At 48.5% G+C, this 57,671-nt stretch carries 40 protein-coding genes and 7 pseudogenes (2 of these 47 cut by a window edge); 29 read left to right on the forward strand and 18 right to left on the reverse strand.

The annotated features are described in order from the left end of the window. Together AB1S56_RS01370 and glpK are read left to right on the forward strand one after the other, a co-directional pair. Positions 1-557: the 3' portion of a transketolase C-terminal domain-containing protein gene (locus tag AB1S56_RS01370; protein ID WP_340872268.1), read on the forward strand. Its footprint begins 391 nt before the window's first position; 557 of the gene's 948 nt are visible here — the last part of the coding sequence; its start codon lies off the left edge, out of view; it ends in the stop codon at positions 555-557. Beyond that, positions 557-2,053 carry a glycerol kinase GlpK gene (gene glpK, locus AB1S56_RS01375; RefSeq protein ID WP_340872267.1) on the forward strand — a complete coding sequence of 499 codons (1,497 nt, stop codon included), beginning with the start codon at positions 557-559 and terminating at the stop codon, positions 2,051-2,053. The genes AB1S56_RS01370 and glpK overlap by 1 nt, the downstream gene beginning before the upstream one ends. 167 nt (positions 2,054-2,220) lie before the next feature. On the opposite strand, the gene AB1S56_RS01380 is transcribed toward glpK, so the two are convergent. Continuing rightward, the gene (locus AB1S56_RS01380) at positions 2,221-3,078 is read right to left on the reverse strand and encodes a class II fructose-bisphosphate aldolase (RefSeq protein ID WP_340872265.1); all 858 of its coding nucleotides are present in this window, start codon (positions 3,076-3,078) and stop codon (positions 2,221-2,223) included. 770 nt (positions 3,079-3,848) lie between these two features. Between AB1S56_RS01380 and AB1S56_RS01385 the strand changes: the two genes are divergently transcribed. From AB1S56_RS01385 to AB1S56_RS01405, 5 genes and pseudogenes are all read left to right on the forward strand, one after another. Beyond that, a complete protein-coding gene (locus tag AB1S56_RS01385) occupies positions 3,849-5,684 on the forward strand; it encodes a CotH kinase family protein (RefSeq protein WP_340872263.1) in 1,836 nt (611 codons plus the stop codon). A 15-nt stretch (positions 5,685-5,699) separates the two neighbouring features. Continuing rightward, positions 5,700-5,896 (forward strand): annotated as a pseudogene (locus AB1S56_RS01390) (sigma factor-like helix-turn-helix DNA-binding protein); the annotation flags it as partial. A 244-nt stretch (positions 5,897-6,140) separates the two neighbouring features. Beyond that, positions 6,141-6,506 (forward strand): hypothetical protein, encoded by a 366-nt coding sequence (locus tag AB1S56_RS01395; RefSeq protein WP_340872261.1) that lies wholly within the window; start codon positions 6,141-6,143, stop codon positions 6,504-6,506. 174 nt (positions 6,507-6,680) lie between these two features. Then, entirely contained in the window at positions 6,681-7,001 is a 321-nt protein-coding gene (locus AB1S56_RS01400) for a transposase (RefSeq protein ID WP_340872260.1), read from the forward strand. Positions 7,002-7,036: 35 nt separating this feature from the next. Further along, a complete protein-coding gene (locus tag AB1S56_RS01405) occupies positions 7,037-7,933 on the forward strand; it encodes an IS3 family transposase (RefSeq protein ID WP_367903410.1) in 897 nt (298 codons plus the stop codon). Between the two features lie 426 nt (positions 7,934-8,359). Here the strand turns inward: AB1S56_RS01405 and AB1S56_RS01410 are convergent. The 5 genes and pseudogenes from AB1S56_RS01410 to istA form a co-directional block, all read right to left on the reverse strand. Then, a pseudogene (locus tag AB1S56_RS01410) lies at positions 8,360-9,656 on the reverse strand (IS110 family transposase). A 207-nt stretch (positions 9,657-9,863) separates the two neighbouring features. Beyond that, complete coding sequence (locus tag AB1S56_RS01415; protein WP_340873612.1) at positions 9,864-10,433, reverse strand: acetyltransferase; 570 nt, start codon at positions 10,431-10,433, stop codon at positions 9,864-9,866. Between the two features lie 22 nt (positions 10,434-10,455). After that, positions 10,456-11,466, reverse strand: a complete 1,011-nt coding sequence (locus AB1S56_RS01420; RefSeq protein ID WP_340873614.1) for a glycosyltransferase family 2 protein — start codon at positions 11,464-11,466, stop codon at positions 10,456-10,458. 522 nt (positions 11,467-11,988) lie between these two features. Beyond that, positions 11,989-12,732, reverse strand: coding sequence for an IS21-like element helper ATPase IstB (gene istB, locus AB1S56_RS01425; protein WP_340873615.1), 744 nt, complete (start codon positions 12,730-12,732; stop codon positions 11,989-11,991). Beyond that, a complete protein-coding gene (gene istA, locus AB1S56_RS01430) occupies positions 12,729-14,210 on the reverse strand; it encodes an IS21 family transposase (protein WP_340873616.1) in 1,482 nt (493 codons plus the stop codon). Before istA ends, istB begins: the two co-directional genes overlap by 4 nt. Positions 14,211-15,459: 1,249 nt before the next feature. Here istA and AB1S56_RS01435 point away from each other — a divergent pair. The 5 genes and pseudogenes from AB1S56_RS01435 to murA all read left to right on the forward strand — a co-directional run bounded on the left by AB1S56_RS01435 (position 15,460) and on the right by murA (position 19,917). Beyond that, the gene (locus tag AB1S56_RS01435) at positions 15,460-15,774 is read left to right on the forward strand and encodes a helix-turn-helix domain-containing protein (protein ID WP_340873618.1); all 315 of its coding nucleotides are present in this window, start codon (positions 15,460-15,462) and stop codon (positions 15,772-15,774) included. A gap of 11 nt (positions 15,775-15,785) precedes the next feature. Next, on the forward strand, positions 15,786-16,124 hold the full coding sequence (tnpB, locus tag AB1S56_RS01440) for an IS66 family insertion sequence element accessory protein TnpB (protein WP_340873619.1): 339 nt from the start codon (positions 15,786-15,788) through the stop codon (positions 16,122-16,124). 75 nt (positions 16,125-16,199) lie between these two features. Continuing rightward, a pseudogene (locus AB1S56_RS01445) lies at positions 16,200-16,532 on the forward strand (transposase); the annotation flags it as partial. 206 nt (positions 16,533-16,738) lie between these two features. Continuing rightward, a pseudogene (locus tag AB1S56_RS01450) lies at positions 16,739-18,217 on the forward strand (IS5 family transposase). A gap of 392 nt (positions 18,218-18,609) precedes the next feature. Further along, positions 18,610-19,917 (forward strand): UDP-N-acetylglucosamine 1-carboxyvinyltransferase, encoded by a 1,308-nt coding sequence (murA, locus tag AB1S56_RS01455; RefSeq protein WP_340873620.1) that lies wholly within the window; start codon positions 18,610-18,612, stop codon positions 19,915-19,917. Positions 19,918-20,361: 444 nt separating this feature from the next. Here murA and AB1S56_RS01460 read toward each other — a convergent pair whose 3' ends face one another. Continuing rightward, positions 20,362-21,099 (reverse strand): class II aldolase/adducin family protein, encoded by a 738-nt coding sequence (locus tag AB1S56_RS01460; RefSeq protein ID WP_340873621.1) that lies wholly within the window; start codon positions 21,097-21,099, stop codon positions 20,362-20,364. A gap of 127 nt (positions 21,100-21,226) precedes the next feature. Here AB1S56_RS01460 and AB1S56_RS01465 point away from each other — a divergent pair, with 127 nt between their 5' ends. Next, the gene (locus AB1S56_RS01465) at positions 21,227-22,027 is read left to right on the forward strand and encodes a DeoR/GlpR family DNA-binding transcription regulator (RefSeq protein WP_340873622.1); all 801 of its coding nucleotides are present in this window, start codon (positions 21,227-21,229) and stop codon (positions 22,025-22,027) included. A gap of 149 nt (positions 22,028-22,176) precedes the next feature. Here the strand turns inward: AB1S56_RS01465 and AB1S56_RS01470 are convergent, their stop codons facing one another. Next, positions 22,177-22,809 (reverse strand): YdcF family protein, encoded by a 633-nt coding sequence (locus AB1S56_RS01470; protein WP_340873625.1) that lies wholly within the window; start codon positions 22,807-22,809, stop codon positions 22,177-22,179. Positions 22,810-23,221: 412 nt separating this feature from the next. Here AB1S56_RS01470 and AB1S56_RS01475 point away from each other — a divergent pair, with 412 nt between their 5' ends. The 4 genes from AB1S56_RS01475 to AB1S56_RS01490 are packed head-to-tail and all read left to right on the forward strand — an operon-like array spanning position 23,222 to position 26,063. Next, positions 23,222-23,644, forward strand: coding sequence for a DUF6431 domain-containing protein (locus AB1S56_RS01475; protein WP_340869355.1), 423 nt, complete (start codon positions 23,222-23,224; stop codon positions 23,642-23,644). Between the two features lie 46 nt (positions 23,645-23,690). After that, positions 23,691-25,046 (forward strand): DDE-type integrase/transposase/recombinase, encoded by a 1,356-nt coding sequence (locus AB1S56_RS01480; protein ID WP_367903367.1) that lies wholly within the window; start codon positions 23,691-23,693, stop codon positions 25,044-25,046. Further along, complete coding sequence (locus tag AB1S56_RS01485; RefSeq protein ID WP_367903368.1) at positions 25,039-25,839, forward strand: ExeA family protein; 801 nt, start codon at positions 25,039-25,041, stop codon at positions 25,837-25,839. The genes AB1S56_RS01480 and AB1S56_RS01485 overlap by 8 nt, the downstream gene beginning before the upstream one ends. Positions 25,840-25,856: 17 nt before the next feature. Further along, the gene (locus tag AB1S56_RS01490; RefSeq protein ID WP_367903463.1) at positions 25,857-26,063 is read left to right on the forward strand and encodes a DUF5348 domain-containing protein; all 207 of its coding nucleotides are present in this window, start codon (positions 25,857-25,859) and stop codon (positions 26,061-26,063) included. Positions 26,064-26,231: 168 nt separating this feature from the next. Here AB1S56_RS01490 and AB1S56_RS01495 read toward each other — a convergent pair whose 3' ends face one another. The 8 genes and pseudogenes from AB1S56_RS01495 to AB1S56_RS01530 all read right to left on the reverse strand — a co-directional run bounded on the left by AB1S56_RS01495 (position 26,232) and on the right by AB1S56_RS01530 (position 37,676). Next, positions 26,232-27,956: an ABC transporter ATP-binding protein gene (locus tag AB1S56_RS01495; RefSeq protein WP_340873768.1), complete on the reverse strand. Its 1,725-nt coding sequence runs from the start codon at positions 27,954-27,956 to the stop codon at positions 26,232-26,234. Next, positions 27,949-29,709 carry an ABC transporter ATP-binding protein gene (locus AB1S56_RS01500; protein WP_340873767.1) on the reverse strand — a complete coding sequence of 587 codons (1,761 nt, stop codon included), beginning with the start codon at positions 29,707-29,709 and terminating at the stop codon, positions 27,949-27,951. The genes AB1S56_RS01495 and AB1S56_RS01500 overlap by 8 nt, the downstream gene beginning before the upstream one ends. A 9-nt stretch (positions 29,710-29,718) precedes the next feature. After that, positions 29,719-30,579, reverse strand: a complete 861-nt coding sequence (locus AB1S56_RS01505) for a UTP--glucose-1-phosphate uridylyltransferase (protein ID WP_340873765.1) — start codon at positions 30,577-30,579, stop codon at positions 29,719-29,721. Between the two features lie 407 nt (positions 30,580-30,986). Beyond that, positions 30,987-32,282: pseudogene (locus AB1S56_RS01510) on the reverse strand (IS110 family transposase). A 228-nt stretch (positions 32,283-32,510) separates the two neighbouring features. Beyond that, a complete protein-coding gene (locus tag AB1S56_RS01515) occupies positions 32,511-33,875 on the reverse strand; it encodes a UDP-glucose/GDP-mannose dehydrogenase family protein (RefSeq protein ID WP_340871731.1) in 1,365 nt (454 codons plus the stop codon). Positions 33,876-33,888: 13 nt separating this feature from the next. Continuing rightward, the gene (locus tag AB1S56_RS01520) at positions 33,889-35,289 is read right to left on the reverse strand and encodes a hypothetical protein (RefSeq protein WP_340871730.1); all 1,401 of its coding nucleotides are present in this window, start codon (positions 35,287-35,289) and stop codon (positions 33,889-33,891) included. After that, positions 35,279-36,607 carry a glycosyltransferase gene (locus AB1S56_RS01525; RefSeq protein WP_340871728.1) on the reverse strand — a complete coding sequence of 443 codons (1,329 nt, stop codon included), beginning with the start codon at positions 36,605-36,607 and terminating at the stop codon, positions 35,279-35,281. Before AB1S56_RS01525 ends, AB1S56_RS01520 begins: the two co-directional genes overlap by 11 nt. Before the next feature lie 94 nt (positions 36,608-36,701). After that, complete coding sequence (locus AB1S56_RS01530; RefSeq protein ID WP_340871727.1) at positions 36,702-37,676, reverse strand: glycosyltransferase; 975 nt, start codon at positions 37,674-37,676, stop codon at positions 36,702-36,704. A 511-nt stretch (positions 37,677-38,187) separates the two neighbouring features. Here AB1S56_RS01530 and AB1S56_RS01535 point away from each other — a divergent pair. The 4 genes from AB1S56_RS01535 to AB1S56_RS01550 all read left to right on the forward strand — a co-directional run bounded on the left by AB1S56_RS01535 (position 38,188) and on the right by AB1S56_RS01550 (position 42,129). Continuing rightward, positions 38,188-39,048, forward strand: coding sequence for a LuxR C-terminal-related transcriptional regulator (locus AB1S56_RS01535; RefSeq protein WP_340871726.1), 861 nt, complete (start codon positions 38,188-38,190; stop codon positions 39,046-39,048). A gap of 149 nt (positions 39,049-39,197) precedes the next feature. Next, a protein-coding gene (locus tag AB1S56_RS01540; RefSeq protein ID WP_340871725.1) for an IS3 family transposase occupies positions 39,198-40,354 on the forward strand; the annotation gives its coding sequence in 2 pieces (ribosomal slippage) (positions 39,198-39,453 and positions 39,453-40,354; 1,158 coding nt in all). Continuing rightward, on the forward strand, positions 40,254-41,324 hold the full coding sequence (locus tag AB1S56_RS01545; protein WP_340871724.1) for a Gfo/Idh/MocA family oxidoreductase: 1,071 nt from the start codon (positions 40,254-40,256) through the stop codon (positions 41,322-41,324). Before AB1S56_RS01540 ends, AB1S56_RS01545 begins: the two co-directional genes overlap by 101 nt. Positions 41,325-41,520: 196 nt before the next feature. After that, positions 41,521-42,129: a DUF6431 domain-containing protein gene (locus AB1S56_RS01550; protein WP_367903464.1), complete on the forward strand. Its 609-nt coding sequence runs from the start codon at positions 41,521-41,523 to the stop codon at positions 42,127-42,129. Positions 42,130-42,583: 454 nt separating this feature from the next. Here the strand turns inward: AB1S56_RS01550 and AB1S56_RS01555 are convergent. Beyond that, positions 42,584-43,732: pseudogene (locus AB1S56_RS01555) on the reverse strand (IS3 family transposase). A 68-nt stretch (positions 43,733-43,800) separates the two neighbouring features. On the opposite strand from AB1S56_RS01555, the gene AB1S56_RS01560 reads away from it, so the two are divergent. From AB1S56_RS01560 to AB1S56_RS01585, 6 genes and pseudogenes are all read left to right on the forward strand, one after another. Then, positions 43,801-45,093 (forward strand): DDE-type integrase/transposase/recombinase, encoded by a 1,293-nt coding sequence (locus AB1S56_RS01560; RefSeq protein ID WP_340871723.1) that lies wholly within the window; start codon positions 43,801-43,803, stop codon positions 45,091-45,093. Then, positions 45,090-45,893: an AAA family ATPase gene (locus tag AB1S56_RS01565; protein WP_340871721.1), complete on the forward strand. Its 804-nt coding sequence runs from the start codon at positions 45,090-45,092 to the stop codon at positions 45,891-45,893. The genes AB1S56_RS01560 and AB1S56_RS01565 overlap by 4 nt, the downstream gene beginning before the upstream one ends. Positions 45,894-45,906: 13 nt before the next feature. After that, the gene (locus AB1S56_RS01570) at positions 45,907-46,128 is read left to right on the forward strand and encodes a DUF5348 domain-containing protein (protein ID WP_367903465.1); all 222 of its coding nucleotides are present in this window, start codon (positions 45,907-45,909) and stop codon (positions 46,126-46,128) included. Between the two features lie 140 nt (positions 46,129-46,268). Further along, positions 46,269-47,606: a restriction endonuclease gene (locus tag AB1S56_RS01575; protein WP_340871720.1), complete on the forward strand. Its 1,338-nt coding sequence runs from the start codon at positions 46,269-46,271 to the stop codon at positions 47,604-47,606. A gap of 58 nt (positions 47,607-47,664) precedes the next feature. After that, a pseudogene (locus AB1S56_RS01580) lies at positions 47,665-48,031 on the forward strand (sigma factor-like helix-turn-helix DNA-binding protein); the annotation flags it as partial. A gap of 60 nt (positions 48,032-48,091) precedes the next feature. Further along, positions 48,092-48,268 (forward strand): hypothetical protein, encoded by a 177-nt coding sequence (locus AB1S56_RS01585; RefSeq protein ID WP_340871719.1) that lies wholly within the window; start codon positions 48,092-48,094, stop codon positions 48,266-48,268. Positions 48,269-48,827: 559 nt separating this feature from the next. Here AB1S56_RS01585 and AB1S56_RS01590 read toward each other — a convergent pair. Further along, a complete protein-coding gene (locus tag AB1S56_RS01590) occupies positions 48,828-49,073 on the reverse strand; it encodes a hypothetical protein (RefSeq protein WP_340871717.1) in 246 nt (81 codons plus the stop codon). A gap of 205 nt (positions 49,074-49,278) precedes the next feature. On the opposite strand from AB1S56_RS01590, the gene AB1S56_RS01595 reads away from it, so the two are divergent. Together AB1S56_RS01595 and AB1S56_RS01600 are read left to right on the forward strand one after the other, a co-directional pair. Further along, a complete protein-coding gene (locus tag AB1S56_RS01595) occupies positions 49,279-51,930 on the forward strand; it encodes a fibronectin type III domain-containing protein (RefSeq protein ID WP_340871716.1) in 2,652 nt (883 codons plus the stop codon). A 153-nt stretch (positions 51,931-52,083) separates the two neighbouring features. Then, positions 52,084-57,671: the 5' portion of an RHS repeat-associated core domain-containing protein gene (locus tag AB1S56_RS01600; protein WP_340871715.1), read on the forward strand. The gene runs 667 nt beyond the window's last position; 5,588 of the gene's 6,255 nt are visible here — the first part of the coding sequence; it begins with the start codon at positions 52,084-52,086; its stop codon lies beyond the right edge, outside the window.

Raw genomic sequence — 57,671 nt, forward strand, 5'->3', positions numbered from 1 at the left:
TTCCGGGCCTCGCGGTAATGCTTCCAGCCGATCGGCATGAGACGAAGCGGATGACCGAGGCTTTGACGAAGCATGTAGGCGGTGTATATATGCGGATCGGACGTAATCCCGTTGAGGATGTGTATGACAGCGACGACTACGAGTTCGAGATTGGCAAGGCTGTCACGATGCGAGAGGGGACTGACGTCACTATCATCGCAGCTGGAGAGACTGTGCGAGTCGCGCTGGATGCCCATCAACTGCTGGCAGAAGCCGGGTTGTCGTGCCGCGTCATCAATATGCATACCATTAAGCCGCTCGACGAGGAAGCGATTCGGAAGGCAGCCGAGGAGACGGGCTGCATCCTTACGCTGGAGGAGCACAGCGTGTATGGCGGGCTGGGCGCGGCCGTATCGGAGGTTGTGGTTCAGCATCATCCTGTGCCGATGAGCATACTGGGCATTCCGGATGAGCCGGCAATAGCGGGCAAGACGGCGGAGGTATTCGCCCATTACGGCCTCAGCGGGGCTAACGTTGCCCAGACGGCGCAGTCGCTTATCGCCAAGAAGGTGATCTAATGGCGAACCGGGAATATGTATTGGCGGTCGACCAGAGCACGTCCGGGACGAAGGCGCTCTTGGTCGACAAGATGGGCTCTGTATTAGCCAGGGGCTCAGCCGAGCATACGCAATATTATCCTCGTCCCGGCTGGGTGGAGCATGATCCCGTCGAGATATACGAGAATGTGAAGCAGGCCATTCGGAAGGTGATGACCGCTGCGGGCATCCGCAGCGAGGAGCTGGCTGCTCTTACCATAACGAATCAACGAGAGACGGCGGTGCTCTGGGATCGGGCAACGGGCCTGCCGGTTGGCCGGGCTATTGTATGGCAGTGCCAGCGGACGGCGGTGGCTTGCGCCGAGCTGCGGGCGCTTGGTTATGAAGAGTCGGTGCGCGAGAAGACGGGTCTCATGCTGGATCCGTATTTCTCCGCAACGAAGTGGAGCTGGCTGCTTGATCATATCGAGGGGGCTCGAGCTCGTGCGGATCGAGGGGAATTGCTGGCCGGAACGATCGACAGCTGGCTGCTGTGGAAGCTGACCGGAGGTAAGGTTCACGCTACGGATTATACGAATGCGAGCCGTACGCAGCTGTTCAATATTAGTACGCTGCAGTGGGATGAAGAGCTGTGCCAATGGTTCCGCGTGCCAATCGGATTGCTGCCGGAAGCGAAGGACTCTGACGCTGTTTTTGGCGAAGCAAGCGAACTCGGACTGTTCGATACGCCTGTCCCCATCTCAGGCGTTATTGGCGATTCGCAAGCCGCTTTGTTCGGGCATTTGTGTCTGGATCCGGGTATGGCGAAGGCCACATATGGCACGGGGACGTCGGTGTTGATGAATGTCGGCGACCGGCCAATCCAGGGAGTGAAGGGGCTCGTTAACACGGTCGCTTGGGGTCGCAAGGGCAAGGCAACCTATGCGCTTGAGGCGGTTATTCGGACCTCCGGAGACAGTCTCAAGTGGGTGAGAGACAACCTGGGTCTATTCCAAACCTTCGAGGAGCTGGACGCCTTGCTTCAGGAGGCGAATGAGCATGAGGGTGTCTATCTGGTTCCCGCCTTTGTGGGCCTCGGAGCGCCATATTGGGCTCCGGATGCCAGAGCGTCGATTATTGGATTGAACCGTGGCAGCGGGAGGGCGCAAATCGTGCGAGCCGCTATCGATTCCATTGCGTATCAGGTAAGGGATGCCGTTCAGCTTCTTCAGGAGGAATCCGGGGTGCCGCTGATCGCATTGCGCGCAGATGGAGGAGCCAGTGATAATCGGGTGCTTATGCAATTCCAAGCCGACATGCTGGGGCAGACGGTTCTGAAGTCCAACGTCTCCGAGCTGTCCGCATTAGGCTCCGTCTATATGGGGGGGCTTGGTGTGGGCTTCTGGCAATCGGAGGAGGAAATTGCGGCTAACCTGGATAGCGAAAGCTATATCAGGTACAGTCCGTTCATGGAGAAGGACACTCGCGCTACCTTGTATCAAGGCTGGAAGGCTGCGGTGGCGACTGTACTGAGATAGACGGTGCTGATTTATCGTCTCGAATGAAGACGACACCAAAAAAAGCTGCCCGGCCATCCTGCAAGAGGAAGGCGGGCAGCTTTTGCATCAATACAAGTTCTAAGACAAACGTGTGCTGCTCCGCCAAAGGACGGCGCAGCCGATTACGCTTGGCTTTGTTCCACTCATTAAGCCTTGTTGGAGGAACCGAACTCGCGGATTTTGCCGATAACGGTTTGTTTGATCGCTTCACGGCCAGGGCCGATGAATTTGCGCGGATCGTATACTTCCGCATCAGCAGCCAGAACCTCGCGAACCGTTCTTGTGAACGCGATTTGGTTCTCTGTGTTTACGTTGATCTTCGCTGTGCCAAGGGAGATCGATTTTTTGATTTGCTCAGTCGGGATCCCTGTTCCGCCATGAAGAACAAGCGGAAGCTTGATCACTTGGCAGATCTCTTCCATCTCCTTGAAGCCCAGGTTCGGCTCGCCTTTGTAAGGGCCGTGTACGGAGCCCAGCGCAGGAGCGAGGCAGTCGATGCCCGTACGTTGAACGAGCTCGAAGCATTCCTTCGGATCTGCATAGATAACGCCGTCTGCAATGACGTCGTCTTCTTGTCCGCCAACCACGCCCAGCTCCGCTTCAACGGAAACGCCTTTGGAATGCGCGTATTCAACAACCTTCTTCGTTGTTTCAACGTTCTCTTCGAACGGATGGTGGGAAGCGTCGATCATAACGGAAGTGAAGCCAGCGTCGATAGCGGCTTTACATTTCTCGAAGCTGGAGCCGTGGTCCAGATGGATCGCTACAGGAACCGTAATTTTTTGCTCCTCGATCAGAGCTTGTACGAATGCTGTAATGACCTTGAAGCCGCCCATATACTTAGCCGCGCCTTCGGATACGCCGAGGATTACCGGGGATTGCTCGGATTGAGCAGCGTCCAGAATCGCTTGCGTCCACTCCAGGTTGTTGATGTTGAACTGACCTACCGCATAACCTTCTTGAAGCCCTTTGTTCAGCATGTCCTTCATGGATTCCAATGCCATTGTTAATTGCCTCCTACACTGTTTTTAAGATCATTGCTTCGCTTATATGGTTGCCGCAATGCCCGAACGGGACATGGTTGTGTGATCGTGGATGGACCGCAGCTTCCTGCAGGCTCGTCATCCAATCTCCTGTCCACTTGTCATTCAATTGTTTATTATACATGATCTTTCCGAATTTAGCCGTATTTCATGATGAAAAAATGCGCATTTTCTTTCGTTTTTTATTGCGGGAAAGCGTGTAAGCGTTACCTATTGCGAAATGGAGGGGATTAGCGGGGGATGCAGGGTTTTTGGACTCATGAAGAGTCGATCTGTGAGTAACGGTGGGGGGAAAGTGTGGAGCTTGGTGCGACAGAGACACTTTGTGTCGTTGTAGCGCCATCTAGCTGCTCATCTGGTCTCATAACGATCCCACGTGTCGCTGTTGCACCTGTTGGTGCACCATTTGTTGCCATAACGACACCTCATGTCGTTGTAGCGCCAACTAGCTGCTTATCTGGTCTCATAACGATCCCACGTGTCGCTGTTGCATCTGTTGGTGCACCATGTGCTGCGATAGCGACACCTCGTGTCGTTGTAGGGCTAACTAGCTGCTCTTCTGGGGCAGTCGCTTTTGGAGAATCGGCAGGTTGTCTGCTGTTGTGATAGTTCGCGTTTTTTTCGGGCGGCCATGTTTAAGATTCGTTAAAGGTTCACCCTTTACAATACAAACATGACAGGGACGCCATTGGAGAGTGTCCAGACTGAATACAGTGAGAAGGGTGATAACGATGACGATAAAAACGAGATGGGCGAGCATCGTGGCGGCTGGGCTGGCGGTGGCTCTATTGGCCGGCTGCGAAGGAACGGGAGAATCGGCGAACGCGGGCCAGCAATCCGGCGCAGCTCTTGCGAGCGGCGGATCAGAGGCAAGCGGAGACCATCAGGCGGCGACGCTGGCATATGTGAGCGAAATGGACAAGACGGGGATTATGACCTTCAACGTAGCCGTCGATGAAGCGGAATGGCAGGCTATGCTGGACAATGCGGCAGCGGAAGAATATATATCGGCTGACGTCACCATCAACGGCACAACCATTGAGAATGTTGGGATTCGTCCCAAAGGCAACTCCAGCCTCTCCTCTATTGTGCGAGATGAGACAACAGACCGATACAGCTTCAAGATCAAGTTCGATGAATATGTGGAGGGTCAGACGTGGCTCGGCCTCGACAAGCTTGTGCTGAACAGCAATTTTTCTGACGCGACAAGCATGAAGGAGTATTTGTCATATGACATCATGACCTATATTGGGGTGAACGCGCCGCTGTTTGCTTATGCGGACATCTCGCTTAACGGCGAGACTTGGGGGCTGTATTTGGCCGTAGAGGATGTGGACAGCGGCTTCCTCCAACGTGTGTACAACGATGAAGGCGAGCTGTATAAGCCTGAATCCGGCATGGATGCTGGCGGCATGGGTGGAGGAAGACAGCCTGAAGTTGCAATGGAGCCGCCGGCTGGCGCAGCTCCTGAGAGGAGTAATCAAGAGGGAGGGATAGGCGCTGCCGAAGGAGCGGCTCCAGCTATGCCTGACCGGCAGAATGGCGGCGGTGGAATGAGAGGCATGGCGAATAACGGCGTTTCCCTGCAATATACCGATGATGAGATCAGCAGCTACTCCGGGATCTTTGACAATGCGGAGACCAAGACGGATGAGGCCGATCATCAGCGTGTCATCGAGGCGCTGAAAAATGTGAGTGAAGGCAATGAGCTGGAAACGTATGTGGATGTAGACGCCGTGCTTCGTTATTTTGCAGCGCATACGACAGTCGTTAATCTCGACAGCTACATTTCTAATATGGGCCACAACTATTATCTCTACGAAAATGATGGCCAAATCAGCATTCTGCCGTGGGACTACAACCTGGCGTTCGGAGGCTTCCAGTCGAACAGCGCTTCGGCTGTCGTCAACTTCCCGATCGACACCCCTGTCTCAGGCATTAGCATGGAGGAGCGTCCTCTGCTAGCCAAGCTGCTGGAGGTGCCGGAATACCTCGATACCTATCACGAATATGTGCAGCAAATTGTGGATGGATACTTTGCGGATGGCAAGTTCGCTCAGACAGTAGATCAGCTGAGCGCCATGATTACGGAGTATGTGGAGCAAGATCCAACTGCCTTCTACACACTGGAGGAATTTCAAGCGGGCGTCGCGGAGCTGAAGAAGCTGGGCGAGCTTCGGGCACAGAGCATAAAAGGCCAGCTGGACGGCACCATCCCGTCGACCACTGAAGGACAGGCGAATAATGCCGAGGCGCTGATTGATGCTTCGTCCATCAACTTACAGGCGCTTGGCTCCCAGGGCGGCGGAGATCGCGGAGGCATGGGGGGCATCGGCGGCATGGGAGGCGCAGGCATGGGCGGTTTGGACGGACCGGAAGGCTTCCCCAGCTTGAACGGACTGGACCGCGAGGCAATAAATAAGGCTATGCAGCTCTTACAGGAGGCCGGAGGGACGATGACCGACGAGCTGAAGGCGCAGCTGCTGGAGCTGGGCTTGACCGAAGAGGGGATAGCTGCGCTTGCGCAGATGGGCAATGGACGTCGGCTGCCCGCCAGCGGCCAGTAGTGCGTATTCACAAAAAGAGTGCAGCTCAAGATCGAGAAGAGCAAGATTTATAAGAATTTGGACATATTGGATGACCAGGAGAAGGAAGTTGTGATAGGGCGTTTCGGGTTGGTGTATGGCGGGGATGAGCGGACGCAGCGGGAGATTGCGGGATTTCGCGGAGCTATGTGAGTCGGATTGAGGAGCGGGCGCTTATGAAACTGTATCATTAGTTTTATAAGGCGAAGCAGTAGATTTTATCTTAGCGGACGCTTGAAAATAAGCGTCTGCTTTTTGTATTTCGAGTTAAAGTGCACAAAGTGAAGGGTGAGTGGGGTCTGCTCGGATGTTCAATTTGAAGGATTTGCTGCTTATTGAGAACATCGAAATATAGGTATAATTGACTAATCATAGTGTAAGTTTTGGTGTATAATGTATACAAAAGTAACGGAAATTGGGGTATTTGGAGGGGCTAATATGGCTAGAGGTTTCATAAGTACATTAAATAAAATTGCTAAAGAGGCTGCTAAAGCACAAAGAGCAGCTGAAAGGTCAAGAAATGCAGCGATTCGAGAACATGAGCGAAACTTAAGACTTCAAAGACAATTCGAGCGTCAAGTGGAACGCGACAAAGAACGAGCAATTAAGCAATCCATACGAGACCAAAAAGCATATGAAAAGGAACGGAAAGCCGCATACATTGAAGACAGAAAAGTAGAAACCAATGACCTTAATGATGAAGTAATATATCGACTCAATGAATTTAAGTCAATTATCAGTGAGACACTTAGTGTGGATGATAATATTTCTTTTAGCTCGTTATCCTACAGCATTCGGCGGTGAGGAGTAGGCACCTGTATCTTATAGGTGTCATTTTTTTATTTTGTATTCCTCCCACTATAAAGTAATGTTTTCTCCTGTTTCCTCACGTATTCTCAATATTTCCTCTAAGGCCCCCTAATTAAATTGGAGTCCTCGTCCCCAATAATCTACAATGAAATGAGGGAGATGATTGGGATGAGGAAACGGATGAATGAGGAGACCAAGGTGAGGATCGTCAAGGAGGCGATCTCTGGTGTGAAGGTGGGCGTATTGGCTCGATTGTACGACTTGCACCCGGAAACGGTTCGAACATGGGTAAGGGAACATCGGGAGTCTATCCCTCCAGAAGAGATTCCCTTGACGGATGAGCATCTGGAAGAGCTCAAGCGACTTCAAGATGTGGAAGATCGCTATGAAAAGGCCATTAAGGTACTTGGCGAGAAAGAGCTGGAAATCGAGATTCTGCGTGATCTCCTAAAAAAGAAGAACCCCGCTTACCAGAAAGACTTGAGGTAGCAGAACCATTCATTGAGCGGGGAGAGGCAGCAGCATTGGTTCTGCGCATTCTAGATATATCGGAATCCACGTACTACGCACGTAAGAAAAGAGAAGTTCAGCCTACGCCATCAGCTGCTACAGGCCAAAGAGGACGGCCGTTACCTGGCCATACCTACACGTTCTGCGGCATACCGAAGAGTGACGAAGAGATCAAGGAAAGGCTCATGGAATTTGTGGAAGGTGAGGAGCACGTGTACGGCTACAAGATGCTCACCGAGTGTCTGCGTGATGACCCCTACAAGCTCAAGATCAACAAGAAGAAGGTCTACCGCCTCTGCAAAGAGCTCGGCATCTTACAGAAGGCGTGGGACCGCAAATCACCCCATCCGCGGAGACTGCCAAAGAACCGTCTCATCACAGGTCGCAACCAACTTTGGCAAATGGACATCAAGTACGGGTATGCCATCGGCGTCGAACGATTCTTTTTCGTTCTGTCCATTATTGATGTGTTCGATCGCGTTGTAGTTGGACAGTACAGAGGGGCAGCTTGTAAAGCCAGTCACGCTGTACAGACGCTTAATCAGGCGCTGCAGGACCGCATAACGGAAGGAGAACCGATGCCCGTAATTCGCACCGATAATGGCCCGCAGTTCGTCAGCCAACTGTTTGGGGACATGTGTGAGTCTCTGGGGATGGAACACGAGCGCATCCCACCAAGAACACCAGATTTGAACGCCTACATTGAATCCTTTCACAGCATTCTAGAGCGTAATCTGTTCCGCAGAAAAACGTTCATGACCCTGGAAGAAGCCTACAAATCGCTGGATACGTACATGGACTTCTATAACAACCGCCGGAAGCACGGCAGCTTGAGAAACATGCCGCCAGCGAGGTACTCCGAGTGGATCATGACGCTTGAGGATACCACCTCTTTTCATAAAGCGATGTAAGAATGCGAAAAAACGAGCTACTCTACGAAAGACTGTATTCTGGTGGACAGGACTCCTGATTAAGGGGGCCTATACGTTTCAACTTTGACAGCTTGAGCGTTAAATATGGAGAATGTGGCCTAGGCAACTGACTGAAGTCAGAGCGTAGGCGGGAATAGAGCTTAGGATGTCAGATTCCAAAACTGTGGATAATTCGTTATGATCGCACAGTTGGATATCCACATTCACCCTCGGGGTTTACCCTCCCATGTCACGCTGGGTCTATGCCCTTATATTCCTTCGTTCTACCTCTCAAGGGGTGGATGCCGATTCTTGCTCCTTTACAGGGTCGTTGCCCTTATGGATTGTAGTCCTTCGGCTGCTCCAGTGCTTCCGTTGTCTTAGCTATTGATTGAGTTTATCGTGAGTTAACAGGTCATGCTTTGATTAAGCTGCCATTTGTATCTGAGCTTGACGAACCGGCCCTATTACATCATTTGCATCGTATTCTTTCTGCTGTGTTCCTAACGTGAAAAGAATTCGGATAAGCTTTCCACATAATGCGATGATGGACTGTTTCTTCTTCAGCGGGTTCTGACTTCTCGTCGTATAGTAATGATGAAGCGCCTTGAACGCAGGATTCTTAGCCACCATCGGCATCACGGCCCGAAACAGCAGCGCTCGTAGACGCGAGCGCCCTCGCTTGCTTATTCCGGTCCTACCCTTTCTCTTGCCGGAGCTATTTTCTTTCAAGTTCAGACCGGCTAAACGAATGATTTGCTGCCCATGGTCGTAGTTGTGGATATCCCCAACTTCAGCCAGAAACCCTGCTACCGTCACCACTCCGACGCCTGGCACCGACAACATCTGTGCAGTGCCCGGAATACTCTCGAGGATCTCCAGCACCTTTGCCATGGTTGTCTCGAGCTGCTCGCTAAACAAGTCGTATTGTTGCAACAAGACGGCCAGTTCAATTCGAGCTGCCTCTACGCCCTCTGTAAGACCGATTGAGGTGGCGGCTGTAGCCACGAGCTTCTCCGCCCGCTTTATGCCTACTCCTCGTTTCACTTCTGTCCTCCAATGCTCTAGGACGACCCTGGAGCCCTTAGCCCTAATCTCAGCGGGCAGCGGAAACGCTCTGAGCGTCATAAGCGATGCCTTGCCTTCCCAGACTTTGAAGACACTTGTGTACTCCGGGAAGAAGCGGTCAAACCAATTGACGATACGACCTTTAACTTGCGTTAGGCTTACCGACATCTTTTCTCGGAGATTCATTAGAATCCGGAGATCTGCATACTCTTTTGTCGGCAGATTCGGTTCAGAGTACTTTCCATTGCGAATGAGATCGGCGATGACTTTCGCGTCCTTGTAGTCGCTCTTCGTCTGCGAGTTATCTTCTAACTCTTTGCTTTTATTTGACGTGGTGCGGATTAACGATAACGATTTTAATACCTTGCTCCTTCAGGTACGCTGCTAATGGGAACCACTAGTGCCCGGTGGGCTCAATTCCAAAGACGATCTCCGTCTTTTCATGAGCTTGTTTAAGCTCCTTCATCCAAGTCGCAAGTTTCATCAGCCCGCTCGCATCATTGTGGAACGTACAGTCTTTTCCGAGTTCAATACCGCGGAAATCTACTGCCCGAGCCACATGAATCTTCTTCGCGATGTCTGCTCCTACTACGAGCGTTGAATCGGTAATTTGTGTAATACGTTGAATCTGTTTCTGCTTAAGTTTATACTTCATGTTGAGCGTCTCTTTCGTATGTGGGATTGTTCTTGCCGGAACGTTTCCCAGTATACAAGAGGTGCTTTTTTCGTTCAAAGCTCAAATTACTTCATTACAGGAATGGCTCTATTTTTATTTTAATGGGATGCGCAAAAAAAGCTGGCGCCGGCTGAGGACCGAAGGCAGCTTTTAGTCTAATCATCTAGTACTCATATTATATTCCACTTAACTATATAGATACTTTCGGAGCCATCTTTTTGGAGGTGGTGTGAGTTCCTTGATCGTAGTCGCAGGAATGCCAGCAGCCAACACATTCGGCGGAATGTCTTTCGTTACCACGCTGCCTGCACCGATAACTGAATTGTCACCGATAGTTACACCAGGTAATATAACAACTCCACGCGATATCCAGACGTTCCTTCCAATATTTATTTCCTTGCAACTAATCTCATCATTAGCATCTACCGAGTGAAAATTTGAATCAATTATGTTGACTAGTGGTCCTATAATAGTGTTCTTCCCGATAGTTATCTTTTTCGTACATCCGATGTCAAAACCATAGTTAATGAATACATTATCATGTATTGTTAATTCTGCCTGTTGAAATACGACAACCGAAGAACCTATTCTTTCGCCATTCATAATTAAGTTCGATCCGATATTAAGCGTTCCTTTGTTGACTACACTTACCTTTCCATTGACCCGGACAATTCCTTTTGTAGAAGTTGCCTTTCTCCCTACTTGTATGAATCCCTTACTTCTTGTTAGAAACTCGCGGAACAGCGCCAGTTGCATATCATCCCTCCATAGTCTGGCTTTACGACTCCCTGTTGTTTTGAAAGAAACGGCTGTATATGAAATGTAATTCTCGCATTACGTTCTCGTTTCCAGTGGCCAAATCCATTAACATATTTGCTTCTTTCATTTGAATATCTTGTTTTGACCATCGATAAAATAAAAGTGTATCCAATCTCATAAACTTTTCGCAAAAGTATACCGTATTTTCTCGGAGATTCTTTACGATATCATTCCACGTGCCTCTTGGATGAGTTTGGTGGTAATTTACTGCCAATGGGTTAAAGATCAGTTCCCCACCGTTATCAATAAGACGATAACTCAGTTCCGTGTCTTCCATTCCCCAACCTTTAAATCGCTCGTCAAACAAACCTGTTTCTAGCAGGAAAGATTTATTTAGAGACATATTGGCGGTTGTACCTAAAAGCCATTTGAAATGAAAGTTTTTCAAGTCTTTCCCGTAATCTCGGAAATAATCCGGGAAATTATCATGACCATCGTTCATTTGAAAACGAGAGACCTTGTTATAATCAAATGTTTCTAGGTCCTCAGGGAATACTAATTGAATTGGAGACTCAGGATAAAGCTTTGGAATAATGTCTGTATTCTTTTTAATAATCTCCAATAGATCTTTCTGTTTGATAGAGATATTTTTCTTAAGAATCGTTAGGAGCGTATGTTTCCAACCAATTACGATTGATTTTTCACCGCCCTCACTAATTGAACGATTATGTTCTTCAATGAAGGAAGGCGAAACAATCCTATCATCGTCATTAAATAGGATTACGTCTCCTTCCGATGCTTCAATCCCTTTATTCCTAGCAATTGATCTACCGCTATTATTGATCTTAATGTATTTCAGATTAAGTTTATTTTTATAGCGTTTAGCAACTGTTTCACTTTCGTCGGTGCTTCCATCGTTAATTACGACAATCTCAAAATTCGAATTTGTTTGGCTGCAGAAAGAAGCTAGCGTTAGCTCGAGATAATCCGCTTTGTTATATGTGGGCATGATAACACTGACATTTTTCATTGCTCTTTCTCCTTTCTGGACTCAAGTACATAATAATTATGACCTTAGGAAGGCAAATGAACTATAACCCTTATGTATTATCTGCCCGTTATATATAAAGTCGGCGCCTTCGTGAAAAGACGCCGACACTTTATCGCGACAGAATGTACGTGTAGCACGGAATATTTCCGAGAGTCGAGCATGAACTTGCTAATTTGTATAGCAACCAGTATCAACACCTCACAGTTTGATCAGGTTAGCTATTCGACACGTATTCTCAAGAATGATGCTGGAATGTAACTCAGCGAGTGATAATACACGAGCCCGGTGATGACGTTTGGCGTCCCCGCAGCCATTGACAGGAGGCGGTGTTTCCATGTTAACAGTTGGGATGTTTGGTTCGGGTGTGTTTTGTCAAGTAGATTTCCCTGGTTTGGTCATCGCTTTTTCCCTGGTCTAATCATCGACTTTTCCTTGGTGTAATCATCAGGAATTCCCTGGTCTAATCATCAGAATTCCCTGCTGAATTTCCAGTGGTCTCGGTCATTTTTGGCGCATGAGTGCGTGCTTTAGGCGGTAGCTTTCCCCCTCGAATACAACAAGCTGTCCATGGTGAGCCAGTCGGTCTATCATGGCCGCCGCCATCTGGTCGTCCGTAAAAATGCTCCCCCATTTGGAGAACTCTAGATTAGTCGTCAGCACCAGGCTCCGGCGCTCGTAACTCGATGCTATCACCTGAAAAAGCAATTGAGCTTCCTCTCGGTCCATCGGCAGGTAGCCCCACTCATCAATAATGACAAGCTCCGCCTTCTCCAAGTCTTTCATTGTTCGCTCAAGCGTGCCGGCACGCTTGCTCTCGCTCAGACGTGTGACTAAGGTCGCCGCCGTGAAGAAACGCGTTGCCATACCCAATGTACATGCCTTTACGCCTAAGGCAATCGCCAGATGTGTCTTCCCTGTGCCAACAGGACCGAACAGGACAAGATTTTTCTTGTCACGGACAAACTGACACGAGGTCAGTTCGTCCGTACTTAATGTCGTTGGGAGACGCAATGAATGGAATTCATAGTCTTCCAGCGTCTTGCGAATGGGGAAGGCAGCTCGTTGGAATAAGCGCGCTTTGCGCAGGCGTTCTCGGTGCTCTAGTTCTTCCCGGAACACCTGGTGTAAAAACTCCTCCTGCTTTGGGGTCGCCTCCAGATCACACAGCCGTACGGCATTCTGGCTCAAGATCAGTTGCTTGCAAAATTGAGAGATTTCACTTCGAATATGGCTTCGGTCCATCATAAACCTCCTGTCGGTACTGGCATTAGTGCATCGTCATACAGCCGCATATCCGGCCCAGGCGTTGCTGCCGTATCTAATCCGAAGCCGGCGATCCGTGCAGCAATCATGGCGGTGTTCGCCGAGATGCCGTCTGCTCTCCGCCGCACAATCGTCTCCTGCAAGCTCGTCACGGCGACGTCTAGGCCATAGCGTTCCGAGAGCTCCTTCACCATGCGCAGCGCCTGCCGAAGTCCACTGCGGTCCAGATCGTCCATATAGTCACGTACGTCATAAGACATCTGAGAACGCATCGTGCTGTTCTTCCAAGCGCCTGGCTTGGCAATTAGTGAATCGAGCATCGTCAGCCAATCGACCGTATCGGTGCGGATACTCCCGAACTGCCGGGGGTGGCGGGAGATGGCTTCCCCTGCCGCATCGAGAGGCTCTACGTAGTGAGCACCGACACGAACGACAATCTCTTCTTCGGCGTACATCGGCGATGAGGTGTATGTATGCTTGCCATCGAGCACGAATTTACCGTACCCGTTCGTCTTCAGATGCTCATATCGACAGGCTTCGAATGGAAGGCGAGGCAACGGCCGAAAGGCGTGCCGATCCGCTTCGAAGAGCTCGCAGATCGGCTTATCCTTCTTGTAATGCTCGCGGAGGTTGTCCAGATCGCACATTTGCAGCAGATCCGTGTTCCATTCCACGAGCGACGGAGCTGAGGGGAGGGGGACGAAGTAATTGCGTCGGACATAACCGACCTTGTTCTCTACGTTCCCCTTCTCGTGCCCGCTGGCAGGGTTGCAGAAGGTGACCTCAAAGCCAAAATGGGATTGAAAACGCTGGAACAGCTGCGTCAGCCTCACGGTCTCACCAATCCGCCTCCCTGCGCCCGTGGCATTGTCGAGTACCAAGCGTTTCGGCACACCTCCGACATGTTGGAATACATCCATAAGTCCCTGGCAGAGGCATTCCGCTGTCTCGCCGAGGAAACACTGAACGAAGGCAGCATTGCTCTGCGGGAAGGATACGACGAGGTATCTGCAAGCGCTGCGGGTTCCGTTCAGAATCACATCGCATTCCCCGAAGTCAGCTTGTGCCTCGCCTGGATGCCACTCCAGCTCCAGGAACCCATCCTTGCTAAGCTTATGCTTCTGACGTGTCTCTCGGACGAAACGAACGACGGTCGGATAGGAGCAATCGAAGCCGGAATGCTCGCGGCAGAGTCTATCGTATACGCGCTGAGCCGTATGTCGCTGCTTGTAGCGGTTCTTCTCATCCTCCTTCAGCCAAGCCTCAATTGTTGCTTTGTATGGGTCGAGCTTAGATACGCGAACTTCCGCTATCGGCGCTTTCGAAGAGAAGTCCTCCTGCTCCATATACTTGCGGACAGTCTTTGGGTCCAGCCCCAGTTCCTTTGCGATCTGATACGGTCCCATCTGTTGCAATTGCAGTTCTTTGATTCGGTGAATCTGCTCCATGCTCTTCGTCATCCTTTCTCCTCCTTGTTGCAGTACAAGGAGGTATATCGGCTAGATGATGATGACACAGGGAGAGCTCCCTAACCAAGAAAATTACCAGTTCCGAGCAATGAATTCCTAATGATCAAAACAGGGATTTTCTGTTGATCGCAATAAGGAATTTTTATTGATCGAAACCTACATTTCTATTTGATCATAAACAGTTCGGGTCAGTCCCGAGATGTTGCTGACCAGTCAAGCGCGCCTTCTTACGCTTTGTGAATCTGGTGTAAAAAGCAAGTGCCCACGACAGGATAAATTCCGTCAGAAGTTGGCTTCCCACTACCTCTCCCAAGTTATAGCCCTGCCCGTAGGATAGCACCACGATCGTCGATTATATCCCATAACTCATTGCCCCTACGAGCTCTGTGACACAAGTACTTCATTCTTTTGTCGACCCTTTCTGCAGAAGATGTAATGGTGTTGTGCTTTTTTATCATGATTGGCCTTTATAGCTGACCGGACGTAAAGAATCCTAACCTCGTCGTCTGAAACGAGGAATGTCGTTTCATGACTACATAGTTAGGAAGTTAAGGCCCCCTGTAGAAACCCTCGCCCTATGCCCGGGCACCAGCCCTGCGAGGTTATACGAATGGAATATGAAGTTCTGAGTACCCCGTCGAAAAGAGTAAAAGATAACGTTACAAATATTACTCAGTAGGTAGGGAGCTGTCTACCCTGTGTGGAAACGAAATCTAGAATGATTTATTTGCGCGGTGCCCGAGGTAATTGAGAACCACCTCTTGGTGAGCTGTTATTTTTTGTAAGAAACGGGGGCATCCAGAAGTTCCAAACATCCTCAGAAATTTTCGGCCGAAATATGTCGCGAGTTATGGCTGGAACCAACCAGGGGATAAAGTTTTGCCCTTGTACAAAATTTTGGGGTAAAGCGGCATCATGACGCCAAATACGATAAGTAGGCGTTGCGGCTTGTGCAAATGGCAATGTGACAAACGATACCGTCCCTTTTCCTACCTCATTCTCGAATGCCAAAGAACCACCCATCGCTTTCACGATGCCGAAAGCCGCAGTCTTACGGATCGGGTAAGCCATACAAAGAACCGATGCTAGACCAAAAAGTAGCAAAAAAGAAAACGCCCCGAAAAGGGGGCGAAATAAGATAATCTCAAGGAGTTAGGTAAGCGTCAAACCTTCCCCACCTATGGCGGCCGATACGGTCATGAGATAATCTTCCTCAGAATAATGTGAGGAGGATTTTTTTATGTCTACGCAATTAGACCGACGGCAGCTCTGGGAATCCAGAATTGCAGCTTACCGAGCCAGTGGACAGAAAGCGACGGCTTGGTGCACTCAGAACCAAATTAACCGGCGCCAGCTGTACAACTGGATGCGAAAGTTTGCCGACGAAGGCTCCGGTGGAGATACGGCGCCGTGGGTGGCGATCGAGGTGCGCGAGCAACCCGTTGTTTCGTCGTCTCTGGTGATTCAAGTTGGAGCCGTAACGATCGAAGTTAGATCTGGATATGACGCTGCTCTGTTAGCTGACGTCGTCCGAACGCTGAAGACCGTATGCTAGAAGAGATCCGCATGGATCAATTGTACTTGGCTCGCGGCAATACCGATCTTCGCAAATCCATTGACGGTTTGGCCGTCCTCGTCAAGGAAGGCTTCGATCTCGATCCGTTTTCGTCGGCACTCTTTGTGTTCTGCAATCGTGAGCGGGACAAATTAAAAATCCTTCATTGGGAGCACAATGGATTCTGGCTTTACTACCGACGGTTGGAGCGCGGTCGCTTTCAATGGCCGGCAGAGGGAATCGCATCCACAATGACCATCTCTCGTCGTGAGTTGCGTTGGCTGCTCGACGGACTCTCAATTGAACAACGAAGAGCGCATCGGGCCGTTGCTGCTCGCACGGTCGTATGAAGATTCGGGATTTCGCCATCCTGTGTTCGCGAAAGACGGCAGGAGTCTCGGCGGTTTCCCCGAAAACGTATAGCTATGGAAAAACAAACAGCACAGCCCCCCATGGAAGAACTTCAACAACAAAATACAAAGCTGGAGAATCAGGTCGCTGAATTGACCGCGAAGCTCTCGTGGCTCGAAGAACAATTCCGTCTTAGCCAGCAGAAGCGATTCGGCACCTCCAGCGAACAAACTCATCCGGATCAGCTGCAGCTGTTCAATGAGGCGGAGGCCGCGGCTAACCCTTCTGCACCGGAGCCTGAGCTCGAGACGATCACCTACCATCGTAAGAAGCAACAAGGTCAGCGCGAAACGATGCTCGAACATCTGCCGACGGAGACGGTAGAATACCGCCTTGCTAAAGAGGAGGCCACTGAAAAAGTCCGTTTTCATGAAAGAGGCACAGACCCCCAAGAAATTTGAGGAGGCTGTGCATCTTTTCGCTTATAATTAGGGCTTGCTGAACAAACAAAAATATCAGTAATAACAAGGGTTTGAGGCCTTTTTTGTCGAAGTAAGATGCAAGGAAACCGGTAGCCAGTCCGGTAAAAACCGTGCATCTGGAGGACAAAATCATGTTTCAACGAACTGAAGGCCAAATGGTTCTGCCAGGAGATTTCTTCTTGCCGTTCGGCGGCAAGTTAAGTGACGATAATCGGTGGGTATTGCTCGCCGCCATGATACCATGGGCAAAGGTTGAAGAGAAATACGCCAAGTCGTTCAAGAAAAGCTTGAAAGGTCAGAAGGCTGTGCCTGTTCGTGTCGCGCTAGGTGCGCTCATTATACAAGAACGCCTGGGGACCGACGACCGCGAGACGCTTCAACAGATTTTGGAAAATCCGTACCTACAGTACTTCCTTGGCCTGCCGGGCTATCAACATCGGCGTCCATTCCATGCTTCGCTCATGACGCATTTCCGCAAACGTCTCGGCAGCGAGGTCATCCAGGAAGTCAATGAATGGATTGCGGTCGAAGAGGCGAAAGCGAAGGCCGACGAGGATCACTGAGACGATGGCGATTCCAAAGGCGGCGGTGCATCCGCTGAACCGACTATCGCGTCAGAAGAGGCGCCGCTGCACCAAGGCAAGTTGCTGCTGGATGCAACGTGTGCACCTGCTGACATGGCTTACCCGACAGATCTGTCGCTCTTGAACGATGCACGACAAAAGCTTGAGCTTATCATTGATGCACTCCACGAGCCATTGCGTGGGAAGAGCAAAAAGCCAAGAACCTATCGCCAGGAAGCGCGTAAGGCCTACCTCGCTGTTTCCAAGCAGCGACGTGTGAAGCCGAACGTCCTGCGCAAAGCAATCGGAAAGCAACTGCGTTATGTGGCACGAAACCTGCGAAGCATTGCCGCACTGGTAACGGGAGACCAGCTGTCTCGTTTGCCCAAGGAGCTCTACCGCAAGCTGCTGGTCATACAGGAGTTGTACCGCCAGCAGCGGCAGATGTACGAAGTACGTTCTCACAGTGTGGCGGGCCGAATTGTCAACATCTCGCAACCGCATGTTCGCCCCATCGTTCGCGGCAAGGCCAAGGCGAGCGTTGAGTTCGGTGCAAAGGTCGCAATCAGCTTGGTGAACGGCTTCGCATTTGAAGAGAAGTGCGAGTGGGACAACTACAACGAAGGCTTGACGCTACAGGATTCAATTGAAGCGTACCGCAGACGATTCGGATTCTACCCTGAAGCTGTGCTCGCCGATCAGATCTACCGAAACCGTGAGAACCTGCGCTACTGCAAGCAACTGGGAATCCGGCTCAGCGGCCCGCAGCTCGGGCGCCCATCTGCTAGCCAGAGTGAGTCCAAGCGAATCGCACGAGCAGATGCTTCGGAGCGCAACGCAATTGAAGGGAAGTTTGGTGAGGGCAAGCGCTGCTATGGGCTTGGTCGTATTCGAGCACGCCTTCAATCGACGAGTGAGACCGTCATCAGCCTGCAGTTCCTCGTTATGAACCTTGAGCGCCGGCTACGGGCTCTTTTTGCCCCGTTTTTCATAGTGTCTCTCATATCCGCTCTGCGTGGCCGCTTACCCAAAACAGCTGCAATATGATTCGTTCAGCAAGCCCTAAATAATGGTTTAATAACGCTCTGAATAAGCTTCTTTTCCCCAATGTCACTTAATACAACCTCGTTCATACACGCTCAACTCCTTGTTTTTTTCATGTTTAGGGTACTAGGGGAAGTAGTCGATCTCAATAATTCACTTGTATTAACACGCCTACACTTACGATCCCTATTTAGGGAGCCATGAACCGTTCCAATAATGCATCTGCAGTATTCTTCATGTTTCTTCTTGGTTCTAATATGGATATAGTTGCCCATTCGTTGCCTCTTCGTTTCACTACAGAAACATAAAGTATTAAACAGAATAAAAATGAGTAGAAAAACGAAAAAACATGAAATAAAATGAAGTTATATTCTATGGAAAGAGGCTGAAACGATATGAGATGGTTAGAAGTTCAGCAATCAAGAAAAATAAGGGGGACATTTGAAGTCCCAGGATCGAAAAATAGTTCCCTCGCGTTACTAGCCGCTGCATGTTTGGCCGATGAACCGGTCACGCTGACAGGTATCCCGGACGTTTACGATACTCGTGTAATCAAAGAGATCTTAGAAGAAGTCGGTATCTTAATTACTAAACCCGACAAGAACACTTTTATAGTTGATGCGCGTCCAGTGCGGTCAGGGGAGTTGAACTTCAAAAAGACTGCAACCTTTAGAGCTTCCTATTACTTCGTCGGCGCATTGCTTAAGAAATGTGGCGCTGTTTCGATTGGTTACCCCGGCGGAGACGATTTTGTTTCCCGTCCGATCGATCAACACCTAAAATTGTTGACCGCGTTTGGCGCGAGGGTCGCAGAGCATGAGAATTATTACAACGTGACCGCAGACCACATACGTGGAACTGAGATTTTCTTCGACGTGATAACATGCGGAGCCACAATACACGCTGTTTTGATCGCTGTGTTGGCAAGTGGCAAAACCGTTTTAAAAAATGTAGCCCAAGATCCCGAAGTTGTGGACGTTTGCAACCTCTTGAATCGGATGGGTGCAAAGATTAAAGGGGCCGGTACGAGCGAGATCACCGTCATTGGAGTTGAACAACTTGGAGGTTGCACCTATGCCGTGATCCCGGATCGTCTTATTGCAGGTGCTATGCTTATGACCGCTGGGATTGCGAAAAATGAAATTACGGTCATGGGAGCAATACCTGAACACCTTGCTTCCTGCCTCAGCAAGTTAGAAGAGATTGGTCTTGAATTCGACATTAAGGATCACAGCATCACAGCATTCGGAGCAAATAAATTAAGACCCGTAAGGATACGCACCGGCATGTATCCGGCATTCGCAACGGATCTGCAGCAACCGATCTCAAGTCTATTGCTAGGAGCACAGGGTAGAAGCATAATCGCCGATAAGATCTACCCCTACCGGTTCAACCACATTTCGAACTTCATTCGAATGGGGGCCGAGATCAAAACACGGACAGGGGTCGCTCTCATTTCGGGAGGACGTCCGCTGAAAGGTGCAGTCGTCCATGCCAGCGACGTCCGAGCCGGAACATCTCTCATCATGGCTGCCTTACTTGCGGAAGGAAAGACATGCATCACAGGAGTGGAACATATCGAACGCGGCTACGAAGATGTCGTCCAAATGTTCGATACGCTTCACGTAGACCTCAAAATGGTCGAAGGAGTCAATCCATACACCCAAGAGGGGGGAGAACATTTCCAGTCCAATATCGGTTAATTTTTCAATATAAGAACCGCAGGAGTCGAAACACCTTGAAGGAATCTACACAACCAGTCGCCGAAAATCTATGGGCGATTGGTTGTTTTGTTTCGCTTGAATGCGAATGTAATTTTTGAACTTTAGCGTTAAAGAATTCAATGGGGGCGGCATTACCAACTGGCGTATCCTTACGAGTCAAAATAGCTTATCTGTTCCTGCTGGCTAGTGAAACGCGAAAGTACAGACAGCGCCCTGTTCAGTACGCTACTGAAGCGAGTAGAAGATTGAATCATACTGCAACACATATCTAACTGAACTTGTTACGTAAAAACACCCCAAGGCTGAGTCCATATCCTACGACATGGCTGCAATCTCTTGAGGTGTTTTTATTGGTATCACGCTAAAGGGTAGCCCCTATCGTTCCAAGAAGGGTTCTTATTTGCTCAAATAGATCGTGCTTCCCTATGTTGCGGGAAGAAGACGGCTTAACAGCTGGACCTGCGCATTCCTCTCAATTCTGATCAAATTATCGAATGCTTCATCCAGCGTTCTTGCAATTACGAAAATACCATGTTTGTGATTAGTAAATGCGAGCCCGTGAGATTCCAGTTCGGCCGCGCGCGGCTCAAGGAATTCGATCATATTCTCCTTTAACGCCGAAAAACCGCGAAATGTATGTTTAAAGCCGGCCATACCGTCAGTAAATGAGTACTCGGTTTCTCCGACAAAATCGCGATGCTTCGTGGGAGTAAAATCGTCGTTCCCCTCGACGCACGGAACTTCTCCCAAAACCTGCGATTGCAGAGTGTAAGGTTTAATTGTTTGTTTGTTGGCGGCGAACGTTAGCGAATACGGCGAGTGGGTATGAATCACCGCATTCGCGAAAGGGAAACGTTTATAGATTTCGGCATGGACCATAGCGCTTGGATGACCAGGTTGGCTAGAAGTAGAGAGCGGGTCCCGGTTGCAATTTTCGTCGAGTACGACCAATCCTTCATTTAGACTCCACCGCCGAAATCCGGAATGTGTGGGCGTAAGCGCAAAAGTATTCTCGCCGTCGCGAAACCGAACACTGAAACTCCCCCCTGTGGTGTCAATGTAATTCCAGTCGTACAGACGCTGAGCAAGTTCCTTAATTGTGCTTTGAATGGACTCCAACTTTTTTAGTTCCGAATTTCGAATACTGTCGAACTTTTTCATTTTTACCTCCCAAATCGTCTTTTTGATCATGATTGGCGATATAAAACCGCCTTCCGTAACTAATAATGAATGGTATAATATGATTTTGAAATAACACCCATGTACTATCCTTGAAAGGGGTGCACTGATGTTAGCGGAAGAACGCCGGCAAGCCATTATTAAGATATTGGAGAGAGATCAAAAGGTCGTCGCGAGGTCCTTAGCTCGCGAATTTAATATCTCCGTCGATTCTATTCGAAGAGATCTGACGATTATGGAAGAGCAAGGTCTTCTTAGAAAAGCATACGGCGGAGCTGTTCCGATCATTCGAAGAGTCCCCTTACCCGATCAAGAACGCTATTCTGAGGGAAGCCTGCTTCAAAACTCGATTTCTCGTTTCGCAGCCAGTTACATTCAGAAAAACGATACTGTCTTTATAGGTGGTGCAGGAATTCACTACGGGATGCTGAAATACCTCCCAAGACATTTTCCATACACCGTTGTTACCAATTCCCTCAAAGTATCGCAGTCCATTCGGGAAATTACCAACATTGAATCTTATATTATAGGGGGGAAATTAAACCGCTTATCGGGAAACGTTAACGACTCTTACGCACTCGAACAGATTCGACGATTATCGCTTGATGTTTGCTTTATTACCGGCGGAGGGATCACCTTAAAGGGATTCAGTAACTCCTCATTCGAAGCCGCAAACTTCGCTCAAGCCGTGTGCGAGGTTTCAAACATGGCGATAGGATTGGCACCTCATGATAAATTCGGTACTGATATGTTCGTCCGATCTGTCCCGATCCATGGACTTGATCTAATCATTACGGATCAAGAAACACCCCAGGATATCGTTGAGTCCATTCGAAAACTTGGAGTCGAAGTCGCCATTGCTCCGGTGGAGACACAAGGAGACAATAATAGCACAGAAGATTGCCAATAAAAAACGGCGACCGTTCTCTGATTAACACCAGAGAACGGTCGCCGTTTTACGTCATTTAATCTGAATGATTTCTTGTGTGACGGGATTGCATATTTTTCTCCTTTAATGCACATGCACTATTTCTTGTCTGTCCAGTGGTAAAGTACACTTTAATCAAGCCTAAGACGATCTTCTAACCTTTCAATGTCACCTCGGTCTCCATAGCGACAAATTCGCAAGTACTCCCCGTAAACGCGAGACCTCCCGATTTCCGTGTCTGCCCAGCTGTCCCGACGAATCTTAACTCCTTGGTATTCCGTATCAAAGATCGCGGGAATGTACCTTATATCGGGACTGAGATGTTTCTTTAAGGTACGGTATTGCCGGCCGGCGGAATGACTTTTGCATACGAAAAGAAGCGAGCGGACATTCGAAAAATCGAATAAATCCCTCGCAAACAATACGTTTTCTAACGTATTACACGACCTTGTTTCCAAGAGAATGACTTCCCGCGGGATATCCGCCTCTAATAGATGGTGCTTTATTATTTCTGCCTCAGATATCCCAGCGCGTTTGTTGTTATTGGTCAAGCCTCCTGTAACAATAATGCGCGACCCAAGCCCCTTCCTATACGCGGAAATTGCTGTCAACCAATGACCGGGATGCTTACCTCCAAAAACGAAAATAACATCACATTTTGGCTCATCGACGATCTCTTTCATAAACACGGCTTCTGTGATTGTAGCAATTTGATCATCATTCAAAATTGGAACCGGCGGTTCCTTGGAAATTTCACGGATCATGATTCATCCCCCTTCATCTTTCTCCCTATATTATATTCATCATTATTCAATATAATTCATTTTGTTTCATTTTTCAAAACTTCTTTAAACTAAAACAGCATTCCAATGGATCGGCAATGCCGTTCTGTTTCTGCCGTCCATTAATAGCCGGAAGTTGACGTTCATAAATGTCCGAAATTAGACCGATATAGTGACCATACTATCAGTCTAAAGAAAGAAGAAACGCTTCCGTAATCGTCATGCTGTTACGAGCAGCATAACCGGAAGCGTCACCCCAAGAATATGGTCATTGTATCAGATTTCACGCTGGTTGAGAAGGAGTCTGCGACCGGCGTTTTTTGTTAGGAGTGCGGAATTGGTTCCCTGTCCCTGCTGCGGCTGCTGGTTAGAGGTAGCGGGCAGTCGGGGGCGGGTGTGGTACAGAAGTAGCGGAGAACGAGCGAAGCTCATCATTCGGAGGTTGTACTGTAGGTCATGCGCAAGAATTCATCATGAGCTGCCAGATCTGCTTGTCCCCTACAAGCGGTATGACGCTGAAAGCATCGAAAATGCCTTAGTAGAGCCAGATGCTTTAGTAGTAGCCGCAGACGAATCCACCCTTTCTAGATGGCTGGCTTGGTTTCGGGTATGGGCGGCGTATGCAGCAGCAGCGCTTCAGGCGATTAGCATCCAGTTCCAGCTCCCTGTGCAGCAAGCGTCCGTTGCTCCGCAGTCCGCACTCCACGCTTTAGGACGGTATGTCGGTGACGCAGCCGGGTGGCTAAGAAGAACTGTCCGCCCCATCGCCAATTTAAATCTTTGGGTTACAGACCCGTTCTGCCTGTCTGTCCGCTGAAGCTTGTTTTAGACTCATGCTAACCCTAGTAAATGGAGGCATGAGGATGAACAGACAAAAGAAATCGGACAAGGTTGCGGCGGAACGCTTTCAACTGCTGTCGCCGCTCCTAGCATCCGGTCTGGATGCGGCGAAGGCGGCTCAGTTAAAGTCGGCCATTTGTGCGCAGTCCGGCTTATCAGAGAGGACGCTGCGCCGGTACTTGGCCGAATATCGCAAGGATGGGTTCGACGGACTCAAGCCGAAACCCAAAGGCCGGAAGCCGCTGCCAGACACCATACCAACTGAGGTGCTGGAAGAAGCGATCCTGCTTCGGCGGGAGGTGCCGAAGCGGAGTGTGCGCCAAATTATCCAGATCCTCGAATGGGAGGAGAAGATCGCACCTGGAATAATTAAACGCAGCACCCTGCAGGCGAGATTAACCAGGCGCGGTTACAGTTCAAGGCAGATGCGGATGTATGCCGGTGGCGGTACGGCCGCGCGGCGCTTTCAGAAGCAGTCCCGCAATCGCTTATGGCAGAGTGACATCAAGTATGGGCCGTACCTTCCCATTGGTCCTGGCGGTTCGAAGAAACAAGTCTATCTGGTGTTATTCGTGGATGACGCGACGCGGTATGTGCTGCATGGAGCCTTCTACGCGTCGATGGAGCAAGCCATCGTCGAGGACAGTTTCCGAAGAGCGATCGAGAAATACGGTGTCCCAGAGGCCGTGTACTTCGACAACGGCAAGCAATACCGCACGACTTGGATGAACCGGACGTGCGCGAAACTCGGTATTCGCTTGCTCTTTGCCAAGCCCTACTCTCCGGAAAGTAAAGGCAAGGTTGAGCGTCTAAACGGCGCTGTGCAGAGCTTTCTGGACGAGGTCGCGCTTGAGAACGTTAAGACACTCACCGAGCTTAACGACTGGTTCCAAGTATGGCTTTCGGAGTGCTACCAGAATAAACCCCATGCCGCGCTGGCGAACAAACAAACACCCGAAGCTGCGTTTCGGAGCGATCCGGCAGCGCTTCAGTTCGTAAATTCCGAGCACCTCGCGGCCAGCTTCCTCCACGCGGAACAGCGGAAAGTGGATAAGGCCGGCTGTATCAGCTTTCAAGGCAAGAAGTATGAAGTTGGGCTGTTGTTCATTGGGCAAACGGTTCAAGTCGTCTATGACCCGGCAGATATCACAGAAGTGACGATCGAATACGAGGGATGTACGCCTTGGCAAGCACGGGAGCTCATCATTGGAGAAAGGGCTGGCAAGCGGCCGGCCCTTCCAGAGCATTTGCAGAAGCAGTCAGCAACGGAATCCCGCTTGCTCCGAGGTGCCGAGCGGAAGCATGACGAGCGCGCACAAACCCAAACGCCGGCCGTCTCCTACCGCATGCTGAGGAAGGAGGCTGGCAAGGATGTTTGAATCCTTCTACGACATGACCCGTACACCATTTGCTCGGGATATTCCCGTGACAGAGCTTTATCCGGCGAGTGCTATGGAAGAGATGCTGGACCGGTTGCAATACGCTGCTGAGCGCCAATTATTCGCCGTCATTAGCGGCGACTGCGGGACGGGCAAGACAACAACAGTCCGCCGCTTTGCCGCCATGCTGGATGCAGCGAAGTATAAGCTGTTGTACCTGTCGGACTCCAAGCTAACGCCGCGCCACTTCTACAAAGGGTTGCTCGAACAACTCGGATGCGAGTCGAAGTTCTACCGAGGCGATGCGAAGCGTCAGTTGCATCGCGAAGTGGAACTCATGCGCGGCATTCATCGACTGGAACCGGTTGTCGTCGTAGATGAAGCCCATCTGCTCGATCGGGAGATGCTGGAGGAAGTGCGCTTTCTCCTCAACTTCAAGATGGATGCGCAAAGCCCCATGGCGCTAATTCTAGTCGGGCAGAACGAGCTATGGGAAAAGCTTCGTCTTCAATCCTACACAGCGATTCGTCAGCGGATTGACTTGCAGTGCAAGCTGCCCTATTTCGACCGTTCCCAAGTCGGTGAATATCTGAAGCGTCAGTTAGCGTATGCCGGCACCAATCATGAGATATTCTCTGATGAGGCGGTAAATGAAGTTTACCGATTCTCGGGCGGATCGGCCAGACTCATCAACAAGTTGAGCACTCATTGCCTCATCTACGGAGCCCAGATCAAGCGCCGCATCATTGACGATCATATGGTGAAGCACGTGATTCAGGGTGAATTGTCATGAACGAGCCTTGGAACCAGATGACCTACGATCGGGACGCGAATAGTTGGTTTGTCCTGCTAGGAGAGAAAGCTTATCCTGTTTATTGCGGTGAATGTTTTGAAATTCGCATTGGAGATCGTGGCATTCCCTGTCGACTCGAGCTTGACCGATATTGGTACGTGATCATGAGAGAAACGCGATTTAACTTGAGGAATAAAGAAGTTTACCATATTCGATTCGTTTAACAGAAATGGGAAAGCCGAAACTTCTTGGCTTTCCCATTCATTGAATCTCTATGGACATGATTACGATCAGACCTTGGATAACTAACGCGATCATTTTCTGGACAGTATGGATCAGCAGTAACACCGTTCCTCAGGAATGCTGTTAACCATTAGATGTTTGCGTTCGTACTATTTCGTATTACTTACTTGGAGTGTATGGCCTATTAAATCCCGGTAACAACTGTTCGTGTTAATGAGTTGGTCATGCGTACCTTCCCCCACAACCTTGCCCTCATCAAGTACAATAATGTGATCCATTTCTTTAATCGTGCGCAGATTGTGCGTAATATAGATGGTGGTTTTCCCTTTGCGAACTTCATGTAGTTTATTTAGCACTTTTAGTTCCGTTTGTAAGTCTAAAGCGGAAGTTGCCTCGTCCAATATCAGCAGTTCCGGATTACGCAGCAAGGCTCGACTCAAAGCAATTCTCTGCTTTTGCCCCCCTGAAAGCGTGCTTCCTCTTTCGCTGACGACTGTATCATAACCATCTGGAAAAGTTGAAATAAAGTCATTGACGCAAGCATCATCCAGTACCTGTGACAAGTACCCTTCGGAAACCTCATTACCAAGAAGCACATTGTTTTTTACGCTCTCTTTAAAGATGTAGGGATCTTGAAGTACTACCGCACATTTAGAAGTTAAACTTTCATTTGATACTTGCTCGATCGGGTAATTATTAATTGTGATATTTCCACTAGTAGGCGGGGTAAAGCGAATCAGTAGTTTTGCAATGCTCGATTTCCCGCAACCGCTTTTTCCCACAATGGCGATCGATTTTCCCATAGGTATGTGAAAAGAGAGTCCCTTTAAGGCATAGTTGGCAGCTTCAGGATACATTAAATAAACATCATGAAAGCGTATGCTCTTTATTGGTTCCTCGATAGTAAACTCAAGCGACCTTGCCGGTTGTTGCCCCATTAACCTTCCGACTCGATCGATATGAGCCAACTTTCCAAAAACCTTCATAGCGGCATTATACAGTTCTTGGAGCGAGAACATGAGCTGGTAGGTAAATTGATACAAAATAATGAATGTGCCGATAGTAATAGAAGAATATATAAGAATAATTCCGCCGTAGACGAACAGGAAAACCGTGGGAAGCCACCTTAACATATCCCCGGCGGCAAATTGCTGATTCACGATCCTACCTTCCAGCATTACTTGCCGATAGTATTTATTGTATGCTTTGTCGAGTTTCCTCTGCTCCCAATCGATCCTGTCATATACTAACACTTCACGTGTCGATGCAATGCTTTCTTGGATCTCAACTAACAGTTGGGCCCTCTTTTCTTGTACTTCTCTGGCCGATGATTGAATACGAGAAGAGAAACGCGCGGCAAGGATATAATAAATAACGCTTACCATGATTGCAACTAAAGCTAATAAAGGGGTGTAGTAAGTAAACATCGTTACCAAGACGACCACTCTTGTAATTGTACGTAAGGAGTTTGGAATATAGTCCGCTATTGTACTCGACACACCCAAAATATCTGATCCAACGATGTTGGCGAGCTTCGCCGTGCGTTCCTGCTGAATGTCGATAATGGTTTTCGATTGCACTTTTCGCATCAAATCTTGATTTAATCGTTTGAAGATTGAAAATTGATTGATGAAATTCTGATAGGGCGAAAGAAACATAAATACAAAATATAACAAGGCTAATGAAATAAATATAGAGAAAACTTCGGGAATTATTTTCGTATTACCAGACACAATGATATCATCGATGATAGTTCTTTCAATAGATAAGAGCACAATGCCTAGCCCAGCCTCGATTATTGCAAAAAGGATGCCAAGAAAAAGTCTCCATTTGTTTTCATTCAAGTACGGAACAATCCAAGCATACTTATGCATATTGATTCTCCGCTATAGTCTTATTCTTTAGCATATAATAAAATTTCCCCTGTCTCTTAATGAGTTCCTCGTAAGTTCCCGACTCCACAATTCTCCCTCGTTCCATTACAAACACTTTGTCGAAATACTTGATTGACGACAGCCTATGCGCTATAGCAATGACCGTTCTATCCCCGAATAATGTGTTAATTGACGACATGATTTTGCGCTCGGATTCCGAATCAAGTGCTGCCGTCGCCTCATCTAAAAGAACGATTCTTGGATTTTTTAAAAATAACCGTGCTAACGAAATACGCTGTCTTTCACCTCCGGACAGCGAAGATCCTCTCTCGCTGAGAGTAGTATTATACTGATGTTGCATCTTTTGTACAAATCGTTCACAATCCGCCAGTCTTGCAGAATTGATGACTTCGAGTTCACTCGAATCGGGTTTGCCGAATCGTATATTCTCCAGTACGGAAAGGCCAAATAAGAAGGGGTCTTGGAACGCATAACCGACTGAAGCCTTTAACTGTTTCTTGGATATATTTCGTATCGAGGTTCCTCCTATGGTTATATCTCCTCTATGAGGCTCATAGAGACCGCCTAACAATTGCAATAATGTCGTCTTTCCACTCCCACTTTCTCCGACCAGCACTACTTTCTCGCCGACTCCAATTCGGAGATTCACATTCTCAACTACATCGGTCTGCGATTGATAACCGAAAGATACGTTTACGAATTCAATTTCCCCATTGATTTCAATTGATGCTTCTAAATTATCAACGGAAGATTCCTTACGTACGGGCTCTTCATGGAGAAACGAGTAAACACGTTGTGCATTAAAATAAACTCCCGATTGTTCCGAAATCGTCTCTAGAAGTTGTACTGCATTGTGGATGAGCAGATGGTACATAAATAAATAACTAATAAATTGTCCCACGGACATTTCATTACGACCAATTAACAAAATTCCCACAATATATACGGTAAGTGTACCAATTGAAAGAAATAGCTGACGGATAGATAATGTGAGAAAATTAGTAAATACTTGTTTTTTCCACACTTTAATAAACTGTTCTACCTTTAGCAGAAACCTCTTGTAATCCCATCCCGCGCTACCGAAGGCTTTAAGATCTGGCAGGGCGCTGATACTTTCATGAATTTTGCTGTTTAGTTCTTTCCGCCCTACCACCCAGCGCCCGGCTGCTTGAATGCGTTTGTCTTCTAACTTACGGAAACACATATAATAAAGCGGAAGAAACATAAAAAAGACTAAGGTTAAATTCGTAGATGACATTAAAAGAAATGTACATATTACTATCAATAGTAATGTGCATTGAATGATTTGAGGAAAAAGTCTGTTGAAGAGCTTACTTACGGAGGGAACGTCTGTGCTAAACAGCGACAGAATCTCTCCCTCCGTATGATCCTGAGAGTATTTAAAATCCAGTATTCTAAGGTGACTAAGTGTCTTCTTAAGAAGACACTTAGCGGATATCTCGCCGATTCTCCTTTGTAGATAGTTATGCCGGACTTTAAGCAATATATTAATGCATACCACGGACAGAAATACACCTAAGAGCAATACAAAATCGGAAATGTCTTTGCTTGGAACGATCCAATCTATAAAATATTCGACGCATTTGGGGAGTAGAATTTCCGTAACGGCAATAAACAAGCTAATTAAAATAAGGTGAATAACCTGTAACTTTTGAGCAAAGAATTCACTTAGTATCCACGAGTACACCTTAATCTTAGATCTGAACGCCATGCGTCCCTCCTAGTAACTGCTTATTAATTTAGACATTTCAACTGCTTCTCGTAGTTCTCTGTCTTCCATCGCAAGGTGAAGGTTGGCAAGTAGGTAACCTGTCTTGCTGCCGATATCGAATCTTTGTCCGTCGTATAAATATGCGTAAATCGAGCCGTCGTTCATGATTTTTTTGAGTACATCTGCAATTTCGTACTCGCCCCTTAAACTAAGGTTGATTGTCTTTACGTAATCAAAGAATGATGCCGGTAGAATGTATCTGCCTATGGATGCGAGATTTGATTGAGCATGTGGCGGTTTCTCGACAAAATCAGAAATCTCGTATACCCCTTGTTCCACCGATTTTCCGGGATACACAATTCCATATTTAACCGTATCTTTCTGCGGAACCTGTTGCACTCCTAATACCGGAGACTTCATCTTGTTATATACATTTACCATGCTCTTCAAGCACGGGTTATGTGTCGAAGTGATTTCGTCGCTTAGGAGAACGGCGAATGGTTCCGTGCCGACAAAATCTTTCGCACATTCGATGGCGTTCGCCAGACCTAGCGGCTTATCTTGGGATACAAATTCTATAGAAGCCATCTTAGACAAATTTCTGACCAACTCTAGACGAGCCAAATCTCCTTTTCTTTCAAGATGCTGCTCCAGTTCTGTCGACTGCGTGAAATGAGCTTCGATATTATACTTCCGTTGATTCGTAATAATGCAGATTTGGTCCAACCCAGCGGACAACGCCTCCTCAACAATTAATTGAATAGAAGGCTTATCCAAGATGGGCAACATTTCCTTTGGCATAGCTTTTGTGGCCGGTAGGAATCGCGTTCCCAAACCAGCCGCCGGTATAACAGCTTTCCGTAGTTTCATAAGTCTCCTCCCACTATAAAGTAATGTTTTCTCCTGTTTCCTCACGTATTCTCAATATTTCAACTTTGACAGCTTGAGCGGTAAATATGGAGAATGTGGCCTAGGCAACTGACTGAAGTCAGAGCGTAGGCGGGAATAGAGCTTAGGATGTCAGACTCCAAAACTGTGGATAATTCGTTATGATCGCACAGTTGGATATCCACATTCACCCTCGGGGTTTACCCTCCCATGTCACGCTGGGTCTATGCCCTTACATTCCTTCGTTCTACCTCTCAAGGGGTGGATGCCGATTCTTGCTCCTTTACAGGGTCGTTGCCCTTATGGATTGTAGTCCTTCGGCTGCTCCAGTGCTTCCGTTGTCTTAGCTATTGATTGAGTTTATCGTGAGTTAACAGGTCATGCTTTGATTAAGCTGCCATTTGTATCTGAGCTTGACGAACCGGCCCTATTACATCATTTGCATCGTATTCTTTCTGCTGTGTTCCTAACGTGAAAAGAATTCGGATAAGCTTTCCACATAATGCGATGATGGACTGTTTCTTCTTCAGCGGGTTCTGACTTCTCGTCGTATAGTAATGATGAAGCGCCTTGAACGCAGGATTCTTAGCCACCATCGGCATCACGGCCCGAAACAGCAGCGCTCGTAGACGCGAGCGCCCTCGCTTGCTTATTCCGGTCCTACCCTTTCTCTTGCCGGAGCTATTTTCTTTCAAGTTCAGACCGGCTAAACGAATGATTTGCTGCCCATGGTCGTAGTTGTGGATATCCCCAACTTCAGCCAGAAACCCTGCTACCGTCACCACTCCGACGCCTGGCACCGACAACATCTGTGCAGTGCCCGGAATACTCTCGAGGATCTCCAGCACCTTTGCCATGGTTGTCTCGAGCTGCTCGCTAAACAAGTCGTATTGTTGCAACAAGACGGCCAGTTCAATTCGAGCTGCCTCTACGCCCTCTGTAAGACCGATTGAGGTGGCGGCTGTAGCCACGAGCTTCTCCGCCCGCTTTATGCCTACTCCTCGTTTCACTTCTGTCTTCCAATGCTCTAGGACGACCCTGGAGCCCTTAGCCCTAATCTCAGCGGGCAGCGGAAACGCTCTGAGCGTCATAAGCGATGCCTTGCCTTCCCAGACTTTGAAGACACTTGTGTACTCCGGGAAGAAGCGGTCAAACCAATTGACGATACGACCTTTAACTTGCGTTAGGCTTACCGACATCTTTTCTCGGAGATTCATTAGAATCCGGAGATCTGCATACTCTTTTGTCGGCAGATTCGGTTCAGAGTACTTTCCATTGCGAATGAGATCGGCGATGACTTTCGCGTCCTTGTAGTCGCTCTTCGTCTGCGAGTTATCTTCTAACTCTTTGCTTTTATTGACGTGGTGCGGATTAACGACAACGATTTTAATACCTTGCTCCTTCAGGTACGCTGCTAATGGGAACCACTAGTGCCCGGTGGGCTCAATTCCAAAGACGATCTCCGTCTTTTCATGAGCTTGTTTAAGGTCCTTCATCCAAGTCGCAAGTTTCATCAGCCCGCTCGCATCATTGTGGAACGTACAGTCTTTTCCGAGTTCAATACCGCGGAAATCTACTGCCCGAGCCACATGAATCTTCTTCGCGATGTCTGCTCCTACTACGAGCGTTGAATCGGTAATTTGTGTAATACGTTGAATCTGTTTCTGCTTAAGTTTATACTTCATGTTGAGCGTCTCTTTCGTATGTGGGATTGTTCTTGCCGGAACGTTTCCCAGTATACAAGAGGTGCTTTTTTCGTTCAAAGCTCAAATTACTTCATTACAGGAATGGCTCCTTAAAAGGTTCGCAGTAAATAATAAGTCTTTAAACATTCCGAACACATTTCTTCGACATCTACATTTATTTGTTTGCATTTTTCACAGTGGTACTCGCGGGAAAGCACACTCTTCACATCAAATAGACTCTTTAAGAATCTGAAAAGGTTGAACTTCATCATCCTCACTCCATATTGATGGCTCAGTTCGCCTTCCGATAGCGATATATTTCATTACTCTCTGATCAATCAAATTTTTGGAATACGTATTCCGACCGTCAAATAACAGGACCTTACCAAACCTGCGATTCATAATTCCCCCCAGCATGGACAAGTCAATCCGTTTGAACTCGTCCCACTCTGTTAAGATACAAATCGCATCACAACCGATAGCTGCCTCCATAGCATCTTGACACCACTGAATACGAGGATGATCGATCAATTTGCGAAAATTGTTGAGAGCCCTTGGATCATACACTTTAACCGTCATTCCTCTATCCAGAAGCTTTTGAACGATACGTAATGATGGGGCCATTCGGACATCGTCCGTATTCGGTTTGAAGGACACTCCCCAAATGCCAATCATCCCATCATCTGGAACCTCGCGAAAAATCTTTTCCACGAAAACATCAACCTGGAGTTGATTAACTTCAATCACGGCATTCAACAACCGACTCTCATAACCCACTTGTTTAGCCATGGCGACTAAGGCCGACATATCCTTTGGGAAACAAGAACCCCCGTAGCCGATTCCGGCATTAAAAAACAATGATCCAATTCGTCTGTCGTCCTTCACCCCTGCCACAACTACGTCGATGTCTGCGCCCAACTTGTCACAAATATTAGCCAACTCGTTAATAAATGAGATCCTCGTAGCCAAAAAAGCATTAGCGCAATATTTTATCGCCTCGGCATTGTTATAAGAAGTCGTGATAATGTTCTGCGTTAGTTGGCCATGCAGCTCCATCATCGTTGGACAAGGTTCTCCCGAAACTGTTCCGATAACAACGCGATCAGGGTGCATCACATCCTGAAGAGCAGAACCCTCTCGTAGAAATTCAGGAATAAAATATAACGTGATATTGTCACTAAAGCCTCGTTTGTCAATATATCTTTTGATTGAACGAGTCGTGCCGATCGGAATTGTACTCTTAAGGACGAGTTTCTTCGGGCCGTTAACGCCATCCAAAACACTATCTATCGCCTTCATAAGGTAAGTTAAATCAGCACTCCCATCCGGTAAAGATGGCGTTCCAGTCGTGATGAAAATAATCGAGGCTTCTTCTATCGATGATGTAATATCGGTCGTAAAGCGAATTAGGCTTTTTTGACTCAAGCTCTCTATAAGTTCCTGAACTCCTGGTTCATAGAAAGGGGATTTCATCTTATTCAGCGATTGGATTCGGTCTGCATCCAAATCCACGCAGGTAACACGTTTCCCCATTTGTGCGAAACACAGTCCCGTAATGAGCCCAACATAACCAGTTCCAATGATTGTAATCATTCACTCTTCTCTCCTAACTGCTATATTGAACTGTTTCAAGTCGCTTGATATTGTATTGCAAGCGGCATCCGAAAGGCGACTGATTGACATGTCCTAACGATATTGCTCCCATACGTATGGAGAGCTTGGCAAAGCCGTCCTCATGACGTTCATAAAGGTCCGGATATAGCTCTAAAATGTTCTGCTCAAGATCGTCCGGGAACATGTTTAATCCTTTAAAATAATGATGGCCATTTCGCTCTGTATGAATAATTCCCAAACTGGCCGCGACTGCTAAATCTTGAAGTAGCGAATACGGTCCAATACTTGATAAATCTTCACTAGTTATCTGATATTCTCCGGTTATATAACCTTGTCGCATATATAACTCTTGAAGAGCCAGATTTGCAACGCTTTTAAGAACACCCTTGCAATTTTTATGACTGACTCCTCTGTAACCACATGAGATCGCATGTTTATAGCTTGTTAGTTCACCATCAGCCTCATCAATGATAATGCTGGGCAATTTCGAGTCAACGGATTCGAGAAATGCGTTCATACGAGCGACGGGCTGTTCAATATAGAGCAGATGCTCCAGTAACTGCTTCATGTGATCATTGTCGATAAGATCATTCCAATACCGTTGAAAGGAGCTCATTGTTTTAAAGTTTTCATTTCCATCTAAAGTTATATAGAATTTATTACAGTCCCGTCGTAGAATCCCTTGAATTGATTCAAGCCTGCTTCTATCCCATTCCAGCTCCCCTGAAAGCTTGATCTTGAAATAAGAAAGTCCGTATGTTTGGACAATCTCTTGGAGGTTCCATGGCAAGCCGTCCTTTAGGCCGGCATTTTCCTCTTCCAATGGATCAGCCAAGCCTATTGTGTGCCTGACCAAAATATGATCTATCGGCTTCGCCGGTATGAAGTCCTGTGGATGAACCCCCGATAGTTCTGGATAAAAAAATGCTAAATCTATACCAAATGCATTAGTTATCAGGGCTTGATGAAATGTAGTTTTGGTCGCTCTACAGTATGCATCAATTAATGCTCTCTCAAGCAAACTTATCCCTAACGACCAAAGTAGAGGAGGATAAGTTTGCTCGAATGTTATTTTCTGCAATTCATAAAGTCGACTCCATAGTTCAAATACCGATTCTCCTCTTCTTAGAGCCTTAATGTGGGTAATTGCTCCTTTAATGACCGCTATAAGCGCCTTATACTCCTTGCTTATCGTAAGCAATTTATCCTTAATGAACCAACGAGGCATAAGGTTTTCTGCGGCAGTTCCTTGTACTACTTCACCGTCTATCGAAGCGGTTAACTGTATGATTACATGGTTGACTTCTCGCACGGTTGTAATTCCATATCGAAAAGGAATTCTCGTTTGTATCGGTATCTCGCATACCTCTACTTGCTGAATTTCAATTGACATCTCTCTCTCCTTCTTTTCCCACTATGGCAGAAGACGTTTGGATTGTGCTAATATACGAGAATAGTTTGTCGGTAAAACGTTGATCCGCTTTGAACTTATATAAACCGCTAAACAATTCTGTCATATTGCATGCCGTCTGGGCTTCTTCGGCCATTCTCTCACAATAGTCAAATAAATAATTTGGTCCCCTTAATACAGCAATTAAATCCGTAACTTGGCTGTATACATTGATCGTTGAACTTAAGAAACAGTTCTGCAATTGAAAAACGTTTGGCCTTTCGCCAGGTTTATAAATCATGGGGTTCAGAAGATATGCATTAAGTCGAATCGCTTCAGCAATATGGCGCAGGGACAATGCTGGATTTTCCGATGCAATCAGCGATGCGTAGTTAACATGGTGGTGCGCTGCTGCAGGATTTGCTTCTAGCGCTTTCAAACCATATTCAATCGATAACGTTTTCATATTCCTGCGTAGGAATATCTCCGAAAGGATCATGTACCCCCTATCCATGTATTCCGAATTCTTCTCGAGCATTTTTTTGATTTGGTCCTCTGCTTCGTTCAACTGATCTAAGGACAAATACAACTGAGATAAATATAAGCGTGCACGTTGAGTCGCCCTTCCTGTCCTGTCTAAAGAAATTGATTCCTGGAAGTACTTTTCCGCCGTAGAGATGTATCCTTGAGCGGCATACTCTAGACCTAAGTAATAATGAAAATGAGGATTTTGGGGGTCTTCTCTCAGTTCCTCATATAACCGACTCATGTATGTGTTTCGTTTCAAGGCCGTCTTTCGATGAAATAAAATATCAAAATGATGGATCGCAACATCGTTAAGCACTTGGATCTCCCCACGTAACTTAACAATGGATTTCCCAGGTGAGGCATGGATATGATGCGGGCCGTATTTGACCTCAGGATGATTTCGGAACAACCGAAGCAGTTGGGTATACGCCCATTGGCCTTCTCCTAAGTATTCATATCTAGGTAGCAAGAATCCAAACGTTCTTTCGCTCGTATCGTTTATATGCTTATAAATATTTATCAATGCTTGAGTCGACAAGCACTCATCAACATCAACGACAAGAATCCACGATTTCGTTGCCGCATTCATGTAGTGATTGCGGGCTCCATCCCAAATCCCCTCTTGAGCCTCGACAACAATCGCCCCATACTCTTGCCGCGCAAAATCCACGTCGCCGCGGGGACCGTTGTTAGCAATTACTATTTCGTCAACGTATTGGTAAATACTATCCAAACAACTCCTGAGAAACTTATTTTGTTCCTTCACGAGGATGCACGCCGAAACAGTACTCATATAAAACCTCCGCATAACTTACTTCCGCTATTTAGTCTATTGTCTCTGCAAAGTGTCTACAATAATTCAGGTGGATTACGGCCTAACTCTGGAATTACAAATCCTCCAAAATACTTCTGTATAGTTCGCAGAGCTCGTCCTTCACGGTAGCATTGTCCATTGCAAACTCATATAACCGATTTGCTTCTTCAAAGTGTATTTTCGATAAATTCCAACATCTTAAGAATAAGTAACATTCGAGATTCTGGTATTTCTTGCAGAATTCCACTGCATTCCGAATGGAAGAGACTTTCGATTGCTCACGGGGATGATATTGATGATAGTTCACGCATTCCTTGCTTATTTGTAAATCCGCACCGCTTCCCCAAAATCTATAACTTAAATCTGTGTCTTCCATTCCCCAGCCTTTGAATCTTGTATCGAACATTCCTACCTCAGAGAGCAACGATTGGTGTAGAGATAGATTGGCAGTTGTGCCAAGGATCCATTTAAAATGAAAACCACTCAACTGTTCACCATAGGTATCCACGACTCGCGGAAAATTATCATACCCATCTGTTACTATATAAGGCTCCATTACATCCCAGTGATGTCCCAGGATGCAATCGCGTTGAATGAGTCTTCTTTCTTCGGGTTGCTCGAAAATCTCGCCTAGATGTGGTGACTTCCTAAACAAGCAGACAAGTTCTCGTTGTCTAAGTTTAATAGACGGGTGATATACCGTAAGGATATTATGTTTCCACCCAATGACAACGCGCTTTTCGCCTCCCTTTTCAAGCTCATTTTTATGCATTGATACAAAGCAAGGAGAAGCGATACGGTCATCGTCGTTGAAGAGGATGTATCTTCCGGCAGCATGTTGAAGTGCCGTATTCCGAGCGTATGCTCTTCCACGATTTGTGTGAGTTAAATACTTCAAGTTGATAGTCCGTTCATACTTTCGTACTACATCTTTCGTGTTGTCCGTACTTCCGTCATCAACAACAATGATCTCAAAATCTTGATCATCTTGATTGACGAATGAAGCAAGAGTCAGATCAAGATAATTTGCTTTATTGTAGGTCGGCATGATCACACTGGTGGTAACGATAGCGCTTTCTCCTTCCAGAATAGTATTGGGAAGCATTTATATAATATGTGGCCCGTGTTAATTCTTCTATATCACACCTGTATTAAAGGAGTTTTGAAATAGATTATAATTCAGCGGGTTATTTCAACCTTCAAGAACTATTAGTAGTACAAGTGCATTATTATATTTCTCTACTAAAAGTGACATAGTTCTTCATAGAAAGTCCCAAATACTATAGAATCGTGGGAAATAGAGAGGGGGTAAGTTGTCAATCTGCGAAAATTATGCAAATTTCATCGTATTATAACTACTTATGGAAATTCACAACTTATGGTGCTACAAGATGTCAAGACAGCTTTTTTAGATTTTTAAGGTGTGAAATATTGCATAACTATCTTAATTCTATTAATCTGCGACAACTATCTTGACAAACACCGGCTTCATACAACTAAGATACTCCTTTTTGGCTGTCTAGTTTCTATGTAGCATTATAACTTTGGAGGTTGCTTAAATGAGGATAAAAGATACCTCTGTTTCGCTTGGATTAACTAAGAAGGAACTTTCGATGTTGAATGCTGCGGCTGAGGTGAACAGTTTTACTAAATCGCTTACAACAGACTATACGGAACTTAGGACACTAACTGAACTCTTATTACAGAATACTGATATTATCAAACTTTTTATCAAATATATTAATTTGTGGTTGAAAGATTCCACCTTCCCCTATCTTCTTTTGCTCACGGATCCAAGAGGAGTCTTGCTTGCGGTCGAAGGAGATACTGATAATTTATACTTGTCGGAGACATTAGGACTTAAGGCGGGGGTCAATCTTGGAAAGAAAAATATAGGTAGTCACTCCATATCAGGAGCTATCGAGTATAAACGTTCGGTCTATTTACCGAAGCAAGATAACTATTTAGATATATTAAAACAATGGAATGAAATTAGCTGTATTATAAAAGGTGTTGCTGGAGAAATTAAGGGATACATCACGCTCATGACAACTTCTACCCTTACGGTAAACTTCCTCCATTTCGTTGCGAAACAGATCTCTGTCACAATCACCCACGATTTAAAGTTACAATCGTTATCAGAAATTCCTCTTGAAGAAAGAATCAATGAAACATTACTAGAATACAATTTGACGAATCGAGAACGTCAGATAACGAAATACTGGATACTTGATTACGATTACAAGCGAATAAGCGAGATTTTAAGTATTAGCGAGAATACAGTGCGAGTATTTATCAGTAAGATCAACCAAAAAATAAACGTAAAATCAAAGGCTTCAATGGTCTTAAAGGTATTGTTAGCCGACAACTTACCTTTGAACCATAATTACGCAAGAGCCTCGGAGGGTTATCGTGAATAATGTAAGGGTTGCCATTATAGGATGCGGACATATCGGTCGAATTCACGCAAAAGAAATACATTCGATCCCAACTGCAAAGTGATGCTAGACTAAATAGTAGACACAGATTAGACTGGTGAAATAACTTTTATCGGGGGACTGTGTCAAAGATGAAAAAACCACTTTATGATGAAGCGTACAAAAGAAAGACAGTTCAATATATCAAGGAAAGCGGCAAGGCGGTGGCGGAGGTAGCCCGCGAATTAAAGATCAAGGACAATACGTTATATGGCTGGATGAAGAAGTACGGTAGCGAACCGGAAATCGTTCAAAACCAAGCCTTTAAGTCGGAAGATCACCAATTACGAGAGATGCAGCGACAAATACGTGAACTACAGGAAGAGAATGAAATATTAAAAAAGGCTATGCACTTCTTCGCGAAAGACCGTCGGTGATTTACCAATTCATCCACGAACTCCGCTCCGAACACCGACTGGAGAAGATGTGCAAAGTAATGAACGTATCTCGAAGCGGATATTACAAATGGAGAGATCGTCCTGAGAGTGAACGTGAGCTCCAGCATAAAGAATGGACCGCCCAGGCCAAGGAAGTCTTCGAAGAATCACGGCAGCTCTACGGGAGTCCAAAGGTCACTCAAAAGCTTCATCAGCAAGGAGTGGAGATCTCCGAGCGGACCGTAACGCGCATCATGAACGAGCAACAATGGAAATCACGGACGGTAAAAAAGTATAAGGCAACGACGAATTCCAAACATAACATGCCGGTCCAGGAGAACATCCTCAATCAGGAGTTTAAAGCAAGTAAGCCTAATGAGAAGTGGGTTACAGATATTACCTATATCCCCACTGCCGAAGGATGGCTCTATCTAGCGAGCGTAATGGATCTCTTCTCCCGCATGATCGTTGGCTGGCATATGAGTGACCGCATGACGAAAGAACTCGTTATAAGGGCTCTGCAGCAGGCTCACGGCCGCCAGCAGCCGGAAGGTGAAGTGCTTCATCATTCTGATCGCGGAAGCCAATATGCCTCTCACGATTATCAGAAGCAGCTCCAGACCTATTCCATGAAAGGCAGCATGAGTCGAAAGGGAAACTGTTACGACAACGCTTGCATCGAGTCCTTTCATAGCATTATCAAAAAAGAGTTAATCTACCTAAACAAGTACCAAACACGTGAAGAAGCACAAAAGAGCATCTTCGAGTATATTGAAGTATTTTACAACAACCAACGCATCCATTCTTCAATCCAGTATTTTACACCTAGGGAATACGAACGCCAATTTTACGTTAATGCAGTACAGCGGTGAAATTTGTGTCTACTATATTGACAGAGATCCAAAGATCGCCGCCTTTGTCGATAGTAACAAAGAGCGGGCGAAAGAGCTGTCCTTGCAATATGGAGGCGCTGTATATGCATCTCTAGACGACGCGCTAAAGAACGAAACATTTGATGCAGTAACAGTTGCTACACCTAGTGGGCTTCACGGTGAGGCTGTTATCAAAGCTGCTAGTTACGGGAAGCATTCAATTGTCGAGAAGCCTATTGATGTTAGCATAGATGCGGCGAAGAATATGATTAGAGAGTGTCGCAAAAATAACGTCTATCTTTCCTGCATCCTCCAACACAGATTTGATAGTTCTACGAGAATCGTGAGACAAATGATGAACGACGGTTTGTTGGGTCAATTAATCTTCATTCATGCCAGCCTTAACATCAACAGGCCACGAGAATACTACAAGAATAGCGAATGGCGTGGGACGTTTGAACTTGATGGTGGTGGGGTACTTATGAACCAAGCTATACATTACGTCGACTTGCTATATCACCTGGGGGGAGAGGTAGAGGATGTCTTCTCTATCCAGGCCAATCTTTCGCACGATTATCTTGCGGTCGAAGACGTTGTGTCCGCAACACTGCGTTTTAGAAACGGTGCCATTGGTACCCTTAACGCTACAACAAGCGCTCCCACAAAGATAGGTTCTAGGATGGAAATTGTCTGTGAAAATGGGTATTGCGTTATAGAGGATCACCAACTTGTTCGCTTATCCTTGTATGATACAGAGAAGAACCCGATCAAGACGAGTCTTTCCAACCATAATGTGGAGGAGCCATCTAGTCATCATTTGCAGTTTCAAGACTTTTTCACTTCTATACTAAACCGCAGAGAACCGCTGGTAACTGGGGAAGAAGGGATGGTTTCCTTGCATTTAGTCCATCATATATACAGTTCCGCCCATACAAACCAAATGGTTTCTCTCAAAGAGAACTGTATCTGATCCTGTTTGTTGCCACATTGGTTGGCGGAGAAATCATGGATTTTCGTCACTTCTGCTGGCGGAGGAAATCGATCATTCTCACCGACAATAGCCTAATGCCTTCTGTACAATGACGGAGGATTAGGCTATTCTTATGCAAAAAAAGAAGATGCTCTTGGACCTTTGGCGGGACCCCAAGAGCATCAACACGACTCACATGAATAAAATACTTCTTTTCGGGCGTTCTTGCAAGTCCTATGCCGATTTATTTCAAGATCGTGCCCCAAATGTCGTCATCTGTTGTGACGACTGCAAGGTTACGATGCATAAACATGGCCGATACTTTCGGTCGGTCACAACAAAACAGAAAATGAGGACGATACCGATCTACCGATGGCTTTGTCCGATCTGCCGGAAAACCCTTTCTTTGCTCCCAGATTTCCTTGTTCCATGGGCAAGATTTGCAACCTATATCCGCGAATCCGCAGTGATGAGAAAGCTGCGCGGAAAGGCTTATGGCAGCATTGCGCAGTCGATCACAGCGGAGAACGTTAGAGTATCCCGTTGTACGGTGAAGCGTTGGTGGAAACGACATCTCCACAAAGCTTCAGACTTGTCCCTATGGCTTGCCGGACAACTTCTATTTTCCGGATATACGGATGATCTGCTGCGTCATTATCCGAACCCGGTTTCTTCGAGTCCGGTAGAAACAGCGAAATGGTTACGAACCATACTCCCCTTATTCAGTCGCAAGCCTGCCTCGCTCCGCGGCTACTGGTCATGCCTCCATTCCAATTCCAAGATACCAAGACACTTGTTCCTTTAAGGACCGCAGATGCCGTCCCGACAACCACCGAAGCGAATGCCCATCGCCGGTGAAATGATGGCAATCTCCGTCATCCATGCACCTCCAACGCCCGAATCCCACAAGATTTGCATTCTCCCCCCGTTCTAAGGGCCGTGAGATACTCTCTGATGAACACATACAGAGAGGAGAAACAAAGATGGAAAACCAACAAAGACAAGCGATCGCTAACTTTCGGTACGGCCTGATCGCGCCGCTCGTTAGCCGAAAGCTTATGGTGCTACAAGATGTCAAGACAGTTATTTTCATATAGTTAAGGTGTGAAATGAATCACAAAGGTTTTGTGAAGCTTCAATATAGCGGGTTGTACACCTCGCCTGAGATGGAATAAAGGTTAATAATTCCCAGTATGATGTTGTCCACCTGTGGAGGACAAAGCCCAAGCGAAGGCGCGGGAGGAAAGCTTCTTCCTCCATTATTCAGATGTGGATTTAAGCACGACTTCACGGTTGTACACAGCAGCTGGTGTGTGTTTCTGCAGGGACTGGTGCGGCAGGTAATAGTTGTGGAGATGAATATAGCTACGGATGCCGTTCCGCACCTCACGCGGGCTGCTGTAATCGTTCAGATAGATCTCGTTGTACTTCAGACTGCGCCAAAACCGTTCGATGGCGATATTATCGGTTGCGCGACCTTTACCATCCATACTAATGCGAACGTCGTTCTCTTTTAACAAATCAATGTACTGTGGACTTGTGAAATGACTCCCTTGATCACTGTTCACAATGTCTGGCTTGCGCATTGCCAGTGCCGTTTCATCGTCTCGAGCACAAAACCAATCTCTAGGCTCTGGTCCAGTTGCCAGTCAACGATATAACGGGAATACCAGTCTATAATGGCGTATAAGTACATCCAGCCCTGCTTCAACCGAACATAGGTGATGTCCACACTCCAGACCTGCTCCGGCTCTGTAATCGCCAATTTACGCAGCAGATACGGATAGATCCGATGTTGAAGATCACGTTTGCTCAAGTTCGGGCCAGGGTAAATTGCCATGATTCCCATTTCTCGCATATAGCGCCTTACGGTATTTTCATGAACCTTGTCGTTCTCCCGATTCATAATCGAAGCGATCGTGCGATAGCCCATGAACGGGTGCTTTGTGTAAAGCTCATCAATTCGGTGCTTGAGGCGTACTTCCTCCGGAGATGGAGGCACCGGCTTGTAATACAGGCTGGAGCGGTTCAGGCTTAAGAGATCCGCTTGTACGAAGATGGAGTGCTCTAGGCAGTCCCATTCCAATAAACCAACACGCTCATCACGGGATAGATTAGAGGCCAGATTTTTTTTTGAGCCACGACAATTGGGTCGATAATCTGCCCACCTCGCCGTAGAGTTCGTCAATTTGCTGTTCGTATTCCTGTTTCATTTTCGTGATGCCTTTATGATCATCGACAAACAATTGAGAAAGGTTTTGAACGGCTTCTGATTTCCACCGGTTGAGGACATTTGTATGAATGCCTTCCTCCGTTGCGATCTGTGACACCGTCTTTTCTTCCTTCAGAATTTCCAGTACAATGCGTGCCTTCTCTTCTGGGCTGAACTTTCTTCTGCTGGTCGTCATACAACTAAGAAACTCCTTTTTTGCTGTCTAGATTATATGTAGCATTATAGCTCGAACCGGGCGAGCAGATGGCGCTGATGCGGGACATTGCAAGCCATGTGTACGACACGCCGGATGGAGGACAAAAACGGATTAGTCTTCGGACGCTAGAGAGATACGTTCAAGCTTACCGCACCGGCGGATGGGAGGCGCTTGTTCCCTCTGTACGCTCGGACAAGCTTACCGCGCGTGACATCCCGGATGATGTATTGCAGAAGGCGATGGCGTTGAAAGAGGAACAGCCGGGCCGCAGCGTCCGGCAGATCATTGCAATCCTGGAGCTTGCGCGGTACATCGAGGCCGGGCAGCTGAAAGAGAGCACACTCAGCAAACAGCTCCGGCGTCGGGGTATGACACGAAAGGCGTTGACAAAGACGGGCTGGAGTGAGTTCCGACGCTTTGAAGCGAAACACCGGAATGCACTATGGCAAGGGGATGTGCAACACACCCTGTATTTGCCCCATCCACAGAAGCCGGGCAAGAAGACGATGGCATATTTGGTGATCTTCATCGACGATTATTCCCGTTTCGTCGTCCATGGTCAGTTTTACTTGGAGGAACGTGTGGCCAGACTCGAGGATTGCTTGAAGAAGGCGATTCTAAAGCACGGCATTCCGGAAGTGATCTACGTCGATAACGGCGCGATCTATGCTTCCCACCACTTTGAGCGGATTTGCGGACGGCTCGGAACCGAGCTTCGGCACTTGAAGGTTGGGCGGCCAGAGGGTCACGGTAAACAAGAGAAGTTCTTTCGTTTCGTCGACCAGAGCTTTGTTCCGGAGGCGTACGACCTCATCGAGAGCGGAAAGATTACGTCCCTCGCCGACCTTAATCGCTTCTTTGCCGCTTGGCTCGAGGTCGCATACCACCAGAAGGTGCACAACAGCTTCAAACAACGCCCGGTGGATCGATACCAGAAGGATGATCACCCGATTCGTACGATGCCGCCGGATGAACTGGTACAGGTGTTCTTGCTGGAGGAGGAGCGCAAGGTCGATAAAACCGGCTGTATCTCCTTGCTCGGCCAGAAGTTCGAGGTGGAGTCGAGGCTTGCAGGCACTACAGTCCAGATCCGCTTCGATCCTCACGATCTAGCGCTCATCCAAGTGTGGAAGGATGAGAAGCGTTACGAGGACGCGGTGCCGCTCAAGCTGCGAGATCCAGAGCAGCGCGAGTTTTCTAAAGAAGAAGCCGAGGCGCCGAAAGCTCCGAAGACCGGATTAAATTATGTCGAATTGCTTCATGCAGAGCATCGCCGGCAGCTGCGCGAGACCGATCGTTCTGCCTTCACTGCGGTAATACAGGAGGAGATGGGGTCATGATCCGGAACTTCTTCGGGTTGGAACGCATCCCCTTCACGCGGGAAGTGGAAACCCGGCATCTGCATCGATCGGAGCGGTTTGAAGAATGTGTGGCAAGGCTGCAGTACATGGTCATGACACGATCGATTGGCTACGTAACCGGCGAGATCGGGTGCGGGAAGTCCACGGTCATCCGTGCGCTAAAGGACCGATTGGACGCGAACAAATACCGGTTTCTGTATCTGTCCGACGCCAATCTGAAGCCACGGGATTTCTACCGAGAGCTGCTGCACCATTTTGGATTGACGCCGAGCTTCCTACGGAGTGAAGCAAAACGGCAGTTTCAGCACCTGGTTTGGGATCTGTATGAAAACCAACAAAAGGTCGCGATTGTGGTCGTAGATGAGGCTCACCTGCTCTCCGGGGATATGCTGCAGGAAATTCGGTTCCTTACGAATTTCCAGATGGACTCGGTGTCGCCGCTCGCTTTGATCCTCGTGGGACAACCCGAGTTGCAGGCAACGTTGCAGCTCCGGATCTTTCGCCCGATTACCCAGCGGATGAACGTGCGATTCCATCTGGAAAGTTTATCTGCTCAGGAGACACGCGACTACATTGGCCACCAGCTCGAAGTTGCGGGCAGCACCCATCCCGTATTTACCACGGAAGCGATGGACGCGATTTACGCACATACCCGGGGCATTAGCCGAGAGATTAACAATGTGTGTACCGCCGCTTTACTGGATGCGGTCGTCCGAAAAGACAAGTTGATCGATGCCCTGCATATTAGCCGAGTGCTCAGTGAGTTCCATGAAGAGTGAGGTGACGATGAACATGCATGAGCTGCGATTTCACGAGGAAACACGACGCTGGAGAGTGTATAATGGCCGGAAACAGCTGTACCCGCTACATTGTGGAGATGCAATGCTGTTTCAAGTGGGAGAAACGTTTATTCCGACGAACGTAGAGTTGGATACAGAGTGGTATGTGAAGTTCGGGGATACACGATTTTGGCTACACCGAAAAGCCGCATACAAAGTGATGATGTTAAGCTGAGGCCTGCTCTTCGAAGCAGGTTTTTTCTTGCTTGTGGGGAAGTTAATTTGAAGCCGGATTCGGAACCGCCAATGGCGGTGACGAAAACAAAAAGCCACCGCCATTGGCGGTTCCGAATTGACCGTCAATGAAAGTGGCCGATGACATTATACAAGAGAGATGAATTTTCAAAGTTCGTTGCACCTGCACTAAAGGAAATACCTCATAATCCAGTACCAGTTCGGGAGGCTTTTTTTGCTGGAGTTCCCAAGGAAGCATCTTTAATGGAGAAGGTAATTGGTTTAGGTAAAAAAGCTCGTTTAAATGCAATTAACGCAGCGGAAGAGGCATTTAACAGTGCTGTCCGTCATCATCAAATGATGGTTCAACATATTGAAGAGATTATAAAGGAAAACGAAGCTATCCTTACAATTGCTAAGGATAAATACGATAATGAAAGAAATTCATACCTAAAAGAAATTGAGGAACACAATAAATCAATAGACGAATTTAAATTCACTTATTTTAATGGTGATAAAGAGGCTGTTGAAGCTTATAACAATATGGTCCTTGAACGATCAAATTATAGTGATATTTTCCCGCAAGATTTCAACCTATTTTACATAACAGAGAGCAAAGAACTATTGGTTGAATATGAGATACCAAATGTTTCGGTAGTTCCTGAAAACAAAGAATATAAGTATACACAGAGTAAGGACGAAATTAAGGGCACGGCTTTTAAGCCTAAAGAAATAAATGAAATCTATTCTTCTCTTGTTGCTTCGATTGCTTTACGCACCTTAGATGAACTTTTTGAAGCAGATCAAGGCAATGTTATTAATTCCATAGTGTTTAATGGAGTCGTATCTACAGTAGACCCCGGTACGGGGCTCGATATTCGACCTTGTCTTCTGACAATCCAGACAAGAAAAGAAGAGTTTATGAAATTTGATTTAAGCCGAGTAGATGTCCTAGCATGTGTTAAAGGACTTAAAGCACAAATTTCACCTTCAATAACTGAACTAACTCCGGTAAAACCAATAGTTGATTTAGTTATGTACGACAAACGTTTTGTGGATGAAAGGGACGTGTTATCCGGTTTAGATAATAGACCGAATTTATTGGATATGGATCCTTTTGATTTTGAACATCTGGTCTGCAATCTTTTTTCGAAGATTGGGCTAGAGTCTAAACTTACTCGTTCAAGCAGAGATGGCGGTGTTGATGTAATTGCATTTGACCCTCGACCAGTATTTGGAGGTAAGTACGTAATTCAAGCAAAAAGATACAAAAATACAGTTGAAGTAGCTGCTGTACGGGACTTGTATGGCACAATGATGAATGAAAACGCTTCTAAGGGCATATTAGTCACAACATCAACTTATGGACCAGATGCACGTAGTTTTGCTAAGGATAAACCTATTGAATTAATTGACGGGCGAGTCCTGTTACATATGCTTGAGGAACAGGGAGTGCAAGCCAAGATAACTATTAGTTAAATTACTAAGAATATTTGAACGGAAAATTTGATCACAAAAGATGGTTTGTTTGTATCAAAAGCTCGCAATCTTCCCCGCTCGTTGCATCGAGAACGAGATACTTATGTATCTTCGCAGCTTGAAAAAGACGCGCAAGGACGTATCCTTGCACGATCCGATCGGCACGAACAAAGAGGGGAACGAGATCACGTTGATCGACTTCTTCGGTACGGAGTCCGATGACGTGGCTAAGCCGATCCTTCCGATATAAGTTTTCTTCGAAAACATTGTAAGTGCAGCTCAAGATCGTGAAGAGCAAGATTTACAAGAATCTAGACATATTGGATGACAGGGAGAAGGAAGTTGTTATCGGCCGCTTCGGGCTGGTGCATGGCGGGGATGAGTGGACGCAGCGGGAGATTGCGCAGGAGCTGGGGAACTCTCGGGTATAATTGCTGCTATGGTATAATTTGAATATATGCTTCGCACTGGAGGCTGAGGTTGGGATGAATCGCACAGAAGACCTAGGTAAGTTAATTAAACTGACAGGAGATCGTGCAAAATTAGACGCAAAAGCAAATGACACCTACATCGTTTATAAAACCAGGGAAGGTGCAATTGTAAAAGAATACAGCAATGGCGATATAGTTCGAATGAACGATCAGGATTTCCAACATAAATGATCCCTTGGCTACCATGTTTGTGTTTGCAGGAAAAAATAGCAGTGGATTGGACGCAAATAAAGCAGTACACGCCAGAATTTATAACATTTTCGCGCGGTTCGAACGCCACGACGCTAACGGACAAAAAATGAGCTTAGAGCTCGAATATAGCGTTTTTCAGCCTGTAACGGTCAAATTTGACGCTTAGCCCTCCTAAACGCACCGACTTTACCTCAATTGTCGTTCTAACATACGAAAATGTCCGTTACAACTTTGGATGGCCGATTAGACTAGTCTAAAGGATTTTTTTGACTGTTAGAAGCCCGGTCGAGATGATGACGAGGGCGAAAGTTTTAATCAAGGATGCCCTCAGGCGTTTTTCTTGCATCGCGTTGTGTGTCCACAACGTCAAAAGGGGAGATCGGCCTGTCCCTGGATTGATCTTATCCTCATACACCAAATAACATAACAGCAGCAACCCTCTGGCATCTGGACGCCAGGGGGTTGCTGCTTATAGCCCGTTCCAGTGGGGGAGGGGCACCAGCCACTAGCATGCAGCCGCGCATATCGCGGCCACCACTTAGAATGCCTCTGGTTTCGCCTCCGCCTTAGCAGCAGACGCCTTAAATGCTTCCGGCTTTGCTTCCGCTTTAGCAGCTGAGGCCTTAAACGCCTCCGGCTTCGCTTCCGCCTTCGCGGCCGAGGTGACGATGGCTCTCAACGCCTCGGGCTTCGCCTCGGCTTTCGCCGCCAATGCCGGCGCAGCTATGCCTACAACAAGAGAAATGCTTAGTACGGCTGTCACTAATACTTTTGTTTTGTTCATTCTCATCATTCCTTCGCTCTAATTGTGGGGTAAGCTTCCTGCTTGCCGCCCCGCTTTCGTTTCCATTATAGGCGCCTCCCGACGAAGTGCGTAAGGATGATTTTATTTCACCCCGGGGTGAAAATAGTTCATCCTCCCGCAGCCTGCCATTCCCCTCTTATACTGCAATAAGAGATCATTTTGACAGGGAAAGGAAGATTCTGTAATGTTAATGAAAAGAGGGAGGGCATTAAGCTGGCGTGCGCTGCCGTTATGGCTTGCCTGCATGATGCTGATCAGCAGCGTGTATCCTGCGGCTGCCTATGCCAGCGGCGGGGAAGCAGGGCCTGCGGCGGCGGAGCCCTATGTTGTGACCGCAGCCGCAGAGAAGACAGAGGTGAAAACCGGAGAGCAGGCGAGCCTAACCGTGAAAGTCGCCGCCAGGGTCGATCGGGAGGCGGCGGTTGCCCTTCAGGTAATCGGCCCCGCAGGTAATATAGTTGCGAAGCAGCTATATCCCAAGGCCATGCTGTCCTCGGGCTCGGAGATGAGCTATTCCTTTGCGTGGAACGTGCCGCACGCGGTTCCAACAGGGGAATATGTCGTTAGCGTTCAAGTGACGGATGCGGAGCGCAAGACAATCTATGCCAACAATGAGCGGGCCGTCGTGCTGAACGTGCAATCGCCGATAGAACCTCCGAAGCCGAACAAGCGGGCGGATTATACGGCGGCAGCCGTCACTGGCCGGACGATGTTGAAGGCGGGAGAGACGATGGCGGGAACCGCCATGGTGCAGAGCTCTCACGATACGACCGTGCAAGTGAAGGTGGAGCTGTTCCATGCGAGCGGCGCCAAGCTGTACAGCCATACTTATGAGAATCAGGCCATGCAGGCGAAGCAGCGCTACCTGTTCCCTATGGAGTGGAAGGTGCCGAAGGATGCGAAGCCGGGCTTGCATCAAGCCATCGTCAGTATCAGTAAGCCAGGCGGCGGTGAGCTGTATAAGCGGAATTTGCTGAGTGGTTTTTTTATCGTGACCAAAAACGGCAATACGAACATCGGAGACACAACGCCTCCATCCGTTCCCGGAGGGCTTCAGGCCGAGGTAGCGGGCGATGGCTTCATCAAGCTGCGGTGGACCCCGGTCAAGAATGTCGATACAGCCGGCTACAAGGTGTACGTGAATGGCGCAGAAGCGGGTTGGAGCCGCGAGGTGCAAGCCGGTCAGGAGCCAGAGTACACAATTGCCGGACTTGCCAACGGCAGGGCGTATACCTTCTCTGTGTCGGCGCTGGACTTGGCGGGCAACGAATCGGCTCGCTCCAAGTCGATCAGCGCTGCGCCGATTGACCGCATTGCGCCATCGGCTCCACAGGGGCTGACGGCACAAGCTGGAGACGGAACGATTACGCTGTCATGGCAAGCAAACACGGAGCGCGATCTTGCCGGATACAGGCTGTACAGCTCGACGGATCAAGGCAAGTCTTGGGATGCCGGTATTCTACTTGGCGTGGAAACCAGCTATACCGCCCATGGCTTAACCAATGGCAGCACCTACACGTATGCTCTTGCAGCGCTCGATACGTCGGACAATGCTTCACCGAAGTCTGCTCCGGCAAGCGCAACGCCGGTCGACCGAACGCCGCCCGGCGCGCCTGCCGAGATCGGGGCCGAGGCAGGGGACGGCGAGGTTATCGTTCGCTGGTCGGCAGTTGGGGCGGCCGATCTGCACGGATATATCCTCTATGTCTCCGAGGACGGCGGAACGACCTGGAGGCCGGGCATTGAGGCAGGCAACGTGCTTGCCTATACCGTAACGGGCCTAGCCAACAACACGGTATATACATTTGCGGTGGCAGCCAAGGATCAGGTCGGCAACGAATCGGGCAAATCGGTGTATACGACCGCGACGCCAGTCGACGGCGCTGCTCCCTCCGCGCCTGCCGGTCTGACGGCTGAAGCCGGCGACGGAGAAGTGAAGCTGCGCTGGTCGCCTGTTCCCCCCGAGGAGGGCGCCGAGGGCTACCTGGTATACGTCTCGGAGGATGGAGGCGCAGTGTGGCTCGCCCCTCTTCCAGCGGGCAATGCGGCGGAATACGTGGTTGGAGGTCTGACCAATGGTGTTGCTTACACGTTTGCAGTAGCCGCGTTCGACGGGCAAGGCAACGAGTCCGACAAGTCGGCGCCGGTTGAGGCAACGCCGAAGGGCTCCCATACGGGCGATCTGACACCGCCTGCGGCTCCCGTCATTATGATGGGCATTCCAGAGAGCAACGGCGCTGTCATCGTGTGGACGGCAGGTACAGAGGAGGATCTGGCCAAGTACAGAATCTACAAATCCGCGGATGGCGGCGCCACTTGGGATAGCGGAGTGGACGTTGGTCTCGTTACGATGCATTTCTATCAGGGCTTGCAGGGGGGCCTGCCTTATACGTTCGCCCTTACCGCGATAGACACCAGCGGCAACGAATCGGAGAAATCGGAGCCCGTGACGGTAACTCCAATAGTTGGACCGGACCGCACGCCTCCCGCCGTTCCGACCGGTGTGTCGGCTGCGCCGGGAAGCAAAGTCATCGGTGTGTCCTGGAGTCCCGTTCCAGACGCGGATCTGCAGAACTATTACGTGTATGTGACCCATATCGCAACAGGCTCCTTCCAGCGCATCTATGCGGGCACGGATACGTTCTACAGGGTGACGAATCTGACGAATGGCGTTGAATACGCCATCGAGGTAACTGCCGTCGACCAGATGAACAATGAGTCGGCAAGGTCGGCTGCCGTCCATGCGACGCCAATCAGCGAGGATCAGACGCCGCCGTCGGTGCCTGCCCATGTTCGAATCACGGATGTGAGGGACGGTATGCTGTCGCTAGCCTAGAATGAAGCGCCCGACGAGGATAAAGACCATTATAAGGTCTATAGGTCGACGGACAACGGAGCGACATGGGGACCGCCTCAGACGGCTAGAACTGCGGCCTATCTGGCCACCGGCCTGACGAACGGCGAGCGGTACACATTTGCTGTCACAACGGTGGATGTCAATGATAATGAATCGGCGAAGTCTGCATATGCCAGCGGCGTCCCAAGCCGATATGTTGTGCCGCAAGGCTTGACCGCCAGCGCGGGCGACAGGGAGGTGAAGCTGGGCTGGCGTGCTGTAACGGCCGCGGATCTTAAGGAATACAAGCTGTATACGTCCATGGATGGCGGTGTGACCTGGAACACTGGCGTAAGCGTAGGCCGAGCGACGGGATATACCGCGAAGCCGCTGACAAACGGCCAGCTGTACAGCTTCGCCGTAACGGCGATTCGTACGGACGGCGCGGAGTCCATTCGCTCCGAGGCGGTATCCGCCAAGCCGGATGCGCTTATCATTCCGCCAGATCCCAGCACGATTGCTCCTGCGTTGCCGAATACGAATAATGTCACCTTCAAGGAATCGATCTCCTTCTTATATACGGGACCGAAGCCTGTTCAATACGGCGTTATGCCAGGGGCGATTCAGGAGCATCAAGCGAGCGTGCTGACGGGCGTCGTTCACGATACAGCCGGCAATCCGGTTCCTGGCGTCAAAATTACCGTGCTGAAAAACGGCGACCTCGGCATGACCGCGACTCGCATGGATGGCGCTTACGATATCGTTGTTAACGGCGGCGGCGGCATTACGCTGCAATATGAGAAGGCGGGCTATATGACCGTTCAGCGCAAGGCGCCGGCAGACTGGAACGAGTTCTTCACCATGCCGGAGGTCGTGCTGACGCCTTATGACACCCAGGTCACTGAAGTGAGTATGTCAGAGGCGACAGAGGTTCAGGTTGCACAGAGCAGCCCTGTTACGGATAAGGACGGCACGCGTCAGGCGAGTCTGCTGTTCCATCCATCGACTACAGCATCCATTACCCTTCCGGACGGTACGACGAAGACGCTGGATACGCTGCATGTGCGTGCGACGGAATATACGGTTGGCGACAAGGGCGAAGAAGCCATGCCGGGTGAAATTCCGCATAACGTCGTCTACACGTACGCTGTGGAGCTGTCTGCGGATGAAGCCGTGGCAGCGGGCGCGTCGCGCGTCCAGTTCAACAAGCCAGTCTATGTCTACGTCGACAACTTCCTGGACCTTCAGGTCGGGAGCATTCTGCCTAACGGCTATTACAATCTGCAGGAAGGCGCTTGGGAAGCGGAGACGGACGGCGTGGTTGTGAAGCTGCTGAGCGTAGCCGATGGCGTGGCGCTGATCGACATGAATGGCGACGGCTCGGCGGAGACGGAGCAGGAGCTTGCGGCATTCGGCTGGACCATGGAGGAGCGACGGAAGCTTGCGGGCATGTATGAAGCGGGCAAGACCCTGTGGCGCGTGCCAGTGGAGCACTTTTCGCCGCATGACTTCAATATGCCTCCTTTCGTTGATCCGGATGAGCGTTTGATGCCTCCTTTGGATGGAGAGAAGAACCCGGGCAAGGATGCAGATGGCAAAAAAGATCCCTGTAACGACAAAGGTTCTATAATCGGATGCCTGGGACAGACACTCGGCCAGTCGATCCCGGTCCTGGGCACCTCCCTGACCCTTGATTATGACAGTCAATTCGTCGAAGGGTACACGGCAAGAAGTGAAATTGAGCTTCCCGTTACAGATGGCAGACCTCTGTCAGACCGTCTGCAGTACGCCACGGTTACACTCATCGTGGGAGGACGCACGATTACGAAGTCCTACAGCTTAAGCTCGTTAAGTCAGAACATCAAATTTAAATTCACGTGGGATGGCCTGGATCGTTACGATCGGAAGCTGGTAGGCCAACATCCTTACAAAGCCGTTGTCACTTACCATTATCCGCAGAACATGTATGTGGGCAAGCTTCCCGGATCAGGGGGCGGAGGGGGCTCTGGTTCAGTAGGAGCCGGCACAAGCTTTGGAAAGTCGCTCAGCAAGGGTCACGTAATGATGGGTTATTTCCGCGAAACCCGGGGGAGCGCCACCTTGAACCGTGAGTTTCAAGGGTATATGACAAGTCCGTATAACCCATATCAAGAAACGGGCATTGCCGGATGGAAGATAAGCGCGCAGGATTTATTGCTGAACCTGGAGCAGGGCACGGTTACGGAAGAGCTTAACGAAAAGGATCAGGGTATTGCTTTTGGCGTTTTCCCGAGCAGCATATTTGGTCCAGACGGCAGCTATTACGTCCGTAAAGACGGCAATATTGTAAGGATAAAGCCGTTTGACCAAGGGGTGGAGGTAGCTGCTGCACTGCGCTCCCCAAGTGACGAGCTAATTGCCATGGCGACCGACGGCACCATGTTTGCAAAGGATCCACTTACCCAGAACGTGTACCGCAAGGAGGCGGGGCAGTCCGAGTGGAAGCATTTTGCAGGGAATGGTACGGAACGTCCAATTGGCGAGAAGCAATATTACCCAGACGGTACGGCGGCCACCTCCATCTCTTGGAGCAGGCAGTTCAATGATTACGAGGTCGGACCGGATGGCAAGCTGTATTTCCTTGATAATTATGTATTATACCGAGTGGATCAGAATGGCCTGATGTTCCCGTACGGGGTGGAAGACGAAGCTGTACGGTCAGACAATTATTTGGGTAAGGGAACAACTACAGGGCCCGGTACGAAGGAGAACATCGGTGAGGTCATGTCAGTCGAGATCGGGAAGGACGGCACGATCTATGTCCTGCAGGGCCATAAGATCAATCCTTGTAAGGTTGGCTGTGAAGCTAGAGGCTTGTTCGTATCGCAGATTAAGTCCATTGATCCAAACGGCGAGATTCGGGTTGAAGTCGGCGTGCCATTCGCCTCTCGCTGGGAAGACGAGGTAATGGCCCAAAGCTACAATATTCAAGATGGGGTTAAAGCGAGTGAAGCTTTGTTCAGCACTTTATCGTTCGAGCGGGATGAGGAGGGCAACTTCTACTTTGCTTTTGACGCATCGAGCAATATATTTCAGGCGATTTACAAGGTAGATACGACTGGGACCATCAGATTGTTCGACCCCAAAGCCATTGTCACCGCCAAAAATACGACAGCAAGAGAAAATCATAAGGCACCGGATTCGGTGGACGTCAGACTGCTGCAGGCAGGGCCGGAGGACCAGGTCCTACTGTATACTAGACCAACCAACTACGAAACAATGGTATTCCGTACGTTCAAGGGGGTTGGCAATGCAGAGGGCACATTATCTCTTCCGGATGCTAGCGGTATGTACGCCGGTGTATATGATTTGAGCAATGGCCGTTTAGTTCGAACAGCGAGCGCGTTAACGGGCAAAACTCACTTCACATATGAGTATGACACTGCTGGCCGTCTAGTTGGCATGAGTGATTTCAAAGGAGAGACTGTGCGGATTAATCGTAATGACAGCGGTACGCCGGTGGAAATCATAAGCCCATACGGACAAGTGACGAAGCTTAAGGTGGAGAATGGCCAGCTGACCGAGGTGACGAATCCTGCAGGGGAAAAGTACCGAATGATCTATAACGAGAAAGGCTTATTGAAGCAATTTATTAATCCTGAGAATCAAGTCAAAGGCTACAGTTATAGCGGGGATGGACGCCTTGTGCGGGCGGAGACAGCCCGAGAGGGAGTCAAGACGCTGCAGCGTACCGAGCATGACTACGGCTATGAAGTGCTTGTCACGGACCCAGACGGCAGGACGACAACTTTCACCGTCCGTGAGTTGATTGGATTCCGGTCGGTGACGATGAAGAATAGTGACGGAGCCGAAATATCAACCAATGCATCCGCCTCCTTGACGACTAAACGGTATCCGGATGATGCCGTGGACTTCATGACCTTTGCTCGCGACATGCAATGGGGCGAGGAATATGTGACACAAGTCCGCACCTTAACACATGATCGTCAGGAGGTGCTTCGGACGATTAAGCGCGAGGTGACGCTTGCCAACGATTACGATCCGTACAGCATTGTCTCCATGAAGACGACGACGACGCTCGAGGGCGGCTCGACGACTCGGGAATATTTCCCCAATGATCGCAAGGTTGTCCTGACTTCAGCGACAGGGCATCAGGTCGTCTACTTCTTGGATGAGTGGGATCGCACCATTCGGATGGAAGAGCCGGGAACGTCGATCGCTCCGATTCTGTACACGTACGACGAGCGCGGGCGTCTGAGCCGCATGGAGCAGGGGTCGCAATTCCAGCAATACACGTACAACAATCGCGGGCTGGTGGAGTCGGTAACCGACGCGGCTGGCTTCACGAGAACGTACCAGTACGATGCTGCGAACCGGCTCGCAGCCATGACCACACCGGGGCAGAAGCAGTACCAGTACGGGTATGACGATGCGGGGAATCAAACCTCGTTGACGATGCCGAATGGAGATTCGATCCATCAGGGCTATAACGCTGACGGGCAATTCGAGAGCCTGCGCTTCGGGGACGAAGCAAGCGCCTTGACCATTAGCCGTACAGCAGGCTCTACCAAAGACCTCTCCACCCTGTGGAGCGGACGGACTATCGACTATACGACCGAGGGGATGAATCTGGTGTCCGTAGAGGATGAAGCTCTGCTGCGGGAGTATACCTATGATCCGGATGAGATTCTGGGCCGTGTCCGGACGATTGATACCGTGACGAGCAATGCTCATGCGGATCAGCAGAGTCTGTCCTACCAATATCATGGCATGCATGTGACTGCCGCTGCTTTTACCGGCGATGCGGAAGGCCAATTCGCCTATACGAACAATAAGTTTGGTCTGATGACCGGCATGACGGCCACGATCGGCGATTTCACGTATGACATGCAGGTGGTCTATAACAAGGATCATGAGATTACGCAGATGGGACCCTTCCAATACCAATACACCGGTCCCAATAAGCGGCTCGGGGCCATTCGGGATGGCAAGCTGCATATAGACCGCAGCTACGATGAGCTCGGCCGTATCGCCGGAATCACGTACCGAATCGGGGCTCAGGAGATTTATCGTACGGCCTACACGTATGACCTTCGCAATTACCTGGCTGCGAAGACGGTGACGTCGGACGGACGAACGGAACGATTCCTGTACACGTACGACGCGGACAGCCAGCTGACGGATGTGACAAGAGAAGTGAATGGCAGCCCCTCCATACAGGAGCATTACGAATATGACGACAACAAGAATCGTGTCGTCCGCGAAGTGACGGGAGCGGGGCGTGAAGCCAGCACATACGGGCCATTCGACGAGCTGGAGCAAGCTGGCTCCGCATCGTATGCATTCGACGAGGACGGCTATCTGACCCGCCGTGGCGAAGATACGTTCCGTTATGCGCCAGGAGGAGAGCTGCTGGAGGCGACGGCGAACGGCGATTCCATCCACTACACGTACGACGGGCTGGGCAGACTGACGGCAAGGGAGGATACCCAGGGCAAAACCCAATACTTGTACGGGAATATGAATCAGCAGCGATCTGTCAGCGCGGTTGTAGCACCAGACGGGACCATTACCGTATACAACTATGATCTCAATGGATATGTCATGAGCATGGAGCGCGGCGGCGAGACGTATTATGTCATAACCGACCAAGTCGCTACGCCTGTGCAGGTGCTGAATGACGAGGGCGAGACTGTGAAGGCTATGCAGTATGACAGCTTTGGCCGGCTGCTGAGCGATTC

The sequence above is a fragment of the Paenibacillus sp. PL2-23 genome (assembly GCF_040834005.1).
Lineage (GTDB): Bacteria > Bacillota > Bacilli > Paenibacillales > Paenibacillaceae > Pristimantibacillus.

Bases quoted from the DNA above. Each gene is read 5' to 3' on its own strand.
- AB1S56_RS01590 (WP_340871717.1), bottom strand. From the start codon at position 49,073: ATGAACAAAACAAAAGTATTAGTGACAGCCGTACTAAGCATTTCTCTT.
- AB1S56_RS01385 (WP_340872263.1), top strand. From the start codon at position 3,849: ATGACGATAAAAACGAGATGGGCGAGCATCGTGGCGGCTGGGCTGGCG.
- AB1S56_RS01505 (WP_340873765.1), bottom strand. From the start codon at position 30,579: ATGAAACTACGGAAAGCTGTTATACCGGCGGCTGGTTTGGGAACGCGA.
- AB1S56_RS01395 (WP_340872261.1), top strand. From the start codon at position 6,141: ATGGCTAGAGGTTTCATAAGTACATTAAATAAAATTGCTAAAGAGGCT.
- AB1S56_RS01595 (WP_340871716.1), top strand. From the start codon at position 49,279: ATGTTAATGAAAAGAGGGAGGGCATTAAGCTGGCGTGCGCTGCCGTTA.
- AB1S56_RS01530 (WP_340871727.1), bottom strand. From the start codon at position 37,676: ATGCCGACCTACAATAAAGCAAATTATCTTGATCTGACTCTTGCTTCA.
- istB (WP_340873615.1), bottom strand. From the start codon at position 12,732: ATGATGGACCGAAGCCATATTCGAAGTGAAATCTCTCAATTTTGCAAG.
- AB1S56_RS01550 (WP_367903464.1), top strand. From the start codon at position 41,521: ATGAATAAAATACTTCTTTTCGGGCGTTCTTGCAAGTCCTATGCCGAT.
- AB1S56_RS01490 (WP_367903463.1), top strand. From the start codon at position 25,857: ATGACCTACGATCGGGACGCGAATAGTTGGTTTGTCCTGCTAGGAGAG.
- glpK (WP_340872267.1), top strand. From the start codon at position 557: ATGGCGAACCGGGAATATGTATTGGCGGTCGACCAGAGCACGTCCGGG.
- AB1S56_RS01525 (WP_340871728.1), bottom strand. From the start codon at position 36,607: ATGAGTACTGTTTCGGCGTGCATCCTCGTGAAGGAACAAAATAAGTTT.
- AB1S56_RS01500 (WP_340873767.1), bottom strand. From the start codon at position 29,709: ATGGCGTTCAGATCTAAGATTAAGGTGTACTCGTGGATACTAAGTGAA.
- AB1S56_RS01435 (WP_340873618.1), top strand. From the start codon at position 15,460: ATGTCTACGCAATTAGACCGACGGCAGCTCTGGGAATCCAGAATTGCA.
- AB1S56_RS01495 (WP_340873768.1), bottom strand. From the start codon at position 27,956: ATGCATAAGTATGCTTGGATTGTTCCGTACTTGAATGAAAACAAATGG.
- AB1S56_RS01380 (WP_340872265.1), bottom strand. From the start codon at position 3,078: ATGGCATTGGAATCCATGAAGGACATGCTGAACAAAGGGCTTCAAGAA.
- AB1S56_RS01415 (WP_340873612.1), bottom strand. From the start codon at position 10,433: ATGCAACTGGCGCTGTTCCGCGAGTTTCTAACAAGAAGTAAGGGATTC.
- AB1S56_RS01515 (WP_340871731.1), bottom strand. From the start codon at position 33,875: ATGATTACAATCATTGGAACTGGTTATGTTGGGCTCATTACGGGACTG.
- AB1S56_RS01460 (WP_340873621.1), bottom strand. From the start codon at position 21,099: ATGAAAAAGTTCGACAGTATTCGAAATTCGGAACTAAAAAAGTTGGAG.
- AB1S56_RS01570 (WP_367903465.1), top strand. From the start codon at position 45,907: ATGCATGAGCTGCGATTTCACGAGGAAACACGACGCTGGAGAGTGTAT.
- murA (WP_340873620.1), top strand. From the start codon at position 18,610: ATGAGATGGTTAGAAGTTCAGCAATCAAGAAAAATAAGGGGGACATTT.
- AB1S56_RS01535 (WP_340871726.1), top strand. From the start codon at position 38,188: ATGAGGATAAAAGATACCTCTGTTTCGCTTGGATTAACTAAGAAGGAA.
- istA (WP_340873616.1), bottom strand. From the start codon at position 14,210: ATGACGAAGAGCATGGAGCAGATTCACCGAATCAAAGAACTGCAATTG.
- AB1S56_RS01565 (WP_340871721.1), top strand. From the start codon at position 45,090: ATGATCCGGAACTTCTTCGGGTTGGAACGCATCCCCTTCACGCGGGAA.
- tnpB (WP_340873619.1), top strand. From the start codon at position 15,786: ATGGATCAATTGTACTTGGCTCGCGGCAATACCGATCTTCGCAAATCC.
- AB1S56_RS01560 (WP_340871723.1), top strand. From the start codon at position 43,801: ATGGCGCTGATGCGGGACATTGCAAGCCATGTGTACGACACGCCGGAT.
- AB1S56_RS01480 (WP_367903367.1), top strand. From the start codon at position 23,691: ATGAACAGACAAAAGAAATCGGACAAGGTTGCGGCGGAACGCTTTCAA.
- AB1S56_RS01470 (WP_340873625.1), bottom strand. From the start codon at position 22,809: ATGATCCGTGAAATTTCCAAGGAACCGCCGGTTCCAATTTTGAATGAT.
- AB1S56_RS01400 (WP_340872260.1), top strand. From the start codon at position 6,681: ATGAGGAAACGGATGAATGAGGAGACCAAGGTGAGGATCGTCAAGGAG.
- AB1S56_RS01585 (WP_340871719.1), top strand. From the start codon at position 48,092: ATGAATCGCACAGAAGACCTAGGTAAGTTAATTAAACTGACAGGAGAT.
- AB1S56_RS01465 (WP_340873622.1), top strand. From the start codon at position 21,227: ATGTTAGCGGAAGAACGCCGGCAAGCCATTATTAAGATATTGGAGAGA.
- AB1S56_RS01485 (WP_367903368.1), top strand. From the start codon at position 25,039: ATGTTTGAATCCTTCTACGACATGACCCGTACACCATTTGCTCGGGAT.
- AB1S56_RS01420 (WP_340873614.1), bottom strand. From the start codon at position 11,466: ATGAAAAATGTCAGTGTTATCATGCCCACATATAACAAAGCGGATTAT.
- AB1S56_RS01575 (WP_340871720.1), top strand. From the start codon at position 46,269: ATGACATTATACAAGAGAGATGAATTTTCAAAGTTCGTTGCACCTGCA.
- AB1S56_RS01520 (WP_340871730.1), bottom strand. From the start codon at position 35,289: ATGTCAATTGAAATTCAGCAAGTAGAGGTATGCGAGATACCGATACAA.